The sequence below is a fragment of the Streptomyces sp. NPDC001787 genome (genome assembly GCF_040297465.1).
Lineage (GTDB): Bacteria > Actinomycetota > Actinomycetes > Streptomycetales > Streptomycetaceae > Streptomyces.
On record NZ_JBEOZE010000010.1, the window covers coordinates 57,305 to 113,601 of the forward strand.

50 protein-coding genes and 1 tRNA gene are annotated in these 56,297 nt (G+C 72.0%); 31 read left to right on the top strand and 20 right to left on the bottom strand.

Annotation, left to right across the window (positions count from 1 at the left end; translation table 11 throughout):
• The first annotated feature begins 17 nt into the window (after positions 1–17).
• Positions 18–2,267 (top strand): MMPL family transporter, encoded by a 2,250-nt coding sequence (locus ABT170_RS16360; RefSeq protein WP_329943817.1) that lies wholly within the window; start codon positions 18–20, stop codon positions 2,265–2,267.
• A gap of 136 nt (positions 2,268–2,403) precedes the next feature.
• Here ABT170_RS16360 and ABT170_RS16365 read toward each other — a convergent pair whose 3' ends face one another.
• Positions 2,404–2,763, bottom strand: a complete 360-nt coding sequence (locus ABT170_RS16365; protein ID WP_329943816.1) for an SsgA family sporulation/cell division regulator — start codon at positions 2,761–2,763, stop codon at positions 2,404–2,406.
• Positions 2,764–2,973: 210 nt separating this feature from the next.
• Between ABT170_RS16365 and ABT170_RS16370 the strand changes: the two genes are divergently transcribed.
• The 9 genes from ABT170_RS16370 (at position 2,974) to ABT170_RS16410 (ending at position 11,110) form a co-directional block, all read left to right on the top strand.
• Complete coding sequence (locus tag ABT170_RS16370) at positions 2,974–4,056, top strand: energy-coupling factor ABC transporter permease (RefSeq protein WP_351867928.1); 1,083 nt, start codon at positions 2,974–2,976, stop codon at positions 4,054–4,056.
• A gap of 1 nt (position 4,057) precedes the next feature.
• A complete protein-coding gene (cbiQ, locus tag ABT170_RS16375) occupies positions 4,058–4,819 on the top strand; it encodes a cobalt ECF transporter T component CbiQ (RefSeq protein ID WP_329943814.1) in 762 nt (253 codons plus the stop codon).
• Positions 4,816–5,598 (top strand): energy-coupling factor ABC transporter ATP-binding protein, encoded by a 783-nt coding sequence (locus ABT170_RS16380; RefSeq protein WP_329943813.1) that lies wholly within the window; start codon positions 4,816–4,818, stop codon positions 5,596–5,598. The genes cbiQ and ABT170_RS16380 overlap by 4 nt, the downstream gene beginning before the upstream one ends.
• A 67-nt stretch (positions 5,599–5,665) precedes the next feature.
• Positions 5,666–6,829: a serine hydrolase domain-containing protein gene (locus ABT170_RS16385; RefSeq protein WP_329943934.1), complete on the top strand. Its 1,164-nt coding sequence runs from the start codon at positions 5,666–5,668 to the stop codon at positions 6,827–6,829.
• On the top strand, positions 6,826–7,611 hold the full coding sequence (locus tag ABT170_RS16390) for an SDR family NAD(P)-dependent oxidoreductase (RefSeq protein ID WP_329943812.1): 786 nt from the start codon (positions 6,826–6,828) through the stop codon (positions 7,609–7,611). Before ABT170_RS16385 ends, ABT170_RS16390 begins: the two co-directional genes overlap by 4 nt.
• 494 nt (positions 7,612–8,105) lie before the next feature.
• Complete coding sequence (locus tag ABT170_RS16395) at positions 8,106–8,717, top strand: MepB family protein (RefSeq protein WP_351867933.1); 612 nt, start codon at positions 8,106–8,108, stop codon at positions 8,715–8,717.
• Between the two features lie 146 nt (positions 8,718–8,863).
• Entirely contained in the window at positions 8,864–9,220 is a 357-nt protein-coding gene (locus tag ABT170_RS16400) for an effector-associated constant component EACC1 (protein ID WP_351867935.1), read from the top strand.
• A 210-nt stretch (positions 9,221–9,430) separates the two neighbouring features.
• Positions 9,431–10,099 carry a HEAT repeat domain-containing protein gene (locus ABT170_RS16405; protein ID WP_351868175.1) on the top strand — a complete coding sequence of 223 codons (669 nt, stop codon included), beginning with the start codon at positions 9,431–9,433 and terminating at the stop codon, positions 10,097–10,099.
• A gap of 6 nt (positions 10,100–10,105) precedes the next feature.
• Positions 10,106–11,110, top strand: coding sequence for a MerR family transcriptional regulator (locus ABT170_RS16410; protein ID WP_351867938.1), 1,005 nt, complete (start codon positions 10,106–10,108; stop codon positions 11,108–11,110).
• Positions 11,111–11,243: 133 nt separating this feature from the next.
• On the opposite strand, the gene ABT170_RS16415 is transcribed toward ABT170_RS16410, so the two are convergent.
• Entirely contained in the window at positions 11,244–12,095 is an 852-nt protein-coding gene (locus ABT170_RS16415) for an EamA family transporter (protein WP_351867941.1), read from the bottom strand.
• Positions 12,092–12,634, bottom strand: a complete 543-nt coding sequence (locus ABT170_RS16420; protein ID WP_329943801.1) for a YbaK/EbsC family protein — start codon at positions 12,632–12,634, stop codon at positions 12,092–12,094. Before ABT170_RS16420 ends, ABT170_RS16415 begins: the two co-directional genes overlap by 4 nt.
• A gap of 182 nt (positions 12,635–12,816) precedes the next feature.
• Here ABT170_RS16420 and ABT170_RS16425 point away from each other — a divergent pair, with 182 nt between their 5' ends.
• From ABT170_RS16425 to ABT170_RS16435, 3 genes are all read left to right on the top strand, one after another.
• Positions 12,817–13,857: an ArsR/SmtB family transcription factor gene (locus ABT170_RS16425; protein WP_351867945.1), complete on the top strand. Its 1,041-nt coding sequence runs from the start codon at positions 12,817–12,819 to the stop codon at positions 13,855–13,857.
• Positions 13,858–14,199: 342 nt separating this feature from the next.
• Positions 14,200–14,574, top strand: coding sequence for a hypothetical protein (locus ABT170_RS16430; protein WP_351867948.1), 375 nt, complete (start codon positions 14,200–14,202; stop codon positions 14,572–14,574).
• A 69-nt stretch (positions 14,575–14,643) separates the two neighbouring features.
• A complete protein-coding gene (locus ABT170_RS16435; protein WP_351867951.1) occupies positions 14,644–15,258 on the top strand; it encodes a 3'-5' exonuclease in 615 nt (204 codons plus the stop codon).
• A gap of 22 nt (positions 15,259–15,280) precedes the next feature.
• Here the strand turns inward: ABT170_RS16435 and ABT170_RS16440 are convergent, their stop codons facing one another.
• Together ABT170_RS16440 and ABT170_RS16445 are read right to left on the bottom strand one after the other, a co-directional pair.
• Positions 15,281–16,924, bottom strand: coding sequence for a penicillin-binding transpeptidase domain-containing protein (locus ABT170_RS16440; RefSeq protein WP_351867954.1), 1,644 nt, complete (start codon positions 16,922–16,924; stop codon positions 15,281–15,283).
• Positions 16,925–17,048: 124 nt separating this feature from the next.
• The gene (locus ABT170_RS16445; RefSeq protein ID WP_329943798.1) at positions 17,049–18,818 is read right to left on the bottom strand and encodes a dolichyl-phosphate-mannose--protein mannosyltransferase; all 1,770 of its coding nucleotides are present in this window, start codon (positions 18,816–18,818) and stop codon (positions 17,049–17,051) included.
• Between the two features lie 52 nt (positions 18,819–18,870).
• Here ABT170_RS16445 and rsmI point away from each other — a divergent pair, with 52 nt between their 5' ends.
• Positions 18,871–19,749, top strand: a complete 879-nt coding sequence (gene rsmI, locus ABT170_RS16450) for a 16S rRNA (cytidine(1402)-2'-O)-methyltransferase (RefSeq protein WP_351867958.1) — start codon at positions 18,871–18,873, stop codon at positions 19,747–19,749.
• Positions 19,750–19,905: 156 nt separating this feature from the next.
• Here rsmI and ABT170_RS16455 read toward each other — a convergent pair whose 3' ends face one another.
• The 5 genes from ABT170_RS16455 to ABT170_RS16475 all read right to left on the bottom strand — a co-directional run bounded on the left by ABT170_RS16455 (position 19,906) and on the right by ABT170_RS16475 (position 23,898).
• Complete coding sequence (locus ABT170_RS16455) at positions 19,906–20,973, bottom strand: serine hydrolase domain-containing protein (protein WP_502970526.1); 1,068 nt, start codon at positions 20,971–20,973, stop codon at positions 19,906–19,908.
• On the bottom strand, positions 20,970–21,899 hold the full coding sequence (locus tag ABT170_RS16460) for a DUF6895 family protein (protein WP_329943796.1): 930 nt from the start codon (positions 21,897–21,899) through the stop codon (positions 20,970–20,972). The genes ABT170_RS16455 and ABT170_RS16460 overlap by 4 nt, the downstream gene beginning before the upstream one ends.
• Positions 21,900–21,984: 85 nt before the next feature.
• Positions 21,985–22,995 (bottom strand): DUF6895 family protein, encoded by a 1,011-nt coding sequence (locus tag ABT170_RS16465; protein WP_329943795.1) that lies wholly within the window; start codon positions 22,993–22,995, stop codon positions 21,985–21,987.
• Entirely contained in the window at positions 22,992–23,711 is a 720-nt protein-coding gene (locus ABT170_RS16470; protein WP_329943794.1) for a hypothetical protein, read from the bottom strand. The genes ABT170_RS16465 and ABT170_RS16470 overlap by 4 nt, the downstream gene beginning before the upstream one ends.
• Before the next feature lie 10 nt (positions 23,712–23,721).
• Entirely contained in the window at positions 23,722–23,898 is a 177-nt protein-coding gene (locus ABT170_RS16475; protein WP_266922880.1) for a hypothetical protein, read from the bottom strand.
• Between the two features lie 417 nt (positions 23,899–24,315).
• Between ABT170_RS16475 and ABT170_RS16480 the strand changes: the two genes are divergently transcribed.
• The 13 genes from ABT170_RS16480 (at position 24,316) to galK (ending at position 41,859) form a co-directional block, all read left to right on the top strand.
• Complete coding sequence (locus ABT170_RS16480; RefSeq protein WP_329943793.1) at positions 24,316–24,696, top strand: hypothetical protein; 381 nt, start codon at positions 24,316–24,318, stop codon at positions 24,694–24,696.
• A gap of 153 nt (positions 24,697–24,849) precedes the next feature.
• Complete coding sequence (locus ABT170_RS16485) at positions 24,850–25,716, top strand: TatD family hydrolase (RefSeq protein ID WP_329943792.1); 867 nt, start codon at positions 24,850–24,852, stop codon at positions 25,714–25,716.
• A gap of 115 nt (positions 25,717–25,831) precedes the next feature.
• Positions 25,832–26,821 (top strand): 16S rRNA (adenine(1518)-N(6)/adenine(1519)-N(6))-dimethyltransferase RsmA, encoded by a 990-nt coding sequence (rsmA, locus tag ABT170_RS16490; protein WP_351867964.1) that lies wholly within the window; start codon positions 25,832–25,834, stop codon positions 26,819–26,821.
• Positions 26,818–27,738, top strand: coding sequence for a 4-(cytidine 5'-diphospho)-2-C-methyl-D-erythritol kinase (locus ABT170_RS16495; protein WP_351867967.1), 921 nt, complete (start codon positions 26,818–26,820; stop codon positions 27,736–27,738). The genes rsmA and ABT170_RS16495 overlap by 4 nt, the downstream gene beginning before the upstream one ends.
• 108 nt (positions 27,739–27,846) lie before the next feature.
• Positions 27,847–29,169: an acyltransferase family protein gene (locus tag ABT170_RS16500; protein WP_351867968.1), complete on the top strand. Its 1,323-nt coding sequence runs from the start codon at positions 27,847–27,849 to the stop codon at positions 29,167–29,169.
• Positions 29,170–29,256: 87 nt separating this feature from the next.
• Complete coding sequence (locus tag ABT170_RS16505) at positions 29,257–31,077, top strand: ABC-F family ATP-binding cassette domain-containing protein (RefSeq protein WP_329943788.1); 1,821 nt, start codon at positions 29,257–29,259, stop codon at positions 31,075–31,077.
• 135 nt (positions 31,078–31,212) lie between these two features.
• Entirely contained in the window at positions 31,213–32,955 is a 1,743-nt protein-coding gene (locus ABT170_RS16510; RefSeq protein WP_502970527.1) for an outer membrane protein assembly factor BamB family protein, read from the top strand.
• A 280-nt stretch (positions 32,956–33,235) separates the two neighbouring features.
• Positions 33,236–35,170, top strand: a complete 1,935-nt coding sequence (locus ABT170_RS16515) for an outer membrane protein assembly factor BamB family protein (protein ID WP_351867972.1) — start codon at positions 33,236–33,238, stop codon at positions 35,168–35,170.
• Positions 35,171–35,255: 85 nt separating this feature from the next.
• Entirely contained in the window at positions 35,256–37,175 is a 1,920-nt protein-coding gene (locus ABT170_RS16520; protein WP_351867975.1) for an outer membrane protein assembly factor BamB family protein, read from the top strand.
• A gap of 220 nt (positions 37,176–37,395) precedes the next feature.
• A complete protein-coding gene (locus ABT170_RS16525; protein WP_329943784.1) occupies positions 37,396–38,100 on the top strand; it encodes a helix-turn-helix transcriptional regulator in 705 nt (234 codons plus the stop codon).
• A 509-nt stretch (positions 38,101–38,609) separates the two neighbouring features.
• A complete protein-coding gene (galT, locus tag ABT170_RS16530) occupies positions 38,610–39,653 on the top strand; it encodes a galactose-1-phosphate uridylyltransferase (protein WP_329943783.1) in 1,044 nt (347 codons plus the stop codon).
• Complete coding sequence (gene galE, locus ABT170_RS16535) at positions 39,650–40,630, top strand: UDP-glucose 4-epimerase GalE (protein WP_329943782.1); 981 nt, start codon at positions 39,650–39,652, stop codon at positions 40,628–40,630. The genes galT and galE overlap by 4 nt, the downstream gene beginning before the upstream one ends.
• Positions 40,627–41,859 carry a galactokinase gene (gene galK, locus ABT170_RS16540; protein WP_329943781.1) on the top strand — a complete coding sequence of 411 codons (1,233 nt, stop codon included), beginning with the start codon at positions 40,627–40,629 and terminating at the stop codon, positions 41,857–41,859. Before galE ends, galK begins: the two co-directional genes overlap by 4 nt.
• Here galK and ABT170_RS16545 read toward each other — a convergent pair.
• Positions 41,810–42,286, bottom strand: a complete 477-nt coding sequence (locus ABT170_RS16545) for a GNAT family N-acetyltransferase (RefSeq protein ID WP_329943780.1) — start codon at positions 42,284–42,286, stop codon at positions 41,810–41,812. The two genes, galK and ABT170_RS16545, sit on opposite strands and share 50 nt — an antisense overlap.
• 242 nt (positions 42,287–42,528) lie before the next feature.
• Here ABT170_RS16545 and ABT170_RS16550 point away from each other — a divergent pair, with 242 nt between their 5' ends.
• A complete protein-coding gene (locus tag ABT170_RS16550; protein ID WP_329943779.1) occupies positions 42,529–43,314 on the top strand; it encodes a LuxR C-terminal-related transcriptional regulator in 786 nt (261 codons plus the stop codon).
• 87 nt (positions 43,315–43,401) lie between these two features.
• Here the strand turns inward: ABT170_RS16550 and ABT170_RS16555 are convergent, their stop codons facing one another.
• Positions 43,402–43,899 (bottom strand): MarR family winged helix-turn-helix transcriptional regulator, encoded by a 498-nt coding sequence (locus ABT170_RS16555; RefSeq protein ID WP_266922895.1) that lies wholly within the window; start codon positions 43,897–43,899, stop codon positions 43,402–43,404.
• 87 nt (positions 43,900–43,986) lie between these two features.
• Here ABT170_RS16555 and ABT170_RS16560 point away from each other — a divergent pair, with 87 nt between their 5' ends.
• Positions 43,987–44,841: a trans-aconitate 2-methyltransferase gene (locus tag ABT170_RS16560; RefSeq protein WP_351867982.1), complete on the top strand. Its 855-nt coding sequence runs from the start codon at positions 43,987–43,989 to the stop codon at positions 44,839–44,841.
• A 107-nt stretch (positions 44,842–44,948) separates the two neighbouring features.
• Here the strand turns inward: ABT170_RS16560 and ABT170_RS16565 are convergent, their stop codons facing one another.
• Both ABT170_RS16565 and ABT170_RS16570 read right to left on the bottom strand, forming a co-directional pair.
• Positions 44,949–45,635: a TetR/AcrR family transcriptional regulator gene (locus ABT170_RS16565; RefSeq protein ID WP_266922897.1), complete on the bottom strand. Its 687-nt coding sequence runs from the start codon at positions 45,633–45,635 to the stop codon at positions 44,949–44,951.
• On the bottom strand, positions 45,632–46,615 hold the full coding sequence (locus ABT170_RS16570) for an acyl-CoA desaturase (protein ID WP_351867985.1): 984 nt from the start codon (positions 46,613–46,615) through the stop codon (positions 45,632–45,634). The genes ABT170_RS16565 and ABT170_RS16570 overlap by 4 nt, the downstream gene beginning before the upstream one ends.
• Before the next feature lie 337 nt (positions 46,616–46,952).
• Here ABT170_RS16570 and ppc point away from each other — a divergent pair, with 337 nt between their 5' ends.
• Complete coding sequence (gene ppc / locus ABT170_RS16575) at positions 46,953–49,682, top strand: phosphoenolpyruvate carboxylase (protein ID WP_329943776.1); 2,730 nt, start codon at positions 46,953–46,955, stop codon at positions 49,680–49,682.
• Between the two features lie 45 nt (positions 49,683–49,727).
• Here ppc and ABT170_RS16580 read toward each other — a convergent pair whose 3' ends face one another.
• The 6 genes from ABT170_RS16580 to ABT170_RS16605 all read right to left on the bottom strand — a co-directional run bounded on the left by ABT170_RS16580 (position 49,728) and on the right by ABT170_RS16605 (position 54,540).
• Positions 49,728–50,198 (bottom strand): hypothetical protein, encoded by a 471-nt coding sequence (locus ABT170_RS16580; protein WP_329943775.1) that lies wholly within the window; start codon positions 50,196–50,198, stop codon positions 49,728–49,730.
• Between the two features lie 86 nt (positions 50,199–50,284).
• The gene (gene pth / locus ABT170_RS16585; protein ID WP_266922901.1) at positions 50,285–50,878 is read right to left on the bottom strand and encodes an aminoacyl-tRNA hydrolase; all 594 of its coding nucleotides are present in this window, start codon (positions 50,876–50,878) and stop codon (positions 50,285–50,287) included.
• Between the two features lie 148 nt (positions 50,879–51,026).
• On the bottom strand, positions 51,027–51,611 hold the full coding sequence (locus ABT170_RS16590) for a 50S ribosomal protein L25/general stress protein Ctc (protein ID WP_329943774.1): 585 nt from the start codon (positions 51,609–51,611) through the stop codon (positions 51,027–51,029).
• 201 nt (positions 51,612–51,812) lie between these two features.
• On the bottom strand, positions 51,813–52,790 hold the full coding sequence (locus ABT170_RS16595; RefSeq protein ID WP_266922903.1) for a ribose-phosphate diphosphokinase: 978 nt from the start codon (positions 52,788–52,790) through the stop codon (positions 51,813–51,815).
• 119 nt (positions 52,791–52,909) lie between these two features.
• Positions 52,910–54,358 (bottom strand): bifunctional UDP-N-acetylglucosamine diphosphorylase/glucosamine-1-phosphate N-acetyltransferase GlmU, encoded by a 1,449-nt coding sequence (gene glmU / locus ABT170_RS16600; protein ID WP_351867990.1) that lies wholly within the window; start codon positions 54,356–54,358, stop codon positions 52,910–52,912.
• A 109-nt stretch (positions 54,359–54,467) separates the two neighbouring features.
• Positions 54,468–54,540: transfer RNA gene (locus ABT170_RS16605), tRNA-Gln, on the bottom strand.
• A gap of 268 nt (positions 54,541–54,808) precedes the next feature.
• Between ABT170_RS16605 and ABT170_RS16610 the strand changes: the two genes are divergently transcribed.
• Positions 54,809–56,122: a sensor histidine kinase gene (locus ABT170_RS16610; RefSeq protein WP_329943772.1), complete on the top strand. Its 1,314-nt coding sequence runs from the start codon at positions 54,809–54,811 to the stop codon at positions 56,120–56,122.
• Positions 56,123–56,297 lie beyond the last annotated feature (175 nt).

The following is a 56,297-nucleotide window of genomic DNA, read 5'->3' on the forward strand; positions in this document are numbered from 1 at the left end:
ACCGGGAGTACGCCCCCGTGGCCACATTCCTCTACAAGCTCGGACGGCTGACCTTCCGGCGCCGCCGCCTTGTCGCCCTTGTCTGGGTGGCACTGCTGGCGCTCGCCGGATTCGGCGCCGCCTCCGCGTCCACCGCCACCTCCAGCTCCTTCTCGATTCCGGGTACGGAGGCCCAGAAGGCCTTCGACCTGCTGGAACAGCGCTTCCCGGGCAGCAGCGCCGACGGCGCCACGGCCCGCGTCGTCTTCAAGGCGCCCGACGGGCAGAAGGTGACCGACGCCGCCAACAAGGCCGAGGTCCAGGGCATCGTCGCCGAGCTGAAGTCCGGTTCGGACCAGATCGCCTCGGTCGCCGACCCGTACACGGCCGACGCCGTCAGCAAGGACGGCTCCACGGCGTACGTCTCGGTCTCGTACAAGGTCAACTCGATGGAGCTGACCGACCCGACGCGTGAGGCGCTGGAGGACGCGGGGACCTCCGCCGAGAAGAGCGGGATGACCGTGGCGATCGGCGGTGACGCGCTCATGGTGATCCCGGAGACCGGCATCACGGAGGTCATCGGGGTCGGCATCGCCGCGGTGGTCCTCGTCATCACCTTCGGTTCGCTGATCGCCGCCGGGCTGCCGCTGCTGACCGCGCTCATCGGCGTGGGCATCGGTGTCTCGACGATCACGGCGCTGGCGAACGTCCTGGACCTGGGCTCCACCACCTCGACGCTCGCGATGATGATCGGCCTCGCGGTCGGCATCGACTACGCGCTCTTCATCGTCTCCCGCTACCGCGCCGAACTGGCCGACGGCCGGGAGCGCGAGGAAGCCGCCGGACGGGCCGTCGGAACGGCCGGATCCGCGGTCGTCTTCGCGGGCCTGACCGTGATCATCGCCCTGGTGGGCCTGGCCGTCGTGAACATCCCGATGCTCTCGAAGATGGGCTTCGCCGCCGCCGGTACGGTCGCCATCGCCGTGCTCATCGCGCTCACCCTGGTCCCGGCCCTGCTGGGCTTCGCGGGCAAGCGGGTCATGGGACGCAAGGCGCGCGAGGCCGCCGCGGCGGAGAACCGCCCCGACGCGAAGCCGAACATGGGCACCCGCTGGGCGCGGTTCGTGCTGCGCAAGCCGGTGTGGGTGCTGCTGGCCGGTGTCATCGGCCTCGGCGTCGTCGCCGTACCGGCCGCCTCGCTGGAGATGGGCCTGCCGGACGACGGCGCCCAGCCCAGGAGCACCACGCAGCGTCAGGCGTACGACATGCTCTCGGACGGCTTCGGCCCCGGGTTCAACGGGCCGCTGATGGTCGTCGTCGACACGAAGAACAGCTCGGACGGCAAGACCGCCGTCAGCCAGGTCTCCCAGGAGATCGAGTCCCTCCCGCACGTCGTCGCCGTCACCCCGGCCGCCTTCAACAAGGCCGGCGACACCGCGACCATCACCGTCATCCCGCAGGACCGGCCCAGCTCCGTCGAGACGGAGAACGTGGTCCACGCCATCCGTGACGCGGGCGCCGACGTCAGGAGCGACTCCGGCGCGGAGGTGCTGGTCACCGGCGCCACCGCGATGAACATCGACTTCTCCCAGAAGATGAACGACGCGCTGCTGCCCTACCTGGCGCTCGTCGTGGGGCTGGCCTTCCTGCTCCTGATGCTGGTGTTCCGCTCGGTCCTCGTCCCGCTGAAGGCGGCCCTCGGCTTCCTGCTCTCGGTCGTCGCGGCGCTCGGCGCGGTCGTCGCGGTCTTCCAGTGGGGCTGGCTCGGCTCGCTCTTCGGGGTCGAGCAGACCGGCCCGATCATGTCGATGATGCCGATCTTCATGGTCGGTGTGGTCTTCGGTCTGGCCATGGACTACGAGGTCTTCCTCGTCACCCGGATGCGGGAGGCGTACGTCCACGGGGAGAGCCCCGGCCAGGCCATCGTGACCGGCTTCAAGCACGGCGCACGGGTGGTCACGGCCGCGGCCGTGATCATGATGGCGGTCTTCGCCGGCTTCATCGGTGCCAGCGAGCAGATGATCAAGATGATCGGCTTCTCGCTCGCCATCGCCGTCTTCTTCGACGCCTTCGTGGTGCGGATGGCGATCGTGCCCGCGGTGCTCGCCCTGCTCGGCAAGCGGGCCTGGTGGCTGCCGCGCTGGCTGGACCGGGCGCTGCCCAATGTGGACGTGGAGGGCGAGGGGCTGCGCAAGCAGCTCGGCGAGACGTCCGGGTCCGCCCAGGACGGGTCCGGGCCGGGCGGGTCCGGGCCGGGCGACGACGAGCGCGAGCTGATCCGGGTCTGAGACCCCAGAGCCCCGGGGCCCGCGCCTGAGCGGAGCGCGGCCCCGGAAGCGCCGGTACCTGTGGGGACGGGGGCCGGGCGCGTGACGAAAGCCCCCGTGCGAGCGGCACGGGGGCTTTCGTCACGCGTACGGGCCGTCAGGTGCCGCGGACGGCCGGCTGCGGGGGCGCGGCCTCGCCGTGGGTCCGGCCGAGGAAGCGGATCAGCGTCGTGTTCTCGAACTGGAACACCTCGACGCCGTCCTCCGAGTGCAGCTCCACGATCAGCTGCGTCCTGCCGCACGGCCAGACGCGTACGGCGCCGCGTTCGGCGGGGAAGCGGAGGCCGCGCTCCAGCAGATCGCGGCCGAACGCCCAGTCGCTGCCGCCGGGCAGGGTGACATGGACGGTCCGGGGGTCGACGGCCGCGTCGTAGCGCAGGGCCACGGGGACGGGGCGGGTGAGGGGGCCGTCGGTGATGAGCCGGGCGCGGGCACGTTCTTCAATCACGGGGGACATGAGCCGGCTCCTCCTGTATGTAGAACTCTGCACTCCAATGTCCCATATTTCGGACCAGGGGTGCGACGGATGCGCGGGAAGTGGATAGAGGTAGGGCATCCAGTTGTGACCTGCTTGCTCTTGCATATGGTTCGCAACAGGGTCCTATCATTGACGCGTTCATGACCCCGATTGCGGGGACGCGGAAACCGCAGGAAGCGGAGCCACCTCATGCATGTACCCGACGGATTCATCGGCGCACCCGTCTCCGTGGCCGCGGGAGTCGTCGCCGCGGGCGCCGTCGCCGTCAGCCTCCGCGGGGCCCGCCGTGAACTGGACGAGCGCACCGCCCCCCTCGCGGGCCTGGTGGCCGCCTTCATCTTCGCCGTGCAGATGCTGAACTTCCCGGTCGCCGCGGGTACCAGCGGGCACCTGCTGGGCGGGGCGCTGGCCGCGATCCTCGTGGGGCCGTACACCGGGGTGCTCTGTATCTCCGTCGTCCTGCTGATGCAGGGCATCCTCTTCGCGGACGGCGGCCTCACCGCGCTCGGGGTGAACATCACCGTGATGGGTGTGGTCACCGTGGTCGTCGCGTACGCCCTGTTCCGCGGCCTGACCGGGATACTGCCGCGCACCCGCCGCTCGGCCACCGCCGCCGCGTTCGTCGCCGCCCTGGTCTCCGTACCCGCCGCGGCCTGCGCCTTCACCCTGATCTACTGGATCGGCGGCACCACCGACATCCCGATCGGCAAGGTCCTGACCGCGATGGTCGGCGTGCATGTGCTGATCGGTGTCGGGGAGGCCGTGATCACCGCGCTGACCGTGGGCGCCGTCATCGCCGTCCGCCCCGACCTCGTGCACGCCGCCCGTGGACTCGCCGCCCCGCTCAAGCTCCGCGTCGACGGCGAGCTGATCGACGCCCCGGTCGCCTCCGGCTCCTCCGCCGCGCCCGCCCCGGCGGCCACCCGCTCCACGCGCGGGATCCGGGCCGCCGGTCTGATCACCGCCCTTCTCCTCGCGGGCTTCGTCTCCTACTACGCCTCCGCCAGCCCCGACGGCCTGGAGAAGGTCGCCGCCGACAAGGGCATCGACAAGAAGGCCGAGGAGCACGCCGCCGCGGACTCCCCGCTCGCCGACTACGGCGTCAGGAACGTCACCGACGCCCGGATCTCCGGGGGCCTGGCCGGAGTGATCGGCGTGAGCGCCACGATCGTCGTCGGCACCGGCGTCTTCCGGGTCGTACGCAGAAGGCGCGCCGACCGGAACACCGGCCCGGCCGACGACAGCGCCCACCGCGCCGGGGGGAACGTCTGACATGGGCGCCGGCCACGCCCACAAGCTCTACCGGCACGGACACTCACCCGTCCACGGCCTGCCCCCGCACTGCAAGCTCGTCGCCGTCCTCTGCTTCGTCATCGTCGTCGTCACCACCCCGCGCGAGGCGATGTGGGCCTTCGCGCTGTACGCGGCGCTGCTCGGCGCCGTCGCCGCCATGGCCCGCATCCCCGCCGGATTCCTGCTGAAGCGGCTGGTCATCGAGGTGCCGTTCGTCGCGTTCGCGCTGCTCATGCCGTTCGTGGTGCCCGGCGAGCAGACCGAGGTCCTCGGGCTCTCCGTCAGCGTCCCCGGCCTCTGGGGCGCCTGGAACGTCCTCGCCAAGGGCACACTCGGCGTCGCCGCGTCCGTGATCCTCGCGTCCACCACCGAGCTGCGGTCCCTGCTGCTGGGCCTCCAGCGGCTGAGAATGCCGCCCCTGCTCGTCCAGATCGCGTCCTTCATGATCCGGTACGGGGATGTCATCACCGGCGAGATGCGGCGGATGTCGATCGCCCGGCGCTCCCGGGGCTTCGAGGCGCGCGGAGTACGCCATTGGAGTGTCCTCGCCAAATCGGCGGGCGCCCTGTTCATCCGGTCCTACGAGCGCGGCGAGCGCGTCCACCTCGCGATGGTCAGCCGCGGCTACACCGGCACGATGCCGGTCATCGACGAGGTGACGGCCACCCGGACCCAGTGGGCGTACGCCTCGGCGCTCCCCGTGCTCGCCCTCGTCATCTGTCTGCTGGGATGGTCCCTATGAACAGCCCCCCGTCCGCGGCCCCCGCACAGCCCCCCTCGCTGGAGGTCAGCGGTCTCGCGTACGCCTATCCCGACGGCCATCAGGCCCTGTTCGGCGTCGACCTCACCGTGGCCCGCGGCGAACGGGTCGCCCTCCTCGGGCCCAACGGGGCGGGCAAGACCACCCTCGTGCTCCACCTCAACGGCATCCTCGACGCGGGCGCGGGCACCGTGCGGGTCGCCGGGCTCCCCGTGGCGAAGCGGAACCTCGCCGAGATCCGCCGCCGGGTCGGGATCGTCTTCCAGGACCCCGACGACCAGCTCTTCATGCCGACCGTCCGGGAGGACGTCGCCTTCGGGCCCGCGGCGGCCGGACTGCGCGGCCCCGAACTGGAGGAGCGGGTCCGCTTCGCGCTCGAACAGGTCGGCATGGCGGAGTACGCGGACAGGCCGCCGCACCATCTGTCGTTCGGGCAGCGCCGCCGCGTCGCCGTGGCCACCGTCCTCGCCATGCGGCCGGAGATCCTCGTCCTGGACGAACCCTCGTCCAACCTCGACCCCGCCTCGCGCCGCGAACTCGCCGACATCCTGCGCTCCTTGGACGTCACCGTGCTCATGGTCACGCACGATCTGCCGTACGCCCTGGAACTGTGCCCGCGCGCCGTCATCCTCAGCGAGGGCGTCATCGCCGCCGACGACCCCACCCGGGATCTGCTCTGCGACCGGGACCTGATGCGCGCGCACCGGCTGGAGCTGCCCTTCGGCTTCGACCCGCGCTCCGTATCCGTCAACCAGGGGTGACCCGCCACGCGTCCGGCACGCGGCGCGATGCACCATGGGGGGTATGAGCGGGAGCGCAGGAGCAGGCGTGGACGTACGGGGCACGGTGGCACCCGGATTCGAACCGGTTGGGGACGCTTTCGTCCGCAACTTCGAGCGGCGCGGGGAGCGCGGTGCGGCCGTCACGGTCTACCGCCACGGGCGCAAGGTCGTGGATCTGTGGGCCGGTACGAAGGATGTCGACGGCACCGAACCGTGGGCCGTCGACACCGTGCAGGTCGTCCGCTCGGCCGGAAAGGGCATCGCCGCCGCCGTACCGCTGATGCTGCACCAGCGCGGGCAGGTCGACCTGGACGCCCCGGTCGGCACGTACTGGCCGGAGTTCAAGGCGAACGGCAAGGAACGCGTCCTGGTCCGTCACCTCCTCGCCCACCGGGCCGGCGTGCCCGCGCTGGACCGCGTCCTGACCCCCGCGGAGGCCGCCGACGGGGTCTCCGGAGCACGGGCCGTCGCCGCCCAGCGCCCGCAGTGGGAGCCCGGCACCGACCACGGCTACCACGCCCAGACCTACAGCTGGCTCATCGGCGAACTGGTGCGCAGGGCCACCGGCCGGACCATCGGCCGCTGGATCGCCGAGGAGATCGCCCGCCCGCTCGGCCTGGACTTCTGGTTCGGGCTGCCCGTCGAGGAGGCCCACCGCGTCGGCCGGATCGGCCCGGTCGAACCGCCGGCCGCCGAGGCCGGGGGCGGCATCCTGCGCGTGCGCCCCAAGCGCAGCGTCACCGAGGCCTACCGCGACCCGGAATCCCTCACCCGCCGGGCCTTCGGGGCGATCGACCCGTTCCCCGACGAGAACGACGCCGCCTACCGGGCCGCCGAACTCCCCGCCTCCAACGGCATCGCCACCGCCCGCGCCCTGGCCCGCTGCTATGCCGCGATGATCGGCGAGGTCGACGGCCACCGGCTGTTCGCCCCGGCCACGCTCACCCTCGCCCGCACCGAGGAGTCCGCCGGCCCGGACCGGGTGCTGGTCGTCAGCACCCGCTTCGGCCTCGGCTACATGCTGCACGGCCCGGCCGCCCCGCTGCTGGCCCCCGGCTCCTTCGGACACCCGGGCCGGGGCGGCTCGCTCGGGTTCGCCGACCCCGAATCCGGCATCGCCCTCGGCTATGTGACGAACGGTCTGCAGAAGGGAGTCACCGCCGACCCCCGTGCCCAGGCACTGGTCAGAGCAGTACGGTCGGCCCTATGACTCCTTCCCGCTTCGACGGTCACCGTGTCCTCATCACCGGCGCCGGCCAGGGCATCGGCGCGGCGACCGCCCGCCGCCTGGCCGCCGAGGGCGCAGCCGTACTCGTCACCGACCTGGACGCCACCCGCGCGGAGAACACCGCCGAGCGGATACGGGCTGCGGGCGGCACCGCCGAGGCCCTGCCCTGCGACGTCGGCGACCGCCGGGCCGTCGAGGCGGCCGTCGCCCATGTCGTCGCCGTCTTCGGCGGGCTGGACGTGCTGGTCAACAACGCCTTCTCGGCCGGCGCGGACACCCCGCTCTTCGAGGACGAGACGGACGAGGTCTGGCAGCGGGACCTGGACATCACCCTGACCGGCCCGTACCGCTGCTCGCGCGCCGCCCTGCCGCACCTGGTGGCCTCGGGCCGGGGCGCGATCGTCAACATCGGCTCGGTCAACGGCGAACAGGACTTCGGCGGCCACGCCTACAGCGCCGCCAAGGCGGGCCTGGCCAGCCTGACCCGCACCCTGGCGGGCCACGCGGGCCCCCGGGGCGTCCGCGTCAACCTGGTGGCCCCCGGCACGATCCGCACCCCCGCCTGGGCGGGCCGCGAAGCGGAACTGGACCGGATCGCCACCCTCTACCCCCTGGGCCGCATCGGTGAGCCCGAGGACATCGCGTCCGCCGTCGCCTTCCTCGCCTCGCACGAGGCGTCCTGGATCACGGGCACGACCCTGCGCGTGGACGGCGGGCTGCTGGGCGTGAACACGGGGTTCCGGAGGGCGGTGGCGGAGGGGTAGGGGTGGCTGCGAACTGCTCGGCTCCGCACCTTCGTTCGGCGTCGTCCAGCAGCGGGCGCAGCTCGGCCACAGCGGCCAGGGCGCGCCGACGTTCCGCCCGCCCTGCGCGCAGCGTCTCCGCCCACCCGGAGGCGGGTGCGGCGACGGTCAGCAGCCGGTCCGGCCGCCCGGACAGATCCCTGCCCGCCTCCGCCGCGTCCCGAGCCTGCGGCCCGGCCTCCACCAGCACCCGCAGGGCGACGAGCAGGGCCGTGGAACGCGGATCGGGCCGGTTCACGTCCATCCGTACCTCGACGGCCTCACGCGTCGTACCGGCGGTACGTCCCGCACGAGCGGTTTGCGCCGCACCCGTCCGGATGATCAAGGAAGGGAAACGGCAGTTGTGCGGCGCTTCGCCTTTCTGCCCCCGGCAGTCCGCCGGGCACGTGAACGTGCCCCGCCCGTGATGACCCCGGGTGTCGATCGAGTACACCGGACGATGGCAGCATGGAGGAATGGCGACGAACTATGAGAAACCCCCGGAATTCCCGGCCCAGGACCGGGCACGGGACCCGGCCCGGGCACAGGACCCGGCCCGGTTCCCCGAGCCCTGGTCCTCCGGCGCCCCGGTCCACGACGATCTCCTCGCGGCGAAGGCGCTGGTGTACGACCCGTTGGGGTTCACCTGCTCACGGCCGGTGGCGGAGGCGGAGAGCGCCGAGTACGGGGCGTACGGATTCACCCTGGACGGCCGCTCCGTCAGGTTCCGCGCGGCCAGGACGACGCCGAAGAAGGCCGGCCAGTTCGTCACCCTGTGGCAGAGGTCCGGGGACGGCCCGATCCGGCCCTTCGACGCCGAGGACGGCGTCGACCTCGTCGTCATCAGCACCCGTGAGGGCGGGCACTTCGGGCAGTTCGTCCTCCCGCGCGAGGTGCTCTGCGAGCGGGACATCATGTCGAGGAACGGTACGGGCGGAAAGCGCGGGTTCCGCGTCTACCCGCCCTGGGCGACGACGACGAACCGCCAGGCGGGCAGAACGCAGACCTGGCAGCTGAACCACTACCTCCCCGTCGGGGAGGACGGACCGGCCGACACCGACCGCGCCCGCGCGCTCTATCACCCGTAGAGGCTGTCCCGGAACGGAACGGGCCACCGCTTTCCGCCGGCGGCCGACTTGCCGTACACCCGGGTGCCCCACGCTCCGACTGCCCACGATGGCAAGGGGAGTTGACGCACGCTCCCCACGGGAATCCAGCACGTCGAAGGAGTCGGATGCAGCTCGCCCTGCGGATCGAAGAGGACCGGGACCACCGCGAACTGCTGGCGCTGCGCACCTGGCTGAACCGGTCGGACGACCTGCGCGGGCGGGCCGGCCTCGCACCGCAAGGGCCGCTCTCCCCCGGGGACATGGGCGCCGGCCTGGACCTGATCAACGTCGTCCTCTCGAACGGCATCGCCCTCGGCAGCCTCGTCACCGCGGTCGCCACCTGGCGCGCCACCCGCCCCGGCCGCCCCGCCGTACGCGTCGAGGTGAACGGCGTGACCGTCACCGTCGACACCGACGACCCGGAGACGCTCACCCGGGTCACCGAGGCACTGCGTGGCGACGGCTCCACGGCCGATTCCTGAGACGCGCGGTGCTCCGGCACGGGGGCTCAGACGGTGTCGCACACCTGGGGTGGCTCAGCAGCTCCGGTCGGACGTGAGGCCGGAGCCGCTGATGAGGCCGCGAGGGGGTCGGCCCATGCTGCCGAACGGGCCCTCGTGATCTCGCGGCGTGACGCCGCTTGACCTTGTCACAGTGGCAAGGCCTTCACTGTGGCCGAGGAGGTGATCCCGATGATCATGCCGAAACAGGACACGGACGCCGTGCGAACTCTCCAGGGGCTGGAGCACAGCGACTCGTCGGTGCGGTTGCAGACAGCGCTGGCGGTCGGCACGAACCCCGACGCGCGGTTCATCGACAAGCTGATCGGGCGATGCGCGATCGAGCCCGAGTTCTACGTTCGTGAAATGCTGACGTGGGCGCTCACCCGCCACTCCGCGGCACTGACGGTTCCGGAGCTGCTCGGTGAAGTCCGCTCGGAGCATGCGCAGGCACGGAGCCAGGCGTTGCACACGCTGTCCAAGATCGGGGATCGGCAGGCATGGCCGGCGATCACGCGGGCGCTGCTGACCGACGCCGACGACGAGGTGGCGCGGAGCGCCTGGCGAGCTGGGGTCGTGCTCGTGCCCGAGGGCGAGGAGTCCGAGTTGGCAGCGGTGCTGTCGACGCAGCTCGGGCGGGGCGAACGGGAGACGCAGCTGAGTCTCAGCAGGGCGCTGATCGCGCTCGGAGAGGTGGTTCTGCCCACGCTCCGCGCTGCGATGACGCATCTCGAACCTCGCGTACGGCAGCATGCGATCGCCACGGAACGGCTGTTCCGCGACCCGGATGCCGGATTCGAGTTCGCGATCGAGGAGGCGAAGCGCGTCGTGGCCCTCGGCGGGGCCGGCCAGGAGGAGTGACGGACAGTGTTGATCGGCGAAGTGGCACGGCGCTCCGGGGTCAGCGCCCGCATGCTCAGGCATTACGAGTCACTCGGGCTGGTGCGGCCGACGGGACGCACCGGGGCGGGCTATCGGGAGTACTCCGGCGAGGACATCCGGCGGATCTTCCACATCGAGAGCCTGCGGTCATTGGGGCTGTCGCTGCGTGAAGTCGGGCGCGCGCTGGATGATCCCGGCTTCTCGCTCCCGGAGCTCGTCGATGACCTGATCCGCCGGACGCGAGAGCGCATCGAGGTGGAGACGGAGCTGCTCACGCGGCTCCGCCGGATCGGGGCCGCGGAACCCGCCGGCTGGGAGGACGTCCTCCAGAGCGTCGCGCTCCTCCAGGCGCTGGGGTCGAAGAGCGCCGGGACGCGCCAGCGCGCGGCCCTGTCAGCGATCGAGGAAGTTCCGGTTCCGGTGGAGGCGTTGGTCGAGGCGGCGCTGAGCGAGTCGGACCCGAACGTCGCCGGGGCCCTTCGCTGGGCCTTGGCGCGATCGGGCGGTGGCGGATGCGCGTTGCTGGCGGAGGGGCTCGGCTCACCGGTGGCCGAGGTACGGAAACGTGCCGTCCAGTCCCTCGCCGAGATCCCGAACGGCGAGTCGACCGTGCTGCTGCGGGACGCCCTCACCAACCCCGACCTCGTTGTCCGCAGGTACGCGGCTCTGGCGCTCGGGGTACGGGGAGTGGCCGACGCGGTCCCGACGCTCATCGACATGGTCGTCGAGGAGGCGCATGACGTCGATGCGGCGGATGCGCTCAGCGCGCTGGCGAGTCGTCCCGCGCTGGCGGACCAGATCGCCGCGGGGCTGGTCGACCGCCTCGCCCACGGCACCGCCGAATCGCCCGCACGTCTACGGCTGGCACAGGCACTCGCGGACATCCCCGGGGCCACGGCGTCACGTGCCCTCGCGGATCTGTCCCGTGACGAAGACCGTGCTGTCGCGCTTACCGCGACGTACGTTCTCGGGATGCGCGCCGCACAGTAGCGGACTCCTTTCCCATCGGCCGCTCCTCCAGGCGGACGCGGATGCGGAGGTGGATGTGGAGGCGGAGGGGCGCCGGGGCGGTCCGCAGGACCCGCACCGGGCTCCACAGGTGACCGTAGGGCCGAGCCGAGCGTCAGCTCGTGTGCAGCATCAGCCCGATGCCCACCACCATCAGTCCGGCAGCCGCGATGCGCGGGGCGCCGAAGCGTTCCTTGAAGAACAGGGTGCCTATCGCCGCGCCCACGATGATCGAGGACTCCCGCAGCGCCGCGATCGGGGCGAGCGGGGCCTTTGTCTGGGCCCACAGGACCAGGCCGTACGCGGAGACCGAGAGGGCCGCGCCGAGGAGGCCGCGGACCGCGTACGGGCGTAGCTGCGGCAGGAGTGCGGCGCGGCGGCGCCAGAGTGCGTACGCCGGGATGGCGAGGCCCTCCAGGATCATCAGCCACGCGATGTAGCCGAGCGGGGTGCCCGAGGCGCGTACGCCGACACCGTCCACCGTGGTGTACCCGGCGATGGCCAGGCCCGTGCCGAGGGCCGCCAGGATCGCCGGCCAGTGCGGGCGTTTCCCGGAGCCGCGGATGCCCCACAGGGCGAGGCCGACGAGTCCGGCCGAGGCGACCGCGACGCCCGCCGTGGCCCAGGCGTCGGGGCGTTCGCCGACGAAGACCGCGGCCAGGACCGTCACCACGAGCGGGGCCGTGCCCCGGGCGATCGGGTACATCTGGCCGAAGTCGCCCAGGGTGAACGACCGCATCAGCAGCAGCATGTACGCCACGTGCAGCGCGGCCGAGACGAAGAGGTACGGCCAGGCCTCCGCGGCCGGGAACGGGACGAACAGGGCGGCCACCGCGCCGATCAGCAGGCCGCCCCCGGATATCAGGGTGAAGGAGACGAGCTGGTCCTTCATCGCGTGCGCGATGGCGTTCCACGAGGCGTGGGTGATCGCGGCCATGAGGACCGCGAACGCGACCAGAGGGGTCACTTGGTCTGCTCGCGCACATCGGCCACCGTGGCGCCCGCGTGGGCGATCAGCGTCTTGGGGTCGAGCGGGAACACCGTGTGCGGGGTGCCCGCCGCCGCCCACACCACCGCGTGGTCCAGCAGCCCGCGGTCCGCCAGCACGCGGGTCTTCGTCACATGGCCGAAGGGCGGTACGCCGCCGATCGCGTACCCCGTGGTCCCGCGGACCAGGTCGGCTCCGGCGCGCTTGACCTTCCCGGCGCCCAGCTCCTTCCGTACGAGCTCCACATCGACGCGCGAGGACCCGTCCATCAGGACCAGGACCGGTACGCCGTCCGCCTCGAAGATCAGCGACTTGACGATCTCGCTGAGCGCGCAGCCGACCGCCGCAGCCGCCTCGGCGGCGGTGCGGGTGGCGTCCGGGAACCGGCGTACCTCCACCTGGAGGCCCAGCTCGCGCAGCGCTTCGGCGAACCGGGGGTGGGCATCGGAGGAGGAGGCGGCGGAGGGAGAGGCGGTGGTCGGGGGCGTGGTTTCGGGCGCGGTTTCGGGGGTGCTCATGTGCTGCACGCTACTGAACCGTGCCGGGCGGGCACCAGACGGATTCCGGAGTGCCGCACTCCGGGTGATGTCGGTGACTTCCGGTCAAAACGTGGCCGGATGGGTGCCTGTGCCAACCGAGGCTCCCTGACCCGGCGTCGGTGGGTAAGGGCCCATGGGGAAGTACGACAAGGGGGGAAAACTTGTTGCGCGTCCATTTCACCGGCCGGGACCTGGAGTACATCCGCATCGCCCGCCGACCCGACCCGCTGTGGGAGATCGTCTGCAGCGTCTGCCGATTACAGACCAAGGAAGGGCCGCTCGTGTTCGGCCCGTGGCGGCGTGCGGTCGCCCCGCGCCTGAAGGGTGACGCCGCCGCGCGCGGTGCCGCGCTCGCCCTGCGCAGCCTGGTGCCGTTCGGCCCGTACTTCCCGGACTTCCTGACGCCCGCCGTGGACGGTGGCACCACCGACCTCCGGCAGGGCATCGAAGGAGTGCTCTCGACGCCGCGACGCCGTCTGCGCGACGAGCTGGTGCTGCTGGCGGAAGGCGGGGAGAGCGCGGTCACGGGGGTGCGGGTGCGGCCGTTCGCCGGGGCGGAGCTGGCCCGGGGCGACACCACGGCGCTGCGCGCACTGGGCGGACTCCTGAGCTCCTACGACGAGGTGTTCGTCGCACCGTTCCGGCACCGGATCGACGAGGCGGTGGCGCTCGACGTCGCCTGGCGGTCCCGGGAGCTGTCGGCGGGCGGGACCAGGGCGCTGCTGGGCACCTTCCGGCCCATGGCCAGGTGGAGCCCGCCGGTGCTGGAGGTGGAGTATCCGGTCGAGAGGGACCTGTACCTCGACGGGCGCGGCCTGCTCCTGGTGCCGTCCTACTTCTGCTGGCGCATGCCGATCACCCTGGTCGACGACGCGCTGATGCCGATGCTGGTCTACCCGGTGGCCAAGTCCGTCGAGCGGCCCGTCGACAGGCCCGCCGGTCCGGAGGGGGCGGGGTCCGTGTCCTCCCTGGTCAAGCTGCTCGGGCCGACGCGGGCCGCGCTGCTGCGCGAGGTGGCGGCGCGCGGCTGCGCCACGACGTCCGAACTGGCCGAAGCCGTCGGCTCGTCGCTGCCCAACACCAGCCAGCAGCTGGCGATTCTGCGCGAGGCCGGGCTGGCCTCCAGCCGCCGGGAGGGCCGGTTCGTCCTGCACATTCCCTCGCCGCTGGGCCTGACGCTGCTCGAAACGACCAGCCCCTGACCCTGGCCCCGATCCGGGTCTCGGTGCGGGCCCTGACCCTGACCCTGGCCCCGATCCGGGTCTCGGTGCGGGCCCTGTCCCTGACCCTGGCCTCGATCCGGGTCTCGGTCCGGGGCCTGACCCGACCTGGGCGTCGATCCGGGGCCCTGATACGGCGTCCGTTCTCCCGACGCTTTCATCCGGATGAAAGCGTGCGGCGCCCGGAGCGGCTGCGGGGCCAAGCTCTTTCCATGCCGGGCGTCACGGCAACGGAAGACGTTGCGGGGAGGGCGTCCGGAGGGACGACAGCCATTCCACAGGGGAGTGCGGTGTCCACCGGGCACGGCACAGGGAAGGATCGACATGCGCAGGTTCGTACGAGCAGCAGCGGCACTCACATTCGCGGCGGGGGCCGTGCTGGTGACGGGGGCGGGTGCGCAGGCCGCCGACGCCGGCACGCAGGCCGTCACGGTGCACGGGTGCCGGTCCGGGTACGTCTGCATCTACCCGAAGGCGTCGTGGAACTCCGACAGTCCGGAGCTTGAGTTCTTGACGTACGGCGCCCACAACCTGGTCAACCACACCGGGATGCACCGGGTGTTCAACAACCAGACCGGCGGAGCGTCCGTGCAGCTCTGCAAGAAGTACGACGGTGGCGACTGCGGCACCAAGGGGTTTCCGGGTCAGTACACCGACGCGGACCTGACCCCGATCAACTCGATCAAGCTGGCCCCGTAGCGGGCCGGTTCACCGCCCGGCGGTGAAAACGGGGTGACGTGGGGGCGAGGGAAATCTACCCTCGCCCCCATGAGCACGGGTGAGGCGCTGCTGAACGTCGTCGATGTCGAAGCGACCTGCTGGGACGGGCAGCCGCCACCCGGGCAGGTGAGCGAGATCATCGAGATCGGCCTCACCGTCGTCGATCTCCGCGCGGGCGAGCGCCTGGCCAAGCACCGGCTGCTGGTCCGGCCCGCCAGGTCCCGGGTCAGTCCGTTCTGCACCGAGCTGACCGGGCTGACCCAGGCCGAGGTGGAAGCGGGCCCGTCCTTCGCCGAGGCCTGCCGAATGCTGGCCACCGAGCACCGGACCGGGGCGCTCCCGTGGGCCAGCTGGGGCGACTACGACCGCAACCAGTTCACCCGCCAGTGCCGCCACACGGGCACCCGGTACCCCTTCGGCCACCAGCACACCAACGCGAAGGTCGCCTTCACGGCTTCGTACGGGCTGCGCAAGCGTCCCGGCATGGCGCGGGCGCTGGAGACCGCCGGCCTCCCGCTGGAGGGCCGTCACCACCGGGGCGACGACGACGCGTGGAACATCGCCGCCCTGGTGCTCGATGTGGCGGGGCGCGGTGACTGGCCGGACCCGCCGGAACCGCGGGACCCGTGGGACGTGGGGGACTCGCCGGTCCCGCGCGGCTGACCGGTCGGCCGGCCCCGTCCGCTCAGCCGCCCGCGCGCAGTACGTCGGCCACCACCGGGCCCGCCGCATCGCCGCCGTGGCCGCCGGACTGGACGACCGCCGCCGCCGCGAGGTCGTTGCTGAAGCCGGTGAACCAGCTGTTGGACGTGCCCTGTCCGTCGACCTCGGCCGAGCCCGTCTTGGCGCCCTTGTCGCCGCCGACCGAAGCCATGGCGTCCCGGCCCGTGCCCCAGGCCGCCGTGGCCCGCATCATCTGGGTGAGCTGCTGGGACACATGCGCGGGCAGGGAGCGGGAGGACGTGGCGAGCTGACGGTCGTCCAGCGACTGCGGGACGATGACGGGCTGGCGGAAGGTGCCGGTGCGGGCGGTCGCCGTGATGGACGCCATGTTGAGGACGTTCATCTGGACGGTGCCCTGGCCTATGTACTGGGCCGCGGCCACGCCGCCGGTCTCCTCCGGGACGCTGCCGTCCGTGGTGACGACGCCGGTCTTCCAGTCCAGGCCGATCCCGAAGACGTCCCGCGCCTCCTTGGCGAGGGCGGCGTCGTCCTTCACGTCGTCGATCAGCTTGATGAAGGCCGTGTTGCAGGACCGGGCGAAGCTCTGGGTGAAGGTGCTGCCGTCCGGCAGGTCGAAGTACTCCAGGTTGTGGAACGTATTCCCCTGGTACATCACGTCCTTGGGGCACTCGGCCGCTCCGTTCGCGGTGGCGAGGCCCTTCTCGATCAGCAGCGCGGCGGTCATGATCTTCAGCGTGGAGCCGGGCGCCTGCTTGCCCTGGAGCGCCACGTTGAACTCGGTCACCGGGTTGTTGGCCACCGCGCGGATCGCGCCGGTGGAGGGCTTGACGGCGACCACCGACGCCTGGCCGAACTTCCTGACCGCCTGTTCGGCCGCCGCCTGGGCACCGGCGTCCAGGGTGGTCCGGAGCTTGCCGGGCCTGCCCTTGGTCACCGTCAGCAGCGTCCGGTCCGGGGCGTTCGCGTCGGCGCCCTCGATCCAGGTCTCGATGCCGGGCGTGCCGCCGGCCGTGGAGCCGTACTTGGTGCGCAGGGTCTCCAGGACCGGCCCGAGCGACGGGTACTTCTCCTTGGTCAGCACCTTGCCGTTGCGGTCGACCGCCTCGATCTGCGCGAGGGCGGACTCGCCCGTCCTCAGTGTCGCGCCCTCCGTCAGCTGCGGATGGACGACGGAGGGCTCCCAGTCGACCAGGGCCTTTCCGGTGGTCACACCGCGCACCACGGTCAGCTCCGAGGTGTACGACCAGGGCTTGGTCTTCCCCTTGTAGGAGACGGTCGCCTTCACCGTGTACGGCACCTTGGTGCCGACCGCCGGGCCGGGAGTGATCACGGCCTTGCCGACATGGGCGTCCTCGGCGAATCCGGCGAGCAGCGGCTCGGCGGCGGACTCGTTGTTCGTGAGGGCGGAGGCGCCCTTCGCGTCCCCGGCCGCCCACGCCGTGAGGAAGTCCTCCGACGTCCCGGTGATCTCCGCCTCGCTGAGCGGCCCCGTCCTCACCTTCTGCGACGCGGTCCTGGACGAGGCGGACCCGGAATCCGTACCGCCGTCGCCACCCCCGAGCATGCTGTACGCCCCGTAGCCGATGCCTCCGGCCGCCAGTACGAACACTCCGCCGACCACGGCGACCTTCGCTCCACTGCGCATCTGTGCAGTCCCCCTCCCCAGGAGTCCCCCTTGAACGTGTTCAAGGGGAGCTGTCAGGAACCATAAGGGGTGGTGACGGCTGGTGAGTGTGTTGTTACCGGACCGGAATGCTGTCCGGTGGGTACTACACCCAGGTGTCCAGCCACATCCGGTCGCGCCAGGAGTCCTCGGGGATGGAGGTCCCGGTGTACAGCGGCCAGAAGTAGATGAAGTTCCAGACGATCAGCAGGATCAGCACGCCCGCCGCGACCGCGCCCAGCGTCCGGCGTCTCTCACCGCCGGGGTCGTCGGTCGGCAGGCCCACTTCCGCCTTCGCCCCGGTGCCCGCCGCGGGCCCCAGCATCGCGCCGATCATCATCGACACGGCCAGGCACAGGAACGGGACGAACACGACCGCGTAGAAGAGGAAGATCGTGCGCTCCTGGTAGAAGAACCAGGGCAGCCAGCCCGCCGCCACACCGCAGGCGATGGCGCCCGCCCGCCAGTCGCGCCGGAAGAACCAGCGCCACAGCACGTACAGCAGCGCGAAGCACGCGGCCCACCAGAGCAGCGGGGTGCCGATGGCGAGCACCTCGCTGGCGCACTTGCCGGTCGCCGACTCCTTGCAGCCGCTCGTCTCCTCGTAGAAGTACGAGACGGGGCGGCCCAGGATGATCCAGCTCCAGGGGTTGGACTCGTAGGTGTGGCCGGAGGTCAGGCCGACGTGGAAGTCGTACACCTGGTTCTCGTAGTGCCACAGGCTGCGCAGCCAGTCGGGCAGCCAGGTCCAGCTGCCGCCCTTGCCCTCGGTCGCCGCCCAGTTGCGGTAGTAGCCCTTGTCCGTGACGATCCAGCCGGTCCACGAGACCACGTACGTGCCGATCGCGACCGGCACCGTGGAGACGAACGCGGGCACCAGATCGCGCAGGACCACCGCCCGGTAGGGCCGTACCGCGCCCGCCGTGCGCCGCCCGGCCACGTCCCACAGCACCGCCATCACGCCGAACGCGGCCAGGATGTAGAGGCCGTTCCACTTCGTGGCGAACGCCAGCCCCAGCATCAGACCCGCGGCGATCCGCCACGGCCGCCAGCCCAGGCGCAGGTTCTCGGCGATGCGCGCGTCCGGGCGCAGCACCCCCTCCGCCTCGTCGTAGGGCAGGGCGGCGACCAGTTTCCGGCGGGCCCAGTCGCGGTCGATCACCAGGCACCCGAAGGCCGCCAGCACGAAGAACATCAGGATCAGGTCGAGCAGCGCGGTACGGCTCATCACGAAGTGCAGGCCGTCCACCGCGAGGAGCAGGCCCGCCAGACAGCCCAGGAACGTGGACCGGAACAGCCGCCGGCCGATCCGGCACAGCATCAGGACGGACACCGTGCCGAGCAGCGCGACCATGAAACGCCAGCCGAACGGCGTGAAGCCGAACATCTGCTCACCGAGCCCGATGATCCACTTGCCGACCGGCGGATGCACGACATAGCCGGGATCGACGGGGATCTCCACCCCGGAGGGGTTCTTCAGGATCAGTTTGTCGACGTCCTTGGGCCACGCCCCCTCGTACCCCTGGTTGACCAGGGCCCAGGCGTCCTTGGCGTAGTACGTCTCATCGAATATCACCGCGTCCGGCTTGCCCAGGTCGTGGAACCGCAGCAGCCCGGCGACCAGCGCCACCAGCAGCGGCCCGCCCCAGGCCGACCAGCGCACCAGACGGTCCGCGAGCGTCGGAGGCACGCCGAGCACCGCCCACAGCCGGGCTCCCGGGCGGGTGTACGGCGGCACCAGCCGCTCGCGCAGCCCGATTCCCGGCCGGGGCGAATGGCCGAAGCGGCGCAGCCGCCGCTGCCAGGAATGCGGCTCTTCGCCGTGCTGGTCCCCGGCGTCTTGGCCCTGCTGGGCTTCGGGCGCAGTACTCGTCACCGCGCCATCGTAGGGAACGCATCTGTGCGAGGCGCGCTCCCGGGCTGGGAGGATGGTTGTTGTGACTGGAACGACTGGAACGCTGGTACTCGCAGGGACCCCCATCGGCGATGTGGCGGACGCCCCGCCACGGCTCGCCGCCGAGCTGGAGCGGGCCGACGTCGTGGCCGCCGAGGACACCCGGCGGCTGCGCCGCCTCACCCAGGCGCTCGGCATCCACACCACGGGGCGTGTCGTCTCCTACTTCGAGGGCAACGAGTCGGCCCGCACACCGGAACTCGTCGAGGCGCTGACGGGCGGCGCGCGGGTGCTGCTGGTCACGGACGCCGGGATGCCGTCCGTCTCCGACCCCGGCTACCGGCTCGTCGCCGCGGCCGTCGAGAAGGACATCCGGGTCACGGCGGTGCCGGGCCCGTCGGCGGTGCTGACGGCGCTCGCCCTGTCCGGGCTGCCGGTGGACCGGTTCTGCTTCGAGGGCTTCCTGCCCCGCAAGGCGGGCGAACGTCTCGGCAAGCTCCGGGAGGTCGCCGACGAGCGCCGCACGATGGTCTTCTTCGAGGCCCCGCACCGGCTCGACGACACCCTGGCGGCGATGGCCGAGGTGTTCGGCGCGGACCGCCGGGCCGCCGTGTGCCGGGAGCTGACCAAGACGTACGAGGAAGTGAAGCGCGGCCCGCTGGGCGATCTCGCCGTGTGGGCGGCCGAGGGCGTACGCGGTGAGATCACCGTGGTCGTCGAGGGGGCCACGGACTCCGGCAACGAGGACCTGGACCCCGAGGAGCTCGTCCGCAGGGTGCAGGTGCGCGAGGAGGCGGGGGAGCGGCGCAAGGAGGCCATCGCGGCGGTCGCGGCGGCTGCCGGGCTGCCCAAGCGTGATGTGTTCGACGCGGTGGTCGCGGCCAAGAACGCCGCCCGGGGCCCGAAGCCCTGACCGGTCCGGGCTCGGAGTCCTGACCGGTCCGGCCCTGAAGTTCTGACCGGTCCGGCCCCCGAAGTCCTGACGGTCCGGGCGCGGCGCGCCGGCCAATCCCGGCGCGGCGCGCCGACCGGCGCCGGCGGGCGCCGTGCGCCGGGCGGAGGCGTCCCGTCAGAGCTTTTCCGTCAGCAGCTCGTGGATGGTCGCGATGAACGGGTCGGCCCTGTTCACCCGTCGGTCGACCATGGCCGCCAGAGCGGTACCGGTGTCCGGGCGGAAGCCGAGGAACATCTGCTGCCCGAGCGTGGCTCCGGCATGGAAGCAGACCGGCCCGCGCGGTGACGGATGGCGGAACCAGGTCAGCGTGTGCGTATGGGCGTGCCGCAGCCCGCGCCGCAGCAGCGGGCGCCGTACGTCCGTGAGCGCGACGGCCAGGGGGCGGGTGGGTGCGACGGCCGGCGGCAGATGCGCCTCCAGGAACGTGAGCAGGTCCGGCGGCGTCGCCCGCACCGCTCCGGCGGCGGTGAAGCCGCCGGTGTCCAGCGCGGGCAGCGTCCTGCCGTCGCGTCGGTGCCCCACGGCATCGCTGCCCGGCGGACCCGGGCGCAGCCGTGTGCCGTCCAGCCCGAGCGGGCCCAGTACCTCCTGCTGGAGCAGGACCTCCCAGGGTGTGCCGGTGGCGGCGGCGAGGGTGTGCCCGAGCACGGAGACCGCGAAGTTCGAGTAGTGCCAGCGGGTGCCCGGCCGGTGGCGCGGGCGGGCGCGGAGGAAGGCCCGTACGACCCGGTCGGCCGGATAGCCGCTGTACGGGGCGGTGGACCACCGGGGCAGCGCCTGCGGGTAGAAGTCGGCCGGCAGCGCGGGGAGCCCCGAGGTGTGGGTGATCAGATGGCGCAGGGTGATGGCGCGCACGGCGGGATGCACCGGCCGGCCCGGGGCCAGCAGCTCGGCCGCCGAGTCCTCGTACCGCAGCCGGCCCGCCGCGACGAGCGTGGCCAGCAGCAGTCCGGTGAAGGGCTTCGACGCGGAGCCGAGCTCGTGGTGGAGCCGGTCGCGGGGCACCTCGCCGGGCTCCGCGCCGCCGAACCGCAGGGTGCGGTGGCCCCGGTGGCTGAGCGCGATCACGAGGCCGGGCGCGTCGATGGTCCGCGCGGCCCGGTCCAGCAGCCGGGCCCTCTCGCCGCGGTCCGGGGAAGGACGGCCCGCGGGGGCCCGGCGGACGTCCTGGCGGGCCGTCACGCGGGGGCCGGGGCGGCGAGGTCCGACAGGGCGCGGGACAGGGCCAGCGCCGAGGCGAACGCGGCCACCAGCGTGGGGTGGTAGAGGAGGTCGAAGACCGACTCCTCGTCGCCCTCCGGCATGGGCATGGCGTCCATCACGGGCATCGCCCCGTCCGGCTGCTGGGCCCCGGCGAATCCCGCCCAGGCGGCGGGGTCCAGGGTCGGCGCCGGCAGGCAGGCGTCGACGACGAGCAGTTCGCCCAGCAGGTCCCAGCGGCCCAGGTCGAGCCAGTCGTCCAGCCACACCGGCAGCCAGAGGGCGAGGTAGTCCGCCACCTCGGCGGGCAGCCCGGCCGGGTTCGCGCCCCAGTCCGTCAGGTGGAAGACGGTGTGCGTGATGTCGTAGCCGATGTTGCCCTCGACGGTCCAGGGCTCGGGCCGCCGGGACAGCCAGGTGTTCCGGTACGCCTCGTCGATCGGCACGCTCGGCTCCAGTCCGAAGCGGCGCTCCACGGCGCTGAGCCCGAGCCGGCGCGCGGGCTGGACCTCCAGCCCGCCCCAGCTGGTCAGCCGGTGGTTCAGCCGGACGGCGGCCTCCAGCTCCGGCGCCCGGAACCCCAGCTCCCGGAACGGTACGTAGACCTCCATCGGAATGGGGCAGAGCGGTTCGCGCCGCTGGCCGTCGACCAGCCGGCTTCCCGAGCCGAGCAGGTCGTGCCAGGCGTGGTCGAGGAGCTTGCGCGCCAGGTCGGCCTGCCGGGAACCGGCGACCCCCTCCCGGAAGATGACCTTGCTGATCATCGCCAGCTCGCCGAGCGGCTTGAACCGGTCCAGGACACCCGCCTCGGGCGGCGGGTCGTCGTCCAGCCGGAAGCCCGCCCGGTGGTCGTAGAGCCACCCCAGGGCCCGCGCGCCCACGTCGTGGATCTGCTGGATGCCGCTCATGCGGCAGCTCCTTCCGTGCGGCTGGTCCGGCTGATACGACCGGTGCGGCTGATACGACCGGCGTGGCTCATGCGACCGGCGTGGCTCATGCGGCTGCCCCGGTTTCCGCTGCCGCGACGTCCTGCCGGTGAGCGGTGAGCCGCTTCAGGCACAGCGCGGCGGCGAACGCGGTCACCAGCGTGGAGTGGTAGCAGGCGAGAAAGGGGTACGGGTCGGGGTCCTCGTCCCCGGAGGCGGCCAACGGGCCCGTCTCCGGTACGGCGCCGCTCGCGGCCTGCGCGGCGGCGAGCGCGGGCCAGGCCGCGTCCAGCAGGGCCGAGGGCGGCGGGCCCGGCAGGGCGGCGGCGACCGCGAGCAGTTCGCCGGTCAGGTCCCACTGCTCGCTCTCCAGACAGCCGTCCACCCAGGGGGGCAGCCAGGCCCGCAGATAGGCGTCGATGCCGGCGGGCATCCGCTCGGGGACGCAGCACCAGTCGGTGATGTGGAAGACGGTGTGGGTCAGCGCGTAGCCGGAGGGGCCCTCGAACATCCATGGCTCGGACAGCCCGCCCAGCCAGGTGCGCGCGAGGACCGGACCGGGGTCGGTGTGCGGGGCGGTGCCGACGCGCCGTTCCGAGTTGATCAGCCCCAGCTCCCGGTTGGCGTGCTGCTCGGTGTGGGCCCAGCCCCTGGTCGCGGAGAGGGTCCCGGCCAGGCGCTCGAAGCCCTCGTGGCGCAGCCCGTATCCGGCGAAGGCCGCGTAGATCTCGTACGGGTAGGCGGCGAAGGGTTCGCCGTGCAGCAGTTCCAGCAGCAGGTCGCCGGTGTGCAGCTGCTCCCAGGCGAAGGCGATGAGTTCCCCGGCCGTCCGGTGCTCCGGGGTGCCGGGGACGGTGCTGCGGCGGATGGTGGTGCAGAGCTGGGCCAGCTCGCCCAGCGGCTTGAGCGTGGCGTTGACCTGGGTGTGCGGCTCCAGTACGTCCTGGGGGAGCACGAAGCCCGAGCGGTGGGCGTCGGCCCAGCCGAGCGCCTGTCGCAGTACGCGGGGCAGGACGGACAGTGCCGCGCCCGTCGTGCCGCCGTGCTGTGCGTCGGGACCGGCCGCCGCTGCCGTCACCGCGCCCGCCCCTCGGCCATGAGCCGGGCCGCCCGTACGTGCAGCGTGACCCGGGGGTCCGGGCCGCCCATGAGTTCGACGAAGTCGAGTCCGCGCTCCAGGCCCAGGCTCTCGGGCCGGCCGTCCAGCGCGGCCAGCCAGCGGCCGGCCCCCGCCGCCTGGAGCCAGTTGCGCCGCCGCACCGCGCGCACGAATCCCCGGGCCAGGTCCACGACCCGGTGCGCGGCGGCCCGGTGCACGGCCGACGAGGCGGCCGGGACGGCGAGCGGGGCCAGTACGGAGAGCTGATGGGTGAACGCCTGCCAGGGGGCCCCTTCGAGCCAGGCCGCATCCGGCTCGCCGACGCCGGCGCCGGCGGCCGGCGGCTGTCCGGGAGCGGTGGTGGCCGGTGCTGTCCGGTGCAGGGCCGACATCATGCCCCAGTGGCTCCAGGCCGCCGCGTCGGAGGCGTCGGGCTTGGGCGGGAATTCCCGCACGGCACGGTGGAGCACGGCGATGTCGCCGGGATGCGGATCGCGCCCGTGCAGAACACTGGGCAGAAGGAGATCGGCCCCGATGACACGTACGGCGGCGATTCCCGTCCGGTTGTCCTCGTCGATTCCGGCGGCGCCGCATACCGTGGCGAGGTGGTCCCCGCTCCGAAGAGCGAGGACCACCTCTGTTGCCAGGTCATGCACGGCACCCGCGAGGGGGGACGAGGCATGTGACTGGTCCATGTGCTACCGACTAGCCCTTCTTCGGGCGGGGGGTCGGAGGCGCGAGCAGCAGGAGCGAGCCGCCTCCGAGAAGGGCGAGGTACGCGCACTCGCGCGAGTCCCGGTAGAAGCCTTCGGCCTCGCCCGGGTTGAGAGCCGCGTCGAGGTCGAGCTCGATGTCGGTGGCAGTGGATTCGGTGGTGTACATGGGTGTTTCCCCGTCCTGTGGGAAGTGGGGTTCTGCGTACGGTCCGAGTGAAATACACGAAATGTAAAGCCGCAAATCGGACTGAATGAGTCTGGAATTTCTCCTTTCAATTGAATGATGAATTCTTATGGCTCTCGGTAAGGCAATGGCCTGGGGTAATGCCTATTCCCTTCACGCGAACGGGGGGTGGTGCGCGGGGCGCATTCGGCCTGGCGCGGGGGGCGCTCACGGGCGGTCGGTGCCGGGCCGGTCACGGGCGTTCCTGCCTGGGGCCATGCGGGGGCAAAGGGCTGCCAAAGGAGGCCAAGAACGCATCAATGCTGGCTCTGAGCTGGTGCGTCCGCCCATACGGAGGTGTCCACTGGAAGGTGACGGGCAATCCCCGGAGTGCTTGTCCGGCGGACAAGAGGAGCAGGTATGAGCGAGATCGCAGCAACCACCGTGCATGAGGCGTACGCCTTCGCCTGCATGAGGTGTGGATACGGCTGGGAACAGGCCTACGAGATAGAGCACCACGTCGACGGTGCCGGCCATGCCTTCGTGGTCTACAAGGCGGACGGGGAGCGCGTGCCTTCGCCGCTGTCCACTCCTACCTGCACGAACTGCGGTGGACACGTGGTCCGGATCATGCGGGCCGGCCGGGTCTCCACCGTTCAGCAACTGCTCCAGCGCAAGCAGATTCCCAAGCCCCCGGAGCCCGCCGAGGAGGACGAGGTGGCCGCGGTGGCCGTCGGCGCGCCGCGGACGCCGCACCACTGGCATCTGTCCGACCTGCTGCACCCCTTCCACCGCCGGTAGAACCGGGCAGCGCCCGCCTTCGGGGACCCGGCCGCCCCCACGACCGGGGGCCGGCCGCGCGCCGACGGGGTCCGGCTCCCCGCCGCCGAGCCGTCGGCCCGTGCCCCGTATGCCCGTGCCCCGGTGCGCCCGTGCCCTCGTACGATCGTGGGCATGAGCCGTACCGAAGCCCCGCCGCTGCCCGAACCCCTGCGGGTTCCGGTCGCCGATTCGCACACCCACCTGGACATGCAGGACGGAACGGTCGAGGAGGGCCTGGCCAGGGCCGCCGCGGTCAACGTCACCACCGTCGTCCAGGTGGGCTGCGACGTCGCGGGCTCGCGATGGGCCGCCGAGACCGCCGCCGCGCACCCGGCCGTGCACGCCTCGGTCGCCCTGCACCCCAACGAGGCGCCGCGCATCGTGCACGGCGACCCCGACGGCACCTCGCGCCAGGGCGCCAGGGCACCGGGCGGCAGGGCGGCCCTCGACGAGGCGCTGGCCGAGATCGACGCGCTGGCCGCCCTCGACCACGTACGCGGCGTCGGCGAGACCGGTCTCGACCACTTCCGTACGGGTCCCGAGGGCATGGCCGCCCAGGAGGAGTCCTTCCGGGCCCACATCGAGATCGCCAAGCGCCACGGCAAGGCGCTCGTCATCCACGACCGCGAGGCGCACGCGGATGTGCTGCGCGTCCTCGCCGACGCGGGCGCCCCCGAGCGGACGGTCTTCCACTGCTACTCCGGCGACGCCGAGATGGCCCGGATCTGCGCGGACGCCGGGTACTTCATGTCCTTCGCGGGCAACGTCACCTTCAAGAACGCCCAGCCGCTGCGCGACGCGCTGGCCGTCGCGCCGACCGAGCTGGTCCTGGTCGAGACGGACGCCCCCTTCCTGACCCCCGCCCCGTACCGGGGGCGGCCCAACGCGCCGTATCTCATCCCGGTCACCCTGCGCGCCATGGCGGCGGTGAAGGGCGTCGACGAGGACACGCTGGCGGCGGCGGTCTACGACAACACCGCTCGGGCCTTCGACTTCTGAGGCACGGCACGGGGGCGCCGCGGCGCACTGCGCGGGGCCCCCGCGGAACGCGGCACCGGCGGCCCCGCGGTCGCGACGGCACGGCGGCGCCGCGCCGCGGCCGTAGGCTTACCGGGTGAGCAGCACAGAGCCCGACGCCCTCCTGGGCCCCGCAGACATCCGCGACCTGGCCGCGAAGCTGGGCGTACGCCCCACCAAGCAGCGGGGTCAGAACTTCGTCATCGACGCCAACACGGTCCGCAGGATCGTGCGCACCGCGGAGGTCCGCCCGGACGACGTGGTCGTCGAGGTCGGCCCGGGGCTCGGCTCGCTGACCCTGGCCCTGCTGGAGGCGGCCGACCGGGTCGTCGCCGTGGAGATCGACGACACGCTCGCCGCCGCCCTCCCGGCCACGGTCGCCGCCCGGATGCCGGAGCGCGCCGACCGGTTCGCCCTGGTCCACTCCGACGCGATGCTGGTGACCGAGCTGCCCGGCCCGGCGCCCACCGCGCTCGTCGCCAACCTGCCGTACAACGTGGCGGTGCCGGTCCTGCTCACCATGCTGGAGCGCTTCCCGAGCATCGAGCGGACCCTCGTCATGGTCCAGGCCGAGGTCGCCGACCGGCTGGCCGCCCGGCCGGGCAACAAGGTCTACGGCGTGCCGTCGGTGAAGGCCAACTGGTACGCGGACGTCAAGCGCGCCGGGTCCATCGGCCGCACGGTGTTCTGGCCCGCGCCGAACGTCGACTCGGGGCTCGTCTCGCTGGTCCGGCGCACCGAACCGATCAGGACCACCGCGAGCCGGCAGGAGGTCTTCGCCGTCGTCGACGCGGCCTTCGCCCAGCGCCGCAAGACGCTGCGTGCGGCCCTGTCCGGATGGGCCGGTTCCGCACCCGCCGCCGAGGCCGCGCTGGTCGCCGCCGGGATCTCCCCGCAGGCCCGGGGCGAGGCGCTGACGGTCGAGGAGTTCGCCGCCATCGCGGAGAACAAGCCCGCCGGGAGCAAGCCCGCGGAGAGCAAGCCCTCCGAGAGCAAGCCGGGCGAGGGCAAGCCCGCCGGGAGCAAGCCCGCCGAGAACGGGACCTCCGCGAACGGGACCTCCTCGACCGCCGGGAGCGACGCATGAGCGGCAGCGACCGTACGGCGGCCGGGAGCGTCACGGTCCGCGTCCCCGCCAAGGTCAACGCGCAGCTCGCCGTGGGTGCCGCGCGCCCCGACGGCTTCCACGACCTGGCCAATGTCTTCCTCGCCGTGGGCCTGTACGACGAGGTCACCGCGACCCCCGCCGATGAGCTGACCGTCACCTGCTCGGGCCCGGACGCCTCCCAGGTGCCGCTGGACACCACCAACCTCGCCGCCCGCGCCGCGCTCGCGCTGGCCGAACGGCACGGCATCGCCCCCGGCGTACACCTGCACATCGACAAGGACATCCCCGTCGCGGGCGGCATGGCGGGCGGCAGTGCCGACGGGGCCGCCGCCCTGCTGGCCTGCGACACCCTGTGGGGCACCCGCGCCACCCGCGAGGAACTGCTCGGCATCTGCGCGGAGCTCGGCAGCGACGTCCCCTTCAGCCTGGTCGGCGGGGCGGCCCTCGGCGTCGGGCGCGGTGAACGGCTCACCCCCGTCGAGGTCGGCGGCACCTTCCACTGGGTCTTCGCGGTCGCCGACGGAGGGCTCTCCACGCCGGCGGTGTACGGCGAGTTCGACCGGCTCACCGCCGGTACGGACATCCCCGCCCCCGCCGCGTCCGAGGCGTTGCTGAACGCCCTGCGCTCCGGCGACTCCGGCGCACTCGCGGCGGCCCTGAGCAACGACCTCCAGGCCGCCGCGCTCTCCCTGCGCCCCTCGCTGGCCGACACCCTCGCCGCGGGCACCGGGGCGGGTGCCCTGGCCGCGCTGGTCTCCGGCTCCGGGCCGACCACCGCGTTCCTGGTGGCGGACGAGGAGTCGGCCCGCAAGGTGGCCGACGCCCTGCTCGGTTCCGGTACCTGCCGGAACGCGCGGATCGCGGTGTCGCCCGCGCCCGGGGCCACCGTTCTCTGACACCGGGTCCGGGCCGATCCGCCAGGGACGACGGGACAGCCCGTACTCAGACGGGAACTGAGTACGGGCGCGCTGCCGCCCCCGGGCGATCGGCGCGACCGTACCCGTATGGGATCAAGTGTTCGTGCGGGATCAAGCGTCCGTGACCTGGCCGGGGCGACGCCCGCCACCCGGGACCGCTACATCGACCTGCTGCGCGTCGCCTCGCTCGGCACGGTCGTCCTCGGCCACTGGCTGATGGCGGCCGTCACCTCCGACGGCGTCGGCAATCTGCTGGCCGTCGTCCCCGGCCTCCAGCCGCTGACCTGGGTGCTCCAGATCATGCCGGTGTTCTTCTTCGTCGGCGGCTTCTCGCACGCCCTGTCCTACCGCTCGCTGCTCCGCAAGCGCCCCGGGGGCTCCACGGACTCCGTCTACTCCGCCTTCCTGCGCGCCCGGCTCCAGCGGCTGCTGCGGCCCACCGTGGTCTTCATCCTGGTCTGGGGAGGGGCCGCGCTGGTCGTCCAGCTGCTCGGCGGGGGCGGCGGGCTGACCGGGGTCACGCTGCGGCTGGTGACCCAGCCGCTCTGGTTCATCGGGATCTACCTCGCCATGGTGGCGTTCACCCCGCCGCTGCTGAAGCTGCACGAGCGCTACGGCTGGGGCGCCTTCGCCGCGCTCGCCGGTGCCGCGGTCGCCGTCGACGTCCTGCGGTTCGCCGCCTCGGTCCCGTACGTCTCGTTCCTGAACTTCGCCTTCGTCTGGCTCGCGGTCCATCAGCTCGGGTTCCTGCGCGCCGACGGCCGGATCCGCCGCCCCGCCCTGCTCGCCGGTGCCGGGCTGGCCTCGGCCGCGGCGCTGGTGGCGCTGGGCCCGTACCCCCTGTCGATGGTCGGCATGCCCGGCGAGAAGGTCAGCAACATGGCCCCGCCCACCCTCGCCCTGCTCTGCCACGGACTCTGGCTGGTCGGCGCGGTCGAGCTGCTGCGCGGACCCGGCACCCGCCTCGTCGCCCGCCCCCGGGTCTGGCGCACCGTCGTCGCCGCCAACGGGGTGGCCATGACCGCGTTCCTCTGGCACCTCACCGCGATGCTCGGGGTCTACGGCGCGATGCTCGCCCTCGGTGTCCCCCTGCCCGAACCGGCCACCGGTGCCTGGTGGGCCCAGGTCCCGCTCCGGCTCGCCGCGGCGGCGGCCCTCACCGCCGGGCTCGTCGCCGTCTTCCGCACCTTCGAACGACCGGTCTCCGCCCTGCCGGCCAAGGGCTCCGGCGCCGTCTCGGCGCTCGGCGCGACCCTCTGCCTGCTCGGTGTGCTCGGCCTGTCCATGGTCGGCTTCGGCGGGCTCCTGGAGGGACACACGGCGCTGCTCATCGCGGTACGGGTCAGCGCCCCGGCCGCCGTCGCGATGGCACTCGGCGGCTGGCTCCTGGTGGAACGCGCGGGCCGGTGAGCACGGCCCCGGCCCGGGACGGGGCCGTCGGGGTTCCCGCCGCGCCGTACCCTGGGAACGTCGAACGAACCCCTGGACAGGAGTGAAATGGCCGTCAATCTGGTCAATGTCGAGCAGGTCACCAAGGTGTACGGCACCCGTGCCCTGCTCGACGGCGTATCCCTCGGGGTGTCCGAGGGCGACCGGATCGGTGTCGTCGGCCGCAACGGCGACGGCAAGACGACCCTCATCCGGATGCTCGCCAAACTGGAGGAGGCGGACACCGGCCGCGTCACGCACAACGGCGGCCTGCGGCTCGGGGTCCTCACCCAGCACGACTCCCTCGACCCGTCGGCGACGATCCGCCACGAGGTCATCGGCGATCTCGCCGACCACGAGTGGGCGGGCAGCGCCAAGATCCGTGATGTGCTCACCGGCCTGTTCGGCGGGCTCGCCCTGCCCGGCTTCGAGCACGGCCTGGACACCGTCATCGCCCCGCTCTCCGGTGGTGAGCGCCGCCGTATCGCGCTCGCCAAGCTGCTCATCGGCGAGCCGGACCTGATCGTCCTGGACGAGCCCACCAACCACCTCGACGTCGAGGGGATCTCCTGGCTGGCCGGACATCTGCGGGCCCGCCGCTCCGCGCTCGTCTGCGTCACGCACGACCGGTGGTTCCTCGACCAGGTCTGCACCCGCATGTGGGACGTCCAGCGCGGCACGGTCCACGAGTACGAGGGCGGCTACAGCGACTACGTCTTCGCCCGCGCCGAGCGGGAGCGGATCGCCGCGACCGAGGAGTCCAAGCGGCAGAACCTGATGCGCAAGGAGCTGGCCTGGCTGCGCCGGGGCGCCCCGGCCCGCACGTCGAAGCCGCGCTACCGCATCGAGGCCGCCAACGAGCTGATCGCCGATGTGCCTCCGCCGCGCGACACCAGCGAGCTGATGAAGTTCGCCAACGCCCGCCTCGGCAAGACCGTCTTCGACCTGGAGGACGTGACCGTCCAGGCCGGGCCCAAGACGCTGCTCACCCACCTCACCTGGCAGCTCGGTCCGGGCGACCGGATCGGTCTGGTCGGGGTCAACGGCGCCGGCAAGACCTCGCTGCTGAGGGCGCTGGCCGAGGCCTCCCGCACGCAGGGCGAGGAGCAGCCGGCCGCCGGAAAGATCGTCGTCGGCAAGACCGTGCGGCTGGCCTACCTCTCCCAGGAGGTCAGCGAGCTGCCCCCGAACCTGCGGGTGCTGGAAGCCGTCCAGCAGGTACGCGACCGGGTCGACCTGGGCAAGGGCCGCGAGATGACCGCGGGCCAGCTCTGCGAGCAGTTCGGCTTCTCCAAGGAGAAGCAGTGGACCCCGGTCGGCGACCTCTCCGGTGGTGAGCGGCGCCGGCTCCAGATCCTGCGGCTGCTGATGGACGAGCCCAACGTCCTGTTCCTCGACGAGCCGACCAACGACCTGGACATCGAGACCCTGACCCAGCTGGAGGACCTCCTCGACGGCTGGCCCGGGTCGATGATCGTGATCTCCCACGACCGGTTCTTCATCGAGCGGACCACGGACCGGGTGATGGCGCTGCTCGGCGACCGCACGCTGCGGATGCTGCCGCGCGGGATCGACGAGTACCTGGAGCGCAGGCAGCGGATGGAGGAGACGGCCACCCCGTCCGCCGCCGCGCCCGCGCCGTCCGGCGGGACGTCCGCTCCGGCCCCGGCCGTGTCGCCGCAGGAGGCGCGGGCGGCGAAGAAGGAGCTCCAGAAGGTCGAGCGGCAGCTCGACAAGATGTCGACGCGCGAGACGGCCCTGCACAAGCAGATCGCCGACAACGCCACCGACTTCGAGAAGGTCGCCAAGCTCGACGCCGAGCTGCGCGAACTGGTCACGGAGCGCGATGAGCTGGAGATGCGCTGGCTGGAGCTGGCCGAGGACGCCTGACGGCCATGGTGTGACGGGCTGGTGAAGGCGGGGCCAGTGGTGCGGATGGTGCGGGTGGGGCGGGTGGTAGAAAGAAACCCCGCCCGGGGTTGACGTGAACCCTGCGGTACGGGACCGCACGAGGGGGACGTACCGATGACTCAGCCGCCCGGCCAGCAACCGCCGCAGGGAGGCTTCGGAGCACCGTACGATCCGCCGCCCGGCCTGTACGGTCAGCCTCCCGCGACCCCGCGGCCCCCGTCGGCCCCGCAGCCTCCCACGGCCCAGCAGCCCCCGTCGGCCCACTCGCCGTACGGTCAGCCGCCGCGTCCACCGGTTCCGCAGCAGTCGTACGGTCAGCCGCAGTCCCCGGCGTACCCGCAGCCCCCGGCGTACCCGCAGCCCCCGACGCCCCCGTCGCAGCCCCCGGGTTCCGGGGCCCCCGGTCCCGGCGGGCGGTCCCGGGGCAGGACCTCGGCCCTCGTCGCCGCGGTGCTCGCCGGAGTCCTGGCCGTCGGCGGCGGCGTCTGGTTCGCCGTGTCGGGCGATGGCGACGGGCCCGGGAAGTCCGTCGTGGGAAAGCCCGACGACGGGAAGGGCGGCGGTACGGAGGAATCGGGCGCGCCGCCCACGACCGGTGTGAGCCCGGCCCCCGCTCCCGGCGAGCTCAACGCGGGGCGCGAGGCCGGTGAGGGCAAGGTCCTCTGGGTCCAGCAGAACGGCGTCGACCTGCCGCGCAACGGCGCCGACGCGCAAGGGCCGTGGATCGTGGGCGACACCGTGGTGAAGGCCATGTACCGCACGGTGTCGGCCTATTCGCTCGTCGACGGCAAGCAGAAGTGGAGCCTGCGCCTGACGACCGGCGTGTGCGCCGCCCCGACCCGCGCCGCCACCGACGGAAAGATCGTCATCGGCGTCAACGACAGCACCGCCGAGGGCGCCTACTGCGACCACCTCCAGATGATCGACCTCACCACCGGCAAGGCCGGCTGGCGCAAGGGCTACGCGCGGCCCGGCGCCTGGGACGGACTCTCCGACGTCACCATGGCGATCAACGGAGACGTCGTGACCGTGGGCCGGACCAGTCGCACGGACGCCTACCGGATCAGCGACGGCAAGGTGCTGTGGGGCAAACTGCCCGGCAACTGCCAGCCGTTCGGCTTCGTCAGCGGCGACATCCCGATCGCCGCCACGAGCTGCCAGACCGAGGCCGACGACCACAAGGAGCAGCAGGTCCAGCGGATCGACCCGGCGACCGGCAGGGTCCGGTGGACGTACAAGGTCAAGAAGGGCTGGCAGGTCGACCAGTTCTACTCCGTCAGCCCGCTCGTGGTCTCCCTGAAGAAGGGGGAGGAGGAGTGGGCCGTCGCGGTGCTCAACGCGGACGGGACCTACCGCTCCCAACTCGTCGGCGGCACCGACGACTACGAGCCCCGCTGCACCAAGGAACAGCGCACCCAGGGCAGGAACCTCGACAACTGTGTGGGGGTCGCGGCCGAGGCGGACACCTTCTACATGGCGACGAAGCCCGAGTTCGTCGACAAGGACATGACGAACGCCGTCGTGGCCTTCGACCTGAGCACCGGCAAGTCGAAGTGGAGGGCCGCCGCGCCCGCCGGACAGACCCTGATGCCGCTGCGGGTCGAGGGCGGCAGGGTGCTCATGTATCTGAGCGCGACCAAGGGCAGGGGCGGCGGCATCATGGCGCTCGCACCGACGGGCGGCGCGCTGCTGCCGGTCCTGCGGCATCCGGCGTCCGCCGCCCAGGTGGAACGCGGCTTCTTCGCCCCGCTGGTGACCTACGCGGACGGGCGCTCGCTGCTCATGCACCCCACCGTCAGCGGGGTCACCGACGAGGAGGAGAAGGCGATGCTGACCATGGTCGCCTTCGGTGACTGACGACGGTTGCCTCCGGTGACTGGCGACGGTCGCCTCCGGTGACTGACGATCAGGTCCGGCCATGGCGTAACGAGGGCATCACAAGGCGGTTCTCCCTTGGGAACAGGGGATGGGCCGACCCCGGCTTCGAACTGATGCGGGTGGTACAAAGAAGCCCCGCTCGACTGTCGTGACACGCGGAAGCCATGCCCGATTCGCTCCTTTCCGGGGGGATTTAAGCCCAACGGAATCGCGGGGGAGACCGAAACGGGCACCGGACCGCACGAAGGGGGACGTGCTGATGACCCAGCCGCCCAGCCAGCAACCGCCGCAGGGAGGCTTCGGGGCTCCGCAGGAGCCGCCGCAGGGAACTCCTCAGCCGCCCCAGGGCCAGCCTCCCCAGGCACAGCCGCCTCTGCCGCCCCAGATACCGCAGACGCCGCCGCCCGTGCAGCCTCCGGCCGGCCCCCCGCAGACGCCACCCGGGGGGCAGCCCGGTTACGGCTACCCGCAGACGCCGCCCGGGGGGCAGCCCGGCTACGGCTATCCGCAGGCGTCGGGTCAGGCGCCCGGCCAGGCCCCGGGTCCGTACGCCGCCCAGCAGCCCGGCCCCTACGCCCAGCAGCCCGGCCCGTACGCCCAGCAGCCGGGACCGTACGCCCAGCAGACCGGCCCCTATGCCCAGCAGCCGGGGCCGTACGGTCAGCAGGCCCAGACCGTTCAGGGCTATCCGACCCAGCAGTACCCCGGTGCGCCCGTGCCCGGCGGGCCGGCCGGTTCCGGGGGCGGCGGCTTCCTCAAGGGCAAGCCCGCGGTCGTCGCGGCGGCGGCGCTCGCCGTCGTCCTGGCCGTCGGCGCCGGAGTCTGGTTCACCGTGAGCGGCGACGACGACAAGAAGCCCGTGGCCGGGAAGAGCACCGGCCCCAAGCCGCCGAGCGGGTCGCCCACGGTCGACGAGGGCGACGGCAACGGCGACGGCCGCGCGGTGGACGACGACCTGAACGCCGGGCGCAAGAAGGGTGAGGCGAAGGTTCTCTGGCTCCAGCAGAACGGCGTCGACCTGCCGCGCAACGGCGCCGATGTGTACGGGCCCTGGATCGTCGGCGACACGGTGGTCAAGGCCATGTACCGCTCCGTCTCCGCCTACTCGGCCGCCGACGGCAAGCAGAAGTGGACCCTTCCGCTTCCCGCCGATGTGTGTGCGACGCCCCACACTCCGACCGCCGACGGCAAGATGGTCATCGGCGTGAAGAACGGCACCACCGACAAGGCCGACTGCTCCGACCTCCAGATGATCGACCTGAACACCGGCAAGGCCGGCTGGAAGAAGTCGATCACGAAGAACAGCACCTGGGACCTGATGTCCGACATCGGTCTGGCGATCAGCGGCGACACCGTCACCGTCGGACGGACCGGCAACTCGAACGCGTACCGCGTCAGCGACGGCAAGGAACTGTTCGGCAAGCCCTCGGGCAACTGCCAGCCCTTCGCGTTCGCGGGCGGCCCCAAACTGATCGCCGCGGCCAGCTGCCGTACCGGCGACATCGAGAACCCGCAGCACCAGGTGCAGGAGCTCGACCCCACCACCGGCAAGGCCAAGTGGACGTACCAGCCGCCGCGCGGCTGGGAGGTCAAGAAGGTCTACTCGGTGAGCCCGCTGATCGTCTCGCTCACCCACGAGAAGAAGAAGCAGTGGTCCATCGTGGCGCTCAAGGAGAACGGCACGCTCCGATCCCAGCTGGTGAGCGACAAGGGCGACAAGCTCTCCACCAACTGCGGCCATGACTTCAGCATCTTCGGCGAGAAGCTCGAAGGGTGCAGCGGCGTCGCCGCCGACGCCAACACCTTCTACATCGCGACCGAGGCCGACACCAGCGGCACCGGCCGGACCAACAAGGTCGTCGCCTTCGACCTGAACACCGGCCGGACCAAGTGGAAGGCCGACGCCCCGGCCGAGCGGATCCTCCAGCCCCTGCGCATGGAGGGCGGCAACGTGCTGCTCTACATGGAGGCGAAGTACGACAAGGGCGGGGCCATCGCGACGCTCCCGCCGGCCGGCGGCACCCCCACCGTGGTGCTCCAGCACCCGGATTCGACGACCCGTATCGAGAGCAGCTTCTTCACCTCCAAGATCGCCTACGCGGGCGGCCGTTCCTTCATCATGAGCGGGCGCGTCAGCGCCTCCAACGACGAGGAGGAGAAGGAGCAGAAGACGATGATGGTGTTCGGCAAGTGACGGTTCACGACGGCACCCGACGGAATCCGGCCGGCAGCCACCGGCCCAGACCCCACACACCCCCTTCTTCCGAGGTACGCACGCCATGACCCAGCCGCCCCAGCCGCCCAACGAGCCGTCCCCCGGCGGATTCGGCGCTCCCCAGGACCCGCCGCCCGGTGCGTTCGGCGCCCCGCAGGATCCGCCGCCCGGTGGTTTCGGCGCCCCGCAGGACCCGCCGCCGCCGGATGCCCTCAGCAAGCAGCCGCCGGCCGCACCGGCCGCGCCGCAGACCCCGCCGCCCGGCGGGTACGGCAGCCCGCCCGCCCCGCCCGCCGGGGGGTACGGTGCTCCGGCCGCCCCGCCCGCGGGCGGCTACGTCCCGCCGCCCGCGCCGCAGCCCAACGGCTACGGCTATGGCTACCCGCAGGCCCCGCAGGGCGGCTACGGCTACCCGCAGGCTCCGACGGCCGGGCAGCCGGGCCTGCCGCAGCAGGGGTACGGCTACCCGACCCAGCCGATGCAGCCGCAGTACCCGGACCCGCAGCAGGGCGGCGGCGGCAAGAAGTTCAGCACCCAGATGCAGATCATCCTCGCCGCGGCCGTCGCCGTGGTGCTGATCATCGGCGGCGGCATCATCTACTCCGCCACCGGTGACGACGACAAGGGCGGCGACATTGAGGCGGCCTCCACCGGCGCCACCGGCGGCGAGAGCAAGGGCGGCGAGGGCGCGGACGGCGGACTCGGCGGCGGGTCCGAGAAGGCACCGGCGAACACCAAGTCCAAGGTCGCCTTCCAGCTCCCGCAGCCGAAGGTCACCGACGTCACCACGGTCTCGGGCTCCTGGCTCACCGACAAGGCGTACGTGAAGACCGGCGTGAACGAGATCGTCGCCTACGACCTGGCCAAGGGCACCAAGCTCTGGGCCGTTCCGCTCACCGGCCAGCTCTGCGCCGCCTCCCGGCACATGAGCAAGGACTTCAAGACGGCGATCGCCTTCGAGCCCGCCAAGCGGACGGCGAAGGACAAGTACCAGGACTGCAGCCAGGTCGGCGCGCTCGACCTGAGCACCGGCAAGCTGCTGTGGAGCAAGTCGGTCACCGCCGCCACCAGCGGTGACAAGCCGATCAGGTTCGACGAGGTGACGCTCAGCGGCACCACGATCGCCGCGGGCGGCACCAGCGGCGGCGCCGCGTTCAACCTCACCACCGGCGCCGAGCTGTGGAAGCCGAAGGCCAGCACGGACGGCTGCTACGACAAGGGGTACGGCGGCGGCGACGCCCTCGCGGTCGTCCGCAAGTGCGGCTCGTACGACGAACCGCAGCTCACCATCCAGGCCCTGAACCCGGCCACCGGTGCCCCGATCTCCTCGTACAAGATGCCGGCCGGCGTCGAGTACGCGAGCATCGTCTCCACCAAGCCGCTGGTCGTCGCGGCCGATGTCGGCGACACCGCCGGTGACGGCAGCGGCATCTCGGACTTCTTCTCCATCGACGCGGCCACCGGCAAGCTGCTCGTGCGGATCTCGGCCGACGCCGACAAGTACGCGGCGCGCTGCGGCTCCACCGAGGTCGAGACGTGCCAGCACGTGGTCGTCGGCAACAACCGGCTCTACGTGCCGACCGAGGAGCACGAGGGCGGCGGCGACTACGGCGACACCAACGAGATCGTCGCCTTCGACCTGACCACCGGCAAGCTCGTCGGCGGCAAGGCGGACGCGGGCGACCGCTACACGCTGACCCCGCTGCGGATGGACGGCTCCAACATCATCGCGTACAAGGAGCCCCCGTACGACAAGGGCGGCCAGATCGTCTCCATCAACGGCTCCAGCTTCAAGGAGACGCTGCTGATGGAGAACCCGAGCGAGGAGGCCGTCCGCGACGCGGAGACCAGCTTCTCCGGGGACTACGCCGAGATCCTGTACTCCCAGGGGCGGCTGTACCTCTCCGAGGTGATGATCAGCAAGCCCCGCGAGAGCTCGGTGGACGACAAGGAGTACCTGGTGGTCAGTTTCTCCACCGGCTGACCCCTCAGCGTTGTTCCACGGCCCTGCCGGTCGATCACCGACCGGCAGGGCCGATCGTTTTCCGCCCGCCAAGTAGCCCTGAATCAAGCAGAATTCGGCAATCCGGGGGGCTTATGGCGGGTAAGGCGCACGTGGCGTCGAACAAGCGTGTAGCTTGCCGGGTCAGGCGGCCGGGGGCACGGAATCCGGTGCACACAGGGGTACTTGGGGGCGTGTTTCGATGGGCGTGCGGCTCATGGTGGTCGACGATCACCGACTGCTCGCCGAGGCACTGGCCTCGGCGCTGAAACTGCGCGGGCACCGGGTCCTCGCGGCGGCCGCGCCGACATCGGGGTCAGCGGAACTGGTGGTCAGCAGGGCGCCGGAGGTCTGCCTCTTCGGCACGGCGTCCCCCGCCGAACCGGGGACCTTCGACCCGATCGTACGGATCGGCCAGGAGCGCCCGCAGGTGGCGGTGGTGGTGCTCGGCCCGGTGCCGAGCCCGCGCGGGATCGCGGCGGCCTTCGCGGCCGGGGCCGCCGGTTACGTACGGCACGACGAGCGGATCGAGGGAGTGGAACGGGCCATGATCAAGGCCCGTGCCGGAGAGACGGCGATCGCTCCGCAGCTGCTCCGGGGCGCCTTCGCCGAGCTGCTCAACCCGGCGGTCCAGCCCGACGACGAGGGCCGGCGGCTGCTCCTGATGCTCACGCCGCGCGAGGCCGAGGTGCTGGTGAGGGTCGCCGAGGGCGAGGACACCCGGCTGATCGCGGCCGGGATGGGCATCGCGCCCAGCACCGCGCGTACGCATGTGCAGCGGGTGCTGATGAAGCTGGGGGTGGGCTCACGGCTGGAGGCCGCGGCCCTCGCGGCCCGTACCGGACTGCTGGACCGCGCGGCCACGGGGGCGGTGCGGGGGCCCGAGGGCCTCGGCCGGGACGAGTGACGCCGGGCCCCCGCGCCGGGATCCGCCGCGACGAAGGCGGGAGCGGTCACCCGGGCGGGCGGTGAGTGCCCGGAGAGAGGCAGCCGAGGCTCGTCCGCGCGCCGGCGCGGGGCGGCGGAACCGATGCCGAGAGCGACGGCGAAACGGATCACCGGGATATCGCGTGGCCGAGCCCGTTCGCGGGGACGGAGCCCTTCGGCCAGTGTCTGCCGGGGAGGCACGCGGCGGGGGTTCTCGCTTCGCCGGGCGCATGTGCACGCGACGGAACCCACGCCGATGCGTTCCGCGAACGAACCATCCGAATGGTGTTCTTTGTTCGATCATGGGCGAGCGTGGCGCTTTGTACGGGCGTGGCGCGATGTACGGCGTGCGCCGATCGGGCGACGCCCTTCGCGCGGCCGGGGTGCGGTTCGCGTGCCGGGGTGCGCGGATGCGGGACGGGCGGCTGGACCATTGACGGAGGTGTTGGTTCGTGATTAGTTATGTGCGGTTATGTTTGGAGGAACCTGGTGAAGAAGACGGTTACGCCCCTCGCCGACGGCCGTGAACTGATCTATTACGACGCCGCGGACGACACCGTCCGCGACGCTGTCGACCGACGTCCCCTGGCCCCGGTCTCGACCTCGTCGCAGATCCGCCACGACCCGCTCCTCGGCGACTCGGTGGCCATCGCCTCGCACCGGCAGGGGCGTACGTACCACCCGCCGGCCGACGAGTGCCCGCTCTGCCCCTCGCGGGACGGGCGGCTCAGCGAGATCCCCGACGACCACTACGACGTCGCCGTCTTCGAGAACCGTTTCCCCTCCCTCGCCGGGGACGCCGGCCGCTGCGAGGTCGTCTGCTTCACCTCCGACCACCACGCGTCCTTCGCCGACCTCACCGAGGACCGTGCCGCCCTGGTCCTCGCCGCCTGGACCGACCGCACCGCCGAACTCGCCGGACTGGACGAGGTCACCCAGGTCTTCTGCTTCGAGAACCGCGGGGCCGAGATCGGTGTCACCCTCGGCCACCCGCACGGCCAGATCTACGGCTACCCCTTCGTCACCCCGCGCACCGAGCTGATGCTGCGCTCGGCCCGCCGGCACCGCGAGGAGACCGGGCGCAACCTCTTCGACGACGTCGTGGCCCGCGAGGAGGCGGACGGCTCACGCGTCGTCCTCAGCGGCGAGCACTGGGTCGCCTTCGTGCCGTACGCCGCGCACTGGCCCTACGAGGTCCACCTCCACCCCCGCCGCCGCGTCCCCGACCTGCGGGAACTGGACGAGGCCGCGCGCACGGAGTTTCCACAGGTCTATCTGGAACTCTTGAAGCGGTTCGACCGGATCTTCGGCCCCGGTGAACCGCCGACCCCGTACATCTCCGCCTGGCACCAGGCGCCGTTCGGGGTGCCGGACCGGGAGGACTTCGGGCTCCATCTGGAGCTTTTCACCATTCGACGTACCTCCGGCAAGCTGAAGTTCCTCGCGGGTTCCGAGTCCGGCATGAGTGTGTTCATCAACGATGTGCCGCCGGAAGCCGCGGCCCAGCGACTGCGAGAGGTAGCGAGCGAATGAGCAACCCCCGGAAGAAGTATCTGGTGACCGGCGGCGCGGGGTACGTCGGCAGCGTGGTCGCCGCGCACCTGCTGGAGGCCGGGCACGAGGTGACCGTCCTCGACGACCTGTCCACCGGGTTCCGGGAGGGCGTCCCCGCCGGGGCCGGGTTCATCGAGGGCCGCGTCCAGGACGCGGCCCGCTGGCTGGACCCCGGCTACGACGGGGTGCTGCACTTCGCCGCGTACTCCCAGGTCGGCGAGTCCGTCGCCGACCCCGCGAAGTACTGGGCGAACAACGTCGGCGGCACCATGGACCTGCTCGCCGCGATGCGCGACGCCGGGGTGCGCACCCTGGTCTTCTCCTCCACCGCGGCCACCTACGGCGAACCGGTCTCCAGCCCGATCACGGAGTCCGACCCGACCGCGCCGACCAGCCCGTACGGTGCCTCCAAGCTCGCCGTCGACCACATGATCACCGGCGAGGCGGTCGCGCACGGCCTGGCCGCCGTCTCGCTGCGCTACTTCAACGTGGCCGGAGCGTACGGCGGTTACGGGGAGCGCCACGCGCCCGAGACGCACCTGATCCCGCTCGTCCTCCAGGTCGCCCTCGGACAGCGCGAGTCGATCTCCGTCTACGGCGAGGACTACCCGACCCCGGACGGCACCTGCGTCCGCGACTACATCCATGTCGCCGACCTCGCCGAGGCCCATCTGCTGGCACTCGACGCGGCCGTCTCCGGCGAGCACCTGATCTGCAACCTCGGCAACGGCAACGGCTTCTCCGTACGCGAGGTCGTCGAGGCCGTCCGCCAGGTCACCGGCCACCCCGTACCCGAGACCGCCGCCCCGCGCCGGGCCGGCGACCCGGCCGTGCTGGTCGCCTCCGCCGACACCGCCAGGAAGCGCCTCGGCTGGCAGCCGTCCCGCTCCGGCCTGGCCGGAATCATCGCCGACGCCTGGACGTTCGCCCGCCGAGAGGAGCCCACCGCCCCATGACCGACGCCACCACCGCTGTCACGGCCGATGCCGCCCGCGCCGCTTCCGGTACGGCGGCCCGGAACGCCGAGTCGGCCGCCTCCTTCACCGCGCTGTACGGGACCGAGCCCGAGGGGATCTGGGCCGCGCCCGGACGGGTGAACCTGATCGGTGAGTACACCGACTTCAACGACGGTTTCGTGATGCCGCTCGCCCTGCCGCACACGGCACGCGCGGCCGTCGCCCGGCGTACCGACGGTGTGCTCCGGCTGCACTCCACCGATATGCCCGGCGGCGTCGTCCAGCTCCGGGTCGACGAGCTGGCCCCGCACGCGGGCCACGGCTGGGCCGCCTACCCGGCCGGAGTCGTCTGGGCGCTGCGCGAGGCGGGCCACCGGGTCACCGGCGCCGACATCCAGCTGACCTCCACGGTCCCCACCGGGGCCGGGCTCTCCTCGTCCGCCGCTCTCGAAGTCGTCACCGCGCTCGCCCTGAACGATCTCTTCGGGCTGGGCCTGACCGCCTCGGAGCTCGCGGTGCTCGGCCAGCGCGCCGAGAACGCGTTCGTCGGCGTGCCCTGCGGGGTCATGGACCAGATGGCCTCGGCCTGCTGCACCGAGGGCAACCTGCTGTACCTGGACACCCGTGACCTCGGCAGCCGCCAGGTCCCCTTCGACCTGGCCGCCCAGGGGCTGACGCTCCTGGTCGTCGACACCCGGGTCAAGCACGCCCTCGGCGACGGCGCCTACGCCGAGCGCCGGGCGGGCTGCGAGGAGGGCGCCCGGATCCTCGGCGTACCGGCGTTGCGGGACCTCCCGTACGACGGTCTCGACGCGGCACTGGAGAGGCTGGCGGCGGCCGGGGCGGACGAGTCCGTCCTGCGCTTCGTACGCCATGTGGTCAGCGACAACCGGCGCGTCGAGCAGGTCATCGCGCTGCTCGACGCGGGGGACGCACCGGCCGTGGGCCCGGTCCTCACCGCGGGCCATGTCTCGCTCCGGGACGACCTGCGGGTCTCCTGCCCGGAGCTGGACCTGGCGGTCTCGGCGGCGAACGGGGCCGGGGCGCTCGGGGCCCGGATGACCGGCGGCGGCTTCGGCGGCTCGGCGATCGTGCTGGTGGACGTGGCGTCCGCGGACGCGGTCACCGACTCCGTTCTGGAGGCGTTCGCCTCGGCCGGCTACGCGGCGCCCGGTGTGTTCACCGCCGTACCGTCGGCGGGTGCCCGCCGTCTCGCCCCAGACGCTTGACCAGAAGGAACTCGGTGACTCCGGGCGGGTAGTCGTCCACCCGCCCGGCCTCCTCGTACCCGTGGCTCCGGTAGAAGCCGGGGGCCTGGAAGTCCCAGGTCTCCACCCGGGAGGCGGTGCAGTCCCGCTCCGTGCGGGCCACCCGTTCGGCCTCGGTGAGCAACAGCGAGCCGAGGCCGAGGCCGCGATGGGTCGCCTCGACCCAGAGCAGTTCCACATGGAGCCAGTACGCCCAGGTCCGCCCGGTCAGGCCGCCGACGATCCCGCCCTGTTCGTCCAGCGCCCATACCTCCAGCGGGACTTCGTGCTCGGCAGGGGTGGTGAGCAGCGCCCGCAGCTCCGGTGAGGCGGCTCTGTTGTCGTCCCGCAGCCGGCCGTTCAGCAGATTGCGTCGTTCTCTGTCCACTTCTGTCTCAAGACGGAACATGCAGCACACCCTAAACACCTTGGGCAACCAGTTCCGCGAATGTGCTTCCCCTGTCGGCCCCCGCCCGTACGCTGATCCCAGCGCCGGTGGGGGCCGGTGCCGATTCAGGGGGCGAGACAGTCGGGTACGACGCCCGGGGCGGGGTGCCAGTCGGCGCACGGCGGCGGCCGTGGGGCCGAGGACCATCCCGATGCTCCGGGTGTCGTACCCGTACCGGCCCGTCCCCGCCGAAGGGGATGTCTGTGGCTCGAATCCGGGTTCTCGTGGTCGACGATCACCGCATCTTCGCCGAGTCGCTCGCCGCGGCCCTCGCGGCCGAGCCGGACGTCGACGGGGCGGCGGCGGGCAGCGGTCCCGCCGCGCTGCGCTGTCTGGAGCGCGCGGCGGCCGAAGGGCACTGCTACGACGTCATGCTGATCGACGCGGAACTGGGCGCCCTGGCCAAGGGCGTCGCCCGTGCCGTCCCGCAGCAGGGGGACGGGCGTCCGGTGGACGGCATCTCGCTGGTGGCCGGGGTCCGTTCGGACCGGCCCGCGGTGCGTACGGTGGTGCTCGCCGAGCGGGACGACCCGCGCCGGGCCGCGCGGGCGCTCCAGGCCGGGGCCTCCGGCTGGGTGGCCAAGGACAGTTCGCTCCAGCGGCTCCTCGCGGTGATACGGGGCGTGCTGCGCGACGAGACACATCTGCCGCCCGCCCTGCTGACGGGCGTCCTGCGGGAGTTGACCGCGGCCCGCAAGCACCGCACCGAGAGCGAACGGCTGGTGGAGTCGCTGACGCCGCGCGAGCGCGAGGTGCTGCGCTGCATGGTGGCGGGGCTGGGCCGCAAGGCGGTGGCCGAGCGGCTCTTCCTGTCCCCGCACACGGTGCGTACGCATATGCAGAACGTGCTGGGCAAGCTGGGCGTGCACTCGACGCTGGCCGCGGTGGCGCTGGCCAGGAGGGCGGGGGTGGGCCCCGCCGAGCTGAACGGTGATGTGGTGGAGCTGGCCGGGCATGCCGCCGGACTGAACGGGCACGTCGCGGGCTGAATGGGTACGCCGCGGGCCGGGCATGCCGTCGGCCTTACGGGCGCGTCCCGGGGCGGGCGGCCGGTTCCGGCCCCCCGAGTCGGTGCGTCAGGTCGGGACGTTGTCGAACGGTGCGGTCAACTGGCGCAGCAGACCGGCCAGTTCGGCCCGCTGGTGGCGGGACAGCTCACCGAGGATGGCGCGCTCCTGGGCGAGCAGACCGGCCAGCGACTGGTCGGCCTTGTCGCGGCCCTCGGCGGTCAGCCGGACGAGCACACCCCGGCGGTCGCTCGGGTCGGGCAGCCGCTCGACGAGGTTCTTCTTGGTCAGCCGGTCGATGCGGTTGGTCATCGTGCCGGAGGTGACCAGGGTCTGGGTCAGCAGCTGGCCGGGCGAGAGCTGATACGGGTCGCCCGCGCGGCGCAGCGACGTCAGCACGTCGAACTCCCACGGCTCCAGATGGTGCTCGGAGAAGGCGATCCGGCGGGCCCGGTCGAGGTGGCGGGCCAGGCGGGAGACGCGGCTGAGCACCTCGAGCGGTTCCACGTCGAGGTCGGGGCGCTCGCGGCGCCATGCAGCGACCAGTCGGTCGACCTCGTCCTCCATGCCGATCAGTGTAGAGGGTCTGTCGACATGAAGTCTCTTGAATTCGAGTGTCTTGACATCAAGATAGTTGGATGCCGATGCTGTTCCATGACCGATTCCGCCTCCTCGCCCGCCGCCGCCACGCCGCCGCCCACCTCCGCACCCCCCGCTTCACCCACCTGGGACCCGGGGCAGTACCTGCGCCACGCGGACCACCGCACCCGCCCGTTCCACGACCTGCTGGCCCGGATCGGGGACCTCCCCGGCCACCCGGCGCCCCGCATCGCCGACCTCGGCTGCGGCGCGGGCAACGTCACCGCGCTGCTGGCCGACCGCTGGCCGGAGGCCCGGATCACCGGCTACGACAACTCCCCGCAGATGCTGGAGGAGGCCGCCGCCCGTACCCGCCCCCTGCTGGACTTCACCCGGGCCGACGCGGCGACGTGGACCCCCGCGGAGACGTACGGGCTGATCGTCTCCAACGCCCTGCTCCAGTGGCTCCCCGGCCACTGGGGCCGCTTCCCGGTCTGGCTCGACGCCCTGGCCCCCGGCGGCACGTTCGCCTTCCAGGTCCCCGGCAACTTCACGGCCCCCAGCCACACGCTGCTCGCCGCACTCCGCGAGTCCGACCGCTGGCGTCCCCTGCTGCACGGCGTGGGCGACCGCACGGCCGCCGTCCTCACCCCCGCCGACTACCTGACCCGGCTCCAGGACCTGGGCTGTGAGGCGGACGTCTGGGAGACCACCTACCTCCAGACCCTGCCCGGGGAGGATCCCGTCCTGGACTGGGTCAAGGGCACCGCCCTCCGCCCGGTCCTCACGGCGCTCGCCGGCGACCCCGGGGCCCGCGACGCCTTCCTCGCCGAATACCGCGACCTGCTCCGCGCCGCGTACCCGCCGGGCCCGCACGGCACGGTCTTCCCGTTCCGCCGCGTCTTCGCCGTCGCCCGCAGGCGGGGCTGACGGCCCGCGGGCCGTCGCGCGGGGCCGGAGCCCGTTCGGGGCGGCCGGCGTGATGCCGGTGAAGAGGGGGAACGGCACGCCGGTCCCGCCTCGGGGGAAGCGTCGGCTCAGTTCTTGCGGTGGCCTATCAGGCGCGGCTTCGACTCCAGGTTCTCCAGGCCGTGCCAGGCCAGGTTCACCAGATGGGCGGCGACCTCCGCCTTCTTCGGCTTGCGGACGTCCAGCCACCACTGGCCGGTCAGCGCCACCATGCCCACCAGGGCCTGCGCGTACAGCGGCGCCAGCTTCGGTTCGAAGCCGCGGGCCTTGAACTCCAGCCCCAGGATGTCCTCGACCTGCGTGGCGATATCACTGATCAGGGACGCGAACGTGCCGGTCGACTGGGCGACGGGGGAGTCACGGACCAGGATCCGGAAGCCGTCGGTGTACGTCTCGATGTAGTCGAGCAGCGCGAACGCCGCCTGCTCCAGCAGTTCGCGGGGATGGCCCGCCGTGAGGGCGCCCGTCACCATGTCCAGCAGCTGACGCATCTCGCGGTCGACCACGACGGCGTACAGGCCCTCCTTGCCGCCGAAGTGCTCGTACACGACCGGCTTCGAGACCCCGGCGCGGGCCGCGATCTCCTCCACCGAGGTGCCTTCGAAACCCTTGTCGGCGAACAGGGTGCGGCCGATGTCCAGCAGTTGTTCGCGCCGTTCCTTGCCGGTCATCCGGACCCGTCGGGTCCGGCGGGTGGGGGAGGGTCTGCTCTTCTCGCCGCTTGTGCTTCCGTCGGTCGCCACGTCGTCAATCATGCCGCGTCTGCCTGTGCGCGCTTGCGCCGGGAGTCGATACGGGCGGCGTCGGGCCAGCGGACGTCGTACGCCCAGCCCAGCTTCTCGAACCAGCGGATCAGCCGGGCGCTCGAATCGACCTGGCCGCGCAGCACTCCGTGCCGGGCGCTCGTCGGGTCCGCGTGGTGCAGGTTGTGCCAGGACTCGCCGCAGGACAGAACCGCCAGCCACCACACGTTCCCGGACCTGTCACGGGACTTGAAGGGACGCTTGCCGACCGCGTGGCAGATCGAGTTGATCGACCAGGTGACGTGGTGCAGCAGCGCCACCCGTACCAGCGAGCCCCAGAAGAACGCGGTCGCCGCACCCCACCAGGACATCGTCACCAGACCGCCGACCAGCGGCGGGATCGCCAGCGAGACGATGGTGAAGCCGAGGAAGTGCCGGGAGATCGCGACCAGGGCCGGGTCCCTGATCAGATCCGGGGCGTACTTCTGCTGCGGCGTCCGCTCCTCGTCGAACATCCAGCCGATGTGGGCCCACCACAGGCCCTTCATCAGGGCGGGCAGGCTCTCGCCGAACCGCCACGGCGAATGCGGGTCGCCCTCCGCGTCGGAGAACCGGTGGTGCTTGCGGTGGTCGGCCACCCAGCGCACCAGCGGGCCCTCCACGGCCAGCGACCCGGCGACGGCGATCGCGATGCGCAGCGGACGCTTCGCCTTGAAGGCGCCGTGCGTGAAGTAGCGGTGGAAACCGATCGTGATCCCGTGGCAGCCGATGTAGTACATCGCCACCAGCAGACCCAGATCGAGCCAGCTGACACCGCGCCCCCAGGCCAGCGGCACCGCCGCGGCCAGGGCCAGGAACGGCACCACGATGAACAGCAGCAGGGCGATCTGCTCGACCGACCGCTTCCTGTCGCCGCCGAGTGTGGCGAGGGGCAGAGCGCGGGTGTCCGCGGCCGGGTGGGGATCGTCGATCACATCGGGGCTGGTCGGCATGCGAGTCCTCTGTGGGGTGAGGAGATATGGGGCGGACGGCCCTGGCTACGGTTCCGTAACCTACGGCCTGGTAAGTATGGCAGTGACGGGGGCCACAACACGAGAGGCCGGTCCAGCACGTCCCCCGGCGATACCCCGCACGCGCACCGGGTAGGGGAACCGTGCCGACGGCATCCGTCTCACCCCTCAGGGCAGCCGAGACGCCGTTCGCGACGACACCTATCCTTGGGAGGGTCGGACAGCGCGGTCCGCACCCGCTTGTCGGGGCGTGGCGACAGCACCGCTGCAGCCGAGGGCCCCGGATCCCGTGCTCAACCACTGCAAGGAGCCGCACACTGTGAGCAGTGCCGACCAGACCCCTGCCGCCAGCCCCGAGCTGCGGGCGGACATCCGACGCCTCGGCGACCTGCTGGGCGAGACCCTCGTACGTCAGGAAGGCCAGGAGCTCCTCGACCTCGTCGAGCGGGTCCGCGCCCTGACCCGTACCGACGGCGAGGCCGCGGCCGAGCTCCTCGGCGACACGGACCTGGAGACCGCCGCGCAGCTCGTGCGCGCCTTCTCCACGTACTTCCACCTCGCCAACGTCACCGAGCAGGTCCACCGCGCCCACGAGATGCGCGACCGGCGTGCCGCGGAGGGCGGGCTCCTCGCCCGCACCGCCGACCGGCTGAAGGACGCGGACCCCGAGCACCTGCGCGAGACGGTCAAGAACCTCAACGTCCGGCCCGTCTTCACCGCACACCCCACCGAGGCCGCCCGGCGCTCCGTGCTCAACAAGCTCCGCCGTATCGCTGAGCTTCTCGAAACCCCCGTCATCGAGGCCGACCGCCGCCGCCACGACCTCCGGCTGGCCGAGAACATCGACCTCATCTGGCAGACCGACGAACTGCGCGTCGTGCGGCCCGAGCCGGCCGACGAGGCCCGCAACGCCATCTACTACCTCGACGAGCTGCACGCCAACGCCGTGGGCGACGTCCTGGAGGACCTCGCCGCCGAGCTGGAGCGCGTCGGCGTCGAGCTGCCCGCGGGCACCCGTCCGCTCACCTTCGGCACCTGGATCGGCGGCGACCGCGACGGCAACCCCAACGTGACGCCCGCCGTCACCTGGGAGGTGCTGATCCTCCAGCACGAGCACGGCATCACCGACGCGCTGGAGCTCGTCGACTACCTGCGCGGGCTGCTCTCCAACTCCATCCGCTACACCGGCGCCACCGACGAGCTGCTGACCTCCCTCCAGGCCGACCTGGAACGCCTCCCCGAGATCAGCCCCCGCTACAAGCGGCTGAACGCCGAGGAGCCCTACCGCCTCAAGGCCACCTGCATCCGGCAGAAGCTCGTCAACACCCGCGAGCGCCTGGCCTCCGGCACCCCGCACCGCCCCGGCTGCGACTACCTCGGCACCGCCGAGCTGATCGCCGACCTCGCGCTCATCCAGACCTCGCTGCGCGAGCACCGCGGCGGTCTGTTCGCCGACGGCCGGATGGACCGCACCATCCGCACCCTGTCCGCGTTCGGCCTCCAGCTCGCCACCATGGACGTGCGCGAGCACGCCGACGCCCATCACCACACCCTCGGCCAGCTCTTCGACCGGCTCGGCGAGGAGTCCTGGCGCTACGCCGACATGCCGCGCGACTACCGGCGCAAGCTCCTCGCCAAGGAGCTCCGCTCACGCCGCCCGCTCGCCCCGACCCCGGCCCCGCTGGACGCCGCGGGCGAGAAGACCCTCGGTGTGTTCCACACCATCAAGGAAGCCTTCGAGCGCTTCGGCCCCGAGGTCATCGAGTCCTACATCATCTCGATGTGCCAGGGCGCCGACGATGTCTTCGCCGCCGCCGTCCTCGCCCGCGAGGCGGGCCTCCTGGACCTGCACGCCGGCTGGGCGAAGATCGGCATCGTGCCGCTGCTGGAGACCACCGACGAGCTGCGCGCCGCCGACGTCATTCTCGACGAGATGCTCGCCGACCCGTCGTACCGCCGGCTGGTCTCCCTGCGCGGCGACGTGCAGGAGGTCATGCTCGGCTACAGCGACTCCTCCAAGTTCGGCGGGATCACCACCTCCCAGTGGGAGATCCACCGCGCCCAGCGCCGGCTGCGCGACGTCGCCCACCGCTACGGCGTACGGCTGCGGCTCTTCCACGGCCGCGGCGGCACCGTCGGCCGCGGTGGCGGCCCCTCGCACGACGCGATCCTCGCGCAGCCGTGGGGGACGCTGGAGGGCGAGATCAAGGTGACCGAGCAGGGCGAGGTCATCTCCGACAAGTACCTCATCCCCGCGCTCGCCCGGGAGAACCTGGAGCTGACCGTCGCGGCCACCCTCCAGGCCTCCGCGCTGCACACCGCGCCCCGGCAGTCCGACGAGGCCCTCGCCCGCTGGGACGCGGCGATGGACACCGTCTCCGACGCGGCGCACGGCGCGTACCGCAAGCTGGTCGAGGACCCCGACCTGCCCGCGTACTTCTTCGCCTCCACCCCCGTGGACCAGCTCGCCGAACTGCACCTCGGCTCCCGTCCCTCCCGCCGCCCCGACTCGGGCGCCGGGCTGGACGGACTGCGGGCCATCCCGTGGGTGTTCGGCTGGACCCAGTCCCGCCAGATCGTGCCCGGCTGGTACGGGGTCGGCTCGGGCCTCAAGGCCCTGCGCGAGGCCGGACTCGGCACGGTCCTGGACGAGATGCACGAGCACTGGCACTTCTTCCAGAACTTCCTGTCCAACGTCGAGATGACCCTGGCCAAGACCGACCTGCGCATCGCCCGGCACTACGTCGACACGCTCGTCCCCGACGAGCTGAAGCACGTCTTCGCCGACATCGAGGCCGAGCACGCGCTCACCGTGAGCGAGGTCCTCAAGGTCACCGGGGGCACCGAACTGCTCGGCACCAGCCCGGTGCTCCAGCAGACCTTCTCCATCCGCGACGCCTACCTGGACCCGATCTCCTACCTCCAGGTGTCGCTGCTGGCCCGTCAGCGCCGGGCCGCGGAGCGCGGCGAGGAGCCCGACCCGCTGCTCGCGAGGGCCCTGCTGCTCACCGTGAACGGTGTCGCCGCGGGTCTGCGCAACACCGGCTGACCGCCGCCGGGGCGCCGGGGCGCCCCGCCGGAGGGTGCGGTCCTGTCACAGGGCGACGAACGTCGCCACCAGCAGGACCGCACCCGCCGTCCCGAAGCCCCACGCCGTGCGGGACAGCCGCAGTCCGCCGCCGATCACCAGGGCGGCCAGCAGCAGGGAGCCACCCAGCGGCATCCAGGCGTGCAGGAAGCCCGGCGTTCCGACGCGTACGGCGGCATCGGTGCCGGGCTTCACGACCACGGGGAAACGGTCGCCCTTCTTCGCCGCGACGGACTTCTCCACCGTCAGCCGGGAACGGTCCGGCGACTTCGCGTCCGGCTCGTAGGGGCCGGTGCACCATTCCTCACCGCATCCGGTGACCGTCATCGTGCCGTGCTCACGGCCCTTGGACAGCACGATGTGATGGGCGGTGTTCCAGGACGACCACGCGCCCGCGACCAGCAACAACAGGGCTACGAGACCCATGGCGGCCAGGCGGCCGACGAGTATCGCGCGGTGGGGAGAGCTCCGCTTCATGGGGGCAGATCCTTGGCCAGACCGGCACCCCGGGTCAACCTGTGGCCGAAAATCGCCCCACGGGTGGTGGGTATGCCGCGGGAATGTCAGGAGTTGTACGCGCTCTGCGCCCGCTCCAGCCCCTCCGCGAGCAGGCACTCCACCGCGTCCGCCGACCGGTCGACCAGGAACGCCAGCTCCTTGCGCTCGGTGGATGAGAAGTCCTTCAGCACGAAGTCCGCGACCTGCATCCGGCCCGGCGGCCGTCCGATCCCGAACCGCACCCGGTGGTAGTCCGGTCCCATCGACTTGGTCATGGACTTCAGCCCGTTGTGCCCGTTGTCGCCGCCGCCGAGCTTCAGCCGCAGCATGCCGTAGTCGATGTCCAGCTCGTCATGGACCGCGACGATGTGGTCGGTGGGCACCTTGTAGAAGTCGCGCAGCGCCGTCACGGGGCCGCCGGACAGGTTCATGTACGACATCGGCTTCGCCAGGATCACCCGGCGGCTCGCCGGTCCCGGCGGCCCGATCCGGCCCTCCAGCACCTGCGCCTGCGCCTTCTGGGCGCGCTTGAACTTCCCGCCGATCCGTTCCGCCAGCAGGTCGGCGACCATGAAGCCGACGTTGTGGCGGTTCGCCGCGTAGTCGGGGCCGGGGTTGCCGAGGCCCACGATCAGCCAGGGGTCGGTGGCGTCGGACATCGCGCTGGGTCTCCTCGGGTGCGGGCGAGTGGATGGGGTGCCGGTACCGAGCGGTCGATACAGGCAGACGGGGCGGCGGAACCCCCGGAGGGGAACCGCCACCCCGTCAGTCAAGCAGGTGCGGTGAGGCTCGGAGCCTGTCGGACTCTCAGGCCTCGGTGGTCTCGGCGTCGGCGTCGGCCGACGGCTCCTCGGCCTGCGCGGCGACGACCTGGAGCACGACGGCGTCCTCGTCGCCGGCCAGCACGGAGCCGGCGGGCAGCGGGATGTCCTTGGCCAGGATCGAGTCACCGGCGTCCAGGCCCGCGACGGAGACCGTGACGGACTCGGGGATGTGGGTGGCCTCGGCCTCGACGAGCAGGGTGTTCTGCACGTACTCCAGCAGGTTGCCGCCCGGGGCCAGGTCGCCCTCGGCGTGCACGGCGATCTCGACGTTGACCTTCTCGCCGCGCTTGACGGTCAGGAGGTCGACGTGCTCGATGTTGCCCTTGAGCGGGTTGCGCTGCACGGCCTTCGGGATGACCAGCGCGTCCTTGCCGTCGATCTCCAGACCGATGAGGACGTTGGCCGTACGCAGCGCCAGCTGGAGCTCGTGGGCCGGCAGGCTGACGTGGACGGCCTCGGCGCCGTGGCCGTAGACGACCGCGGGAACCAGGTTGGCACGGCGGGTGCGGCGGGCGGCGCCCTTGCCGAACTCGGTACGGACCTGAGCGGCGAGCTTGATCTCAGCCATGGTTGCACTCCTCGTAAGTGACGGACGTCGAATGGTCACCCGGCCCACGACAGGCCTGCTACGAAGAGCGCGTCGATAACGGATCGCCGTACCGAACAGGTACGGCCTCCCTCGCCGAGCAACTCGCTGAGTCTACCCGGCGGGGAGGCCGCACCCCAAAGTGGATCTACCGCACCCTTACGGGCACGGCCTGAGCAGGGACTACTCCTGCTCCTCGAAGAGGCTCGTGACCGAACCGTCCTCGAAGACCTCGCGCACCGCGCGCGCGATCGTCGGCGCGATCGACAGCACCGTGATCTTGTCGAGCTCCAGCTCGCCCGGCGTCGGCAGCGTGTCGGTGAAGACGAACTCGCTGACCTTGGAGTTCTTCAGACGGTCGGCGGCCGGGCCCGAGAGGACACCGTGCGTCGCCGTCACTATGACGTCCTCGGCGCCGTGCGCGAACAGGGCGTCGGCGGCGGCGCAGATCGTGCCACCGGTGTCGATCATGTCGTCGACCAGGACACAGACCCGGCCCTCGACGTTGCCGACGACCTCGTGGACGCTGACCTGGTTGGGCACGTCCTTGTCGCGGCGCTTGTGGACGATCGCCAGCGGGGCGTCCAGACGGTCGCACCAGCGGTCGGCGACCCGTACGCGGCCGGCGTCCGGGGAGACGATCGTGAGCTTGGTGCGGTCGACCTTGGCACCGACGTAGTCGGCCAGGATCGGCAGCGCGAACAGGTGGTCCACCGGGCCGTCGAAGAAGCCCTGGATCTGGTCCGTGTGCAGGTCGACCGTGAGAATGCGGTCGGCACCGGCCGTCTTCATCAGGTCCGCGATCAGGCGGGCCGAGATCGGCTCGCGCCCGCGGTGCTTCTTGTCCTGGCGGGCGTAGCCGTAGAACGGCACGATCACCGTGATGGACCGGGCCGACGCGCGCTTCAGCGCGTCCAGCATGATCAGCTGCTCCATGATCCACTTGTTGATCGGAGCCGTGTGGCTCTGGATCAGGAAGCAGTCGGCGCCACGTGCGGACTCCTGGAAACGCACGTAGATCTCACCGTTGGCGAAATCGAAGGCCTTCGTCGGCACGAGACCGACACCCAGCTGGTGTGCGACCTCCTCGGCCAGCTCGGGGTGGGCGCGGCCGGAGAAGAGCATCAGTTTCTTCTCGCCGGTCGTCTTGATCCCGGTCACAGCACAGTCTCCTCAGACGTGTATCTGGCGCCGCACGCATAGGTCCCGATGTGCAACGAGCCAGCCGAAATGGGTGAGCATCTATCACGGTACGCCGTGTCGGGCGCACCTGTTTCCGGTCAGCTTTCGCCGTTGGTCTCCCCGGACGCCGCGTGGGCGGCCTGCGCGGCCGCGCTGCCGGGACGCTTCCGGGCCACCCAACCCTCGATATTCCGCTGCTGGCCCCGGGCGACGGCCAGCGAACCCGCGGGCACGTCCTTCGTGATGACCGACCCGGCGGCGGTGTAGGCACCGTCCCCCACCGTGACGGGTGCCACAAACATATTGTCCGAGCCGGTACGGCAGTGGGAGCCGATCGTCGTGTGGTGCTTCGCCACTCCGTCGTAGTTCACGAACACGCTGGCGGCACCGATGTTGGTGTGGTCGCCGATCGTCGCGTCGCCCACGTAGCTCAGGTGCGGGACCTTCGTGCCCTCGCCGATCGTGGCGTTCTTCAGCTCCACGTACGTACCGGCCTTGGCCTTCGGGCCGAGCCGCGTGCCGGGCCGCAGATAGGCGTACGGGCCCACCGACGCCCCGGGGCCGACCTCGGCCGAGTCCGCGACCGTGTTGTCCACGCGCGCGCCCGCGTGGACGAGCGTGTCCTTCAGCCGGGTGTTCGGGCCGACCTCGGCGTCCTCGCCCAGATGCGTGGTTCCCAGCAGCTGCGTGCCCGGGTGCACGGTCACGTCCTGCCCGAAGGTGACCGTGGCGTCGATCAGCGTCGACGCGGGGTCGACCACCGTCACGCCCGCCAGCATCGCCCGCTCCAGCAGCCGCTCGTTGAGCAGGGTGCGGGCCTGGGCGAGCTGGAGCCGGTTGTTGATGCCGAGGATCTCGCGGTGGTCGGCGGTGACGCAGGCGCCGACGCGGTGCCCGGCCTCGCGCAGGATGGACAGGACGTCGGTGAGGTACTCCTCGCCCTGGCTGTTGTCCGTACGGACCTTGCCGAGCGCGTCCGTCAGCAGCTTGCCGTCGAAGGCGAAGACCCCGGAGTTGATCTCCCGGATCGCGCGCTGCTCCTCGGTGGCGTCCTTGTGCTCGACGATCTCGGTGACCGCGCCGCTGGCCGCGTCGCGGACGATGCGGCCGTAGCCGGTGGAGTCGGGGACCTCGGCGGTCAGCACGGTGACGGCGTTGGCGTCGGAGGCGTGCGTGGCGGCGAGCGCGGTGAGCGTCCCGCCGGAGAGCAGCGGGGTGTCGCCGCAGACGACGATCACGGTGCCCTCGACGGCGCCGCCGAGCTCCTGGAGCCCGATGCGCACGGCGTGGCCGGTGCCGTTCTGCTCGGACTGGTAGGCCGTCCGTACGGGAGTGTCCGCGGCGGAGAGGTGTGCGGTGACCCGCTCGCTCGCGTGGCCGACGACCACGACGAGGTGCTGGGGGTCCAGCTCGCGGGCGGCGGCGACGACATGTCCGACGAGCGAGCGCCCGGAGATCTCGTGCAGGACCTTGGGAGTCTTCGACTTCATGCGGGTGCCTTCACCCGCTGCGAGGACGACGACGGCGGCCGGGCTGATGGCGCTCACGGATGTGCCCTTCGGCTTCGGGTGGTGGACATCCGCAGGATACCGGGGGTGTTTCCGCGTGAAACGAGCGCGGGCCCCGACCGGTGAGGTCGGGGCCCGTGTACGTGTGCTCCCCCATCAGGATTTGAACCTGAACAGACGGTACCAAAAACCGCAGTGCTGCCTGATTACACCATGGGGGATCAATTCCGACTGAACCGGACATTATGTCGGCCCGCCGGATCGGCACCCAACACTATGCCGTACCGACCGCCTTCTCCGCGACGACGAACCCGCCCGCTCCCGGCCGCGCGGGGGTGGCGGCGGGGCGGGTGGAGGCGGCAAGGGAGACAAGAGGGACAAGGGCGACAAGGTGCTCGCGACGCGGGCCGGCGGTGTTCTTGCTCGCATACGGCGCGCGGTGTCCGGGTCACCCGAAAATGAGATGCGTGCGCCCGTAGGCTGGAAGGCATGACCGCAACGGGGGCAGACCAGGAAGCGGCGGGCCCGACCACCCGCGGCTACTGGTGGTGGGAACGGCGGCGCAGTGTCGCCCTGGACGTGGGACTGGCGCTCTTCTCGGCGCTGGAGTGTGCGCTGGAGGGGGTTGAGTTCGCCCGGGACACCGGACTGCCGGTGCCCATCGGGGTGCTGTTCGGGCTGTTCGCCGGCTCGGTCCTGGTGGTACGCAGGCGCTGGCCGATCGCCGTGGTGCTCGTGTCGATCGCGACGACGCCCGCCGAGATGGGCTTCCTGATGGGCCTTGTGGGCCTGTACACGCTGGCCGCGTCCGAGGTGCCGCGCAGGATCACCGTCGTACTGACCGGAATGTCGCTCGTCGGCACGTTCATCGTCACCTACGTACGGATGCGCCAGAGCGTCACCGAGCAGGCCGACTTCGGGCCCGACGACTGGTACGTACCGCTGACCTCGCTGTTCATGTCGCTGGGGCTGACGGCGCCCGCGCTGCTGTTCGGCCTCTACATAGGGGCCAGGCGCCGGCTCATGGAGAGCCTGCGGGAGCGGGCGGACTCCCTGGAGCGGGAGCTCTCGCTGCTCGCCGACCGCGCCGAGGAACGCGCCGAGTGGGCGCGGACCGAGGAGCGCACCCGCATCGCCCGGGAGATGCACGACGTGGTCGCGCACCGGGTCAGCCTGATGGTCGTCCACGCGGCGGCGCTCCAGGCGGTCGCCCCGAAGGACCCCGCGAAGGCGGTGCGCAACGCCGCGCTGGTCGGTGACATGGGACGCCAGGCGCTGACCGAGCTCCGCGAGATGCTCGGTGTCCTGCGCAGCGGCGACGCGCTGGTCGCGCCCGCGGCGGGAGGCCGTCCGCCCCTCGCCGAGGTGGGCCGGGCGGCGGCTGCCGCGGCGGCGGCGGCGAGCGAGGACGGGCCGCGCCTGCACGAGGTGGAGAAGCTCGTCGCGCAGTCACGGGAGGCCGGGATGACGGTCGAGCTCTCGGTCCACGGCGAGCTGCGCCCGTACGCGCCCGAGGTCGAGCAGACCGCGTACCGGGTGGTGCAGGAGGCCCTGACGAATGTGCACAAGCACGCGGCGGGGGCGAAGACCTGGGTACGGCTCGCACACCGCGGCGAGGAGGTCGCGATGCAGGTGGAGAACGGCCCCTCCGACAGCGCCGCGGCGGACGCGGGACTGCCGAGCGGGGGCAACGGCCTGGTGGGGATGCGGGAGCGGGTGCTGGGGCTGGGCGGCGTGTTCGTCTCCGGCCCGACCGACGCGGGGGGCTTCCGGGTCTCGGCGGTACTGCCGGACGCGGGCTGAGCCGGGGACCGCGCGGATCCCGGCCCGGGTCGCTGGGGCTGTGCTGTGCGGATCCCGGCCCGCGTCGCTGGGGCTGTGCTGTACGGGTTCCGCCCCGGGGCGCCGGGACTGTGCTGTGCGGATCCCTGCCCGTGCTCGGATCCCGGCCCGTGCGGATCCCTGCCCGTGCGGATCG

Excerpts from the sequence above, each read along its gene's own strand:
- ABT170_RS16365 (WP_329943816.1), bottom strand. The coding sequence starts at position 2,763 with ATGTCCCCCGTGATTGAAGAACGTGCCCGCGCCCGGCTCATCACCGAC.
- ABT170_RS16370 (WP_351867928.1), top strand. The coding sequence starts at position 2,974 with ATGCATGTACCCGACGGATTCATCGGCGCACCCGTCTCCGTGGCCGCG.
- cbiQ (WP_329943814.1), top strand. The coding sequence starts at position 4,058 with ATGGGCGCCGGCCACGCCCACAAGCTCTACCGGCACGGACACTCACCC.
- ABT170_RS16380 (WP_329943813.1), top strand. The coding sequence starts at position 4,816 with ATGAACAGCCCCCCGTCCGCGGCCCCCGCACAGCCCCCCTCGCTGGAG.
- ABT170_RS16390 (WP_329943812.1), top strand. The coding sequence starts at position 6,826 with ATGACTCCTTCCCGCTTCGACGGTCACCGTGTCCTCATCACCGGCGCC.
- ABT170_RS16395 (WP_351867933.1), top strand. The coding sequence starts at position 8,106 with ATGGCGACGAACTATGAGAAACCCCCGGAATTCCCGGCCCAGGACCGG.
- ABT170_RS16400 (WP_351867935.1), top strand. The coding sequence starts at position 8,864 with ATGCAGCTCGCCCTGCGGATCGAAGAGGACCGGGACCACCGCGAACTG.
- ABT170_RS16405 (WP_351868175.1), top strand. The coding sequence starts at position 9,431 with ATGATCATGCCGAAACAGGACACGGACGCCGTGCGAACTCTCCAGGGG.
- ABT170_RS16420 (WP_329943801.1), bottom strand. The coding sequence starts at position 12,634 with ATGAGCACCCCCGAAACCGCGCCCGAAACCACGCCCCCGACCACCGCC.
- ABT170_RS16430 (WP_351867948.1), top strand. The coding sequence starts at position 14,200 with ATGCGCAGGTTCGTACGAGCAGCAGCGGCACTCACATTCGCGGCGGGG.
- ABT170_RS16435 (WP_351867951.1), top strand. The coding sequence starts at position 14,644 with ATGAGCACGGGTGAGGCGCTGCTGAACGTCGTCGATGTCGAAGCGACC.
- ABT170_RS16440 (WP_351867954.1), bottom strand. The coding sequence starts at position 16,924 with ATGCGCAGTGGAGCGAAGGTCGCCGTGGTCGGCGGAGTGTTCGTACTG.
- rsmI (WP_351867958.1), top strand. The coding sequence starts at position 18,871 with ATGGTTGTTGTGACTGGAACGACTGGAACGCTGGTACTCGCAGGGACC.
- ABT170_RS16460 (WP_329943796.1), bottom strand. The coding sequence starts at position 21,899 with ATGAGCGGCATCCAGCAGATCCACGACGTGGGCGCGCGGGCCCTGGGG.
- ABT170_RS16470 (WP_329943794.1), bottom strand. The coding sequence starts at position 23,711 with ATGGACCAGTCACATGCCTCGTCCCCCCTCGCGGGTGCCGTGCATGAC.
- ABT170_RS16475 (WP_266922880.1), bottom strand. The coding sequence starts at position 23,898 with ATGTACACCACCGAATCCACTGCCACCGACATCGAGCTCGACCTCGAC.
- ABT170_RS16480 (WP_329943793.1), top strand. The coding sequence starts at position 24,316 with ATGAGCGAGATCGCAGCAACCACCGTGCATGAGGCGTACGCCTTCGCC.
- ABT170_RS16485 (WP_329943792.1), top strand. The coding sequence starts at position 24,850 with ATGAGCCGTACCGAAGCCCCGCCGCTGCCCGAACCCCTGCGGGTTCCG.
- ABT170_RS16495 (WP_351867967.1), top strand. The coding sequence starts at position 26,818 with ATGAGCGGCAGCGACCGTACGGCGGCCGGGAGCGTCACGGTCCGCGTC.
- ABT170_RS16500 (WP_351867968.1), top strand. The coding sequence starts at position 27,847 with ATGGGATCAAGTGTTCGTGCGGGATCAAGCGTCCGTGACCTGGCCGGG.
- ABT170_RS16505 (WP_329943788.1), top strand. The coding sequence starts at position 29,257 with ATGGCCGTCAATCTGGTCAATGTCGAGCAGGTCACCAAGGTGTACGGC.
- ABT170_RS16510 (WP_502970527.1), top strand. The coding sequence starts at position 31,213 with ATGACTCAGCCGCCCGGCCAGCAACCGCCGCAGGGAGGCTTCGGAGCA.
- ABT170_RS16515 (WP_351867972.1), top strand. The coding sequence starts at position 33,236 with ATGACCCAGCCGCCCAGCCAGCAACCGCCGCAGGGAGGCTTCGGGGCT.
- ABT170_RS16520 (WP_351867975.1), top strand. The coding sequence starts at position 35,256 with ATGACCCAGCCGCCCCAGCCGCCCAACGAGCCGTCCCCCGGCGGATTC.
- ABT170_RS16525 (WP_329943784.1), top strand. The coding sequence starts at position 37,396 with ATGGGCGTGCGGCTCATGGTGGTCGACGATCACCGACTGCTCGCCGAG.
- galE (WP_329943782.1), top strand. The coding sequence starts at position 39,650 with ATGAGCAACCCCCGGAAGAAGTATCTGGTGACCGGCGGCGCGGGGTAC.
- galK (WP_329943781.1), top strand. The coding sequence starts at position 40,627 with ATGACCGACGCCACCACCGCTGTCACGGCCGATGCCGCCCGCGCCGCT.
- ABT170_RS16545 (WP_329943780.1), bottom strand. The coding sequence starts at position 42,286 with ATGTTCCGTCTTGAGACAGAAGTGGACAGAGAACGACGCAATCTGCTG.
- ABT170_RS16555 (WP_266922895.1), bottom strand. The coding sequence starts at position 43,899 with ATGGAGGACGAGGTCGACCGACTGGTCGCTGCATGGCGCCGCGAGCGC.
- ABT170_RS16560 (WP_351867982.1), top strand. The coding sequence starts at position 43,987 with ATGACCGATTCCGCCTCCTCGCCCGCCGCCGCCACGCCGCCGCCCACC.
- ABT170_RS16565 (WP_266922897.1), bottom strand. The coding sequence starts at position 45,635 with ATGATTGACGACGTGGCGACCGACGGAAGCACAAGCGGCGAGAAGAGC.
- ABT170_RS16570 (WP_351867985.1), bottom strand. The coding sequence starts at position 46,615 with ATGCCGACCAGCCCCGATGTGATCGACGATCCCCACCCGGCCGCGGAC.
- ABT170_RS16580 (WP_329943775.1), bottom strand. The coding sequence starts at position 50,198 with ATGAAGCGGAGCTCTCCCCACCGCGCGATACTCGTCGGCCGCCTGGCC.
- pth (WP_266922901.1), bottom strand. The coding sequence starts at position 50,878 with ATGTCCGACGCCACCGACCCCTGGCTGATCGTGGGCCTCGGCAACCCC.
- ABT170_RS16590 (WP_329943774.1), bottom strand. The coding sequence starts at position 51,611 with ATGGCTGAGATCAAGCTCGCCGCTCAGGTCCGTACCGAGTTCGGCAAG.
- ABT170_RS16610 (WP_329943772.1), top strand. The coding sequence starts at position 54,809 with ATGACCGCAACGGGGGCAGACCAGGAAGCGGCGGGCCCGACCACCCGC.